53 protein-coding genes and 2 pseudogenes (2 of these 55 only partly in view) are annotated in these 55,585 nt (G+C 70.9%); 23 read left to right on the top strand and 32 right to left on the bottom strand.

Annotated elements, in window-relative coordinates:
- The 10 genes in view from ACFPQ9_RS40965 to ACFPQ9_RS40920 are tightly spaced (at most 50 nt apart) and all read right to left on the bottom strand, a layout consistent with a single transcriptional unit that may run on beyond the window.
- Positions 1–179, bottom strand: the 5' portion of a protein-coding gene (locus ACFPQ9_RS40965) for a recombinase-like helix-turn-helix domain-containing protein (RefSeq protein WP_380864744.1). Its footprint begins 43 nt before the window's first position; the window shows 179 of its 222 coding nt (coding positions 1–179); it begins with the start codon at positions 177–179; its stop codon lies beyond the left edge, outside the window.
- 17 nt (positions 180–196) lie between these two features.
- Positions 197–1,141, bottom strand: coding sequence for a PDR/VanB family oxidoreductase (locus ACFPQ9_RS40960; protein ID WP_380864742.1), 945 nt, complete (start codon positions 1,139–1,141; stop codon positions 197–199).
- 13 nt (positions 1,142–1,154) lie between these two features.
- On the bottom strand, positions 1,155–2,780 hold the full coding sequence (locus ACFPQ9_RS40955) for a thiamine pyrophosphate-binding protein (protein WP_380864741.1): 1,626 nt from the start codon (positions 2,778–2,780) through the stop codon (positions 1,155–1,157).
- An 11-nt stretch (positions 2,781–2,791) separates the two neighbouring features.
- Positions 2,792–3,583 carry an SDR family oxidoreductase gene (locus tag ACFPQ9_RS40950; RefSeq protein ID WP_380864739.1) on the bottom strand — a complete coding sequence of 264 codons (792 nt, stop codon included), beginning with the start codon at positions 3,581–3,583 and terminating at the stop codon, positions 2,792–2,794.
- A 50-nt stretch (positions 3,584–3,633) separates the two neighbouring features.
- Positions 3,634–4,368 (bottom strand): SDR family oxidoreductase, encoded by a 735-nt coding sequence (locus tag ACFPQ9_RS40945; protein WP_380864738.1) that lies wholly within the window; start codon positions 4,366–4,368, stop codon positions 3,634–3,636.
- Positions 4,361–4,882 (bottom strand): cupin domain-containing protein, encoded by a 522-nt coding sequence (locus ACFPQ9_RS40940; RefSeq protein WP_380864737.1) that lies wholly within the window; start codon positions 4,880–4,882, stop codon positions 4,361–4,363. The genes ACFPQ9_RS40945 and ACFPQ9_RS40940 overlap by 8 nt, the downstream gene beginning before the upstream one ends.
- A 15-nt stretch (positions 4,883–4,897) precedes the next feature.
- A complete protein-coding gene (locus ACFPQ9_RS40935; RefSeq protein ID WP_380864735.1) occupies positions 4,898–5,686 on the bottom strand; it encodes an alpha/beta fold hydrolase in 789 nt (262 codons plus the stop codon).
- Entirely contained in the window at positions 5,683–6,486 is an 804-nt protein-coding gene (locus tag ACFPQ9_RS40930; RefSeq protein ID WP_380864733.1) for an aspartate dehydrogenase domain-containing protein, read from the bottom strand. Before ACFPQ9_RS40930 ends, ACFPQ9_RS40935 begins: the two co-directional genes overlap by 4 nt.
- Positions 6,483–7,430 carry a VOC family protein gene (locus ACFPQ9_RS40925; protein ID WP_380864732.1) on the bottom strand — a complete coding sequence of 316 codons (948 nt, stop codon included), beginning with the start codon at positions 7,428–7,430 and terminating at the stop codon, positions 6,483–6,485. Before ACFPQ9_RS40925 ends, ACFPQ9_RS40930 begins: the two co-directional genes overlap by 4 nt.
- Positions 7,431–7,452: 22 nt before the next feature.
- Positions 7,453–8,940, bottom strand: coding sequence for an aldehyde dehydrogenase family protein (locus ACFPQ9_RS40920; RefSeq protein ID WP_380864730.1), 1,488 nt, complete (start codon positions 8,938–8,940; stop codon positions 7,453–7,455).
- A 300-nt stretch (positions 8,941–9,240) separates the two neighbouring features.
- Between ACFPQ9_RS40920 and ACFPQ9_RS40915 the strand changes: the two genes are divergently transcribed.
- The 3 genes from ACFPQ9_RS40915 (at position 9,241) to ACFPQ9_RS40905 (ending at position 13,405) form a co-directional block, all read left to right on the top strand.
- Positions 9,241–10,644 (top strand): MFS transporter, encoded by a 1,404-nt coding sequence (locus tag ACFPQ9_RS40915; protein WP_380864729.1) that lies wholly within the window; start codon positions 9,241–9,243, stop codon positions 10,642–10,644.
- A gap of 147 nt (positions 10,645–10,791) precedes the next feature.
- A complete protein-coding gene (locus ACFPQ9_RS40910; protein ID WP_380864727.1) occupies positions 10,792–11,481 on the top strand; it encodes a class I SAM-dependent DNA methyltransferase in 690 nt (229 codons plus the stop codon).
- A gap of 55 nt (positions 11,482–11,536) precedes the next feature.
- The gene (locus ACFPQ9_RS40905) at positions 11,537–13,405 is read left to right on the top strand and encodes an ATP-binding SpoIIE family protein phosphatase (protein ID WP_380864725.1); all 1,869 of its coding nucleotides are present in this window, start codon (positions 11,537–11,539) and stop codon (positions 13,403–13,405) included.
- A gap of 12 nt (positions 13,406–13,417) precedes the next feature.
- On the opposite strand, the gene ACFPQ9_RS40900 is transcribed toward ACFPQ9_RS40905, so the two are convergent.
- Entirely contained in the window at positions 13,418–15,100 is a 1,683-nt protein-coding gene (locus tag ACFPQ9_RS40900; protein WP_380864723.1) for a tetratricopeptide repeat protein, read from the bottom strand.
- 345 nt (positions 15,101–15,445) lie between these two features.
- Between ACFPQ9_RS40900 and ACFPQ9_RS40895 the strand changes: the two genes are divergently transcribed.
- From ACFPQ9_RS40895 to tgmB, 10 genes are all read left to right on the top strand, one after another.
- Positions 15,446–17,971, top strand: coding sequence for a SpoIIE family protein phosphatase (locus tag ACFPQ9_RS40895; RefSeq protein WP_380864722.1), 2,526 nt, complete (start codon positions 15,446–15,448; stop codon positions 17,969–17,971).
- A 279-nt stretch (positions 17,972–18,250) separates the two neighbouring features.
- Positions 18,251–20,947 (top strand): SpoIIE family protein phosphatase, encoded by a 2,697-nt coding sequence (locus tag ACFPQ9_RS40890; protein WP_380864720.1) that lies wholly within the window; start codon positions 18,251–18,253, stop codon positions 20,945–20,947.
- A gap of 181 nt (positions 20,948–21,128) precedes the next feature.
- The gene (locus tag ACFPQ9_RS40885; RefSeq protein ID WP_380864718.1) at positions 21,129–21,947 is read left to right on the top strand and encodes a chitosanase; all 819 of its coding nucleotides are present in this window, start codon (positions 21,129–21,131) and stop codon (positions 21,945–21,947) included.
- A gap of 172 nt (positions 21,948–22,119) precedes the next feature.
- Positions 22,120–23,484, top strand: a complete 1,365-nt coding sequence (locus ACFPQ9_RS40880) for an FAD-dependent oxidoreductase (RefSeq protein ID WP_380864717.1) — start codon at positions 22,120–22,122, stop codon at positions 23,482–23,484.
- 101 nt (positions 23,485–23,585) lie between these two features.
- Entirely contained in the window at positions 23,586–24,551 is a 966-nt protein-coding gene (locus ACFPQ9_RS40875) for a DUF1152 domain-containing protein (RefSeq protein WP_380864716.1), read from the top strand.
- Between the two features lie 102 nt (positions 24,552–24,653).
- The gene (locus ACFPQ9_RS40870; protein ID WP_380864714.1) at positions 24,654–25,148 is read left to right on the top strand and encodes a lamin tail domain-containing protein; all 495 of its coding nucleotides are present in this window, start codon (positions 24,654–24,656) and stop codon (positions 25,146–25,148) included.
- A gap of 219 nt (positions 25,149–25,367) precedes the next feature.
- A complete protein-coding gene (locus ACFPQ9_RS40865) occupies positions 25,368–26,489 on the top strand; it encodes a hypothetical protein (protein ID WP_380864712.1) in 1,122 nt (373 codons plus the stop codon).
- Positions 26,490–26,722: 233 nt separating this feature from the next.
- The gene (locus ACFPQ9_RS40860) at positions 26,723–27,019 is read left to right on the top strand and encodes a DUF1232 domain-containing protein (protein WP_380864711.1); all 297 of its coding nucleotides are present in this window, start codon (positions 26,723–26,725) and stop codon (positions 27,017–27,019) included.
- Positions 27,020–27,136: 117 nt separating this feature from the next.
- Complete coding sequence (gene tgmA, locus ACFPQ9_RS40855) at positions 27,137–27,328, top strand: putative ATP-grasp-modified RiPP (RefSeq protein ID WP_380864709.1); 192 nt, start codon at positions 27,137–27,139, stop codon at positions 27,326–27,328.
- A gap of 16 nt (positions 27,329–27,344) precedes the next feature.
- Positions 27,345–28,319, top strand: a complete 975-nt coding sequence (gene tgmB / locus ACFPQ9_RS40850) for an ATP-grasp ribosomal peptide maturase (RefSeq protein WP_380864708.1) — start codon at positions 27,345–27,347, stop codon at positions 28,317–28,319.
- 6 nt (positions 28,320–28,325) lie between these two features.
- Here tgmB and ACFPQ9_RS40845 read toward each other — a convergent pair whose 3' ends face one another.
- Positions 28,326–28,541 carry a hypothetical protein gene (locus tag ACFPQ9_RS40845; RefSeq protein WP_380864706.1) on the bottom strand — a complete coding sequence of 72 codons (216 nt, stop codon included), beginning with the start codon at positions 28,539–28,541 and terminating at the stop codon, positions 28,326–28,328.
- Between the two features lie 169 nt (positions 28,542–28,710).
- Positions 28,711–29,172 (bottom strand): DUF2269 family protein, encoded by a 462-nt coding sequence (locus tag ACFPQ9_RS40840; protein ID WP_380864704.1) that lies wholly within the window; start codon positions 29,170–29,172, stop codon positions 28,711–28,713.
- Between the two features lie 217 nt (positions 29,173–29,389).
- On the opposite strand from ACFPQ9_RS40840, the gene ACFPQ9_RS40835 reads away from it, so the two are divergent.
- Both ACFPQ9_RS40835 and ACFPQ9_RS40830 read left to right on the top strand, forming a co-directional pair.
- The gene (locus ACFPQ9_RS40835; RefSeq protein ID WP_380864702.1) at positions 29,390–30,397 is read left to right on the top strand and encodes a GlxA family transcriptional regulator; all 1,008 of its coding nucleotides are present in this window, start codon (positions 29,390–29,392) and stop codon (positions 30,395–30,397) included.
- Between the two features lie 73 nt (positions 30,398–30,470).
- A complete protein-coding gene (locus ACFPQ9_RS40830; RefSeq protein WP_380864701.1) occupies positions 30,471–30,821 on the top strand; it encodes a hypothetical protein in 351 nt (116 codons plus the stop codon).
- A 93-nt stretch (positions 30,822–30,914) separates the two neighbouring features.
- Here ACFPQ9_RS40830 and ACFPQ9_RS40825 read toward each other — a convergent pair whose 3' ends face one another.
- The 5 genes and pseudogenes from ACFPQ9_RS40825 to ACFPQ9_RS40805 all read right to left on the bottom strand — a co-directional run bounded on the left by ACFPQ9_RS40825 (position 30,915) and on the right by ACFPQ9_RS40805 (position 34,498).
- Positions 30,915–31,109 carry a hypothetical protein gene (locus tag ACFPQ9_RS40825; protein WP_380864700.1) on the bottom strand — a complete coding sequence of 65 codons (195 nt, stop codon included), beginning with the start codon at positions 31,107–31,109 and terminating at the stop codon, positions 30,915–30,917.
- Between the two features lie 68 nt (positions 31,110–31,177).
- Positions 31,178–31,936, bottom strand: coding sequence for an AMP-binding enzyme (locus tag ACFPQ9_RS40820; RefSeq protein ID WP_380864698.1), 759 nt, complete (start codon positions 31,934–31,936; stop codon positions 31,178–31,180).
- 115 nt (positions 31,937–32,051) lie between these two features.
- Positions 32,052–32,309: pseudogene (locus ACFPQ9_RS40815) on the bottom strand (AMP-binding protein); the annotation flags it as partial.
- A 102-nt stretch (positions 32,310–32,411) separates the two neighbouring features.
- A complete protein-coding gene (locus ACFPQ9_RS40810) occupies positions 32,412–33,374 on the bottom strand; it encodes a fumarylacetoacetate hydrolase family protein (protein WP_380864696.1) in 963 nt (320 codons plus the stop codon).
- Positions 33,371–34,498, bottom strand: coding sequence for a VOC family protein (locus tag ACFPQ9_RS40805; protein ID WP_380864695.1), 1,128 nt, complete (start codon positions 34,496–34,498; stop codon positions 33,371–33,373). The genes ACFPQ9_RS40810 and ACFPQ9_RS40805 overlap by 4 nt, the downstream gene beginning before the upstream one ends.
- A 100-nt stretch (positions 34,499–34,598) precedes the next feature.
- On the opposite strand from ACFPQ9_RS40805, the gene ACFPQ9_RS40800 reads away from it, so the two are divergent.
- Positions 34,599–35,285 (top strand): TetR/AcrR family transcriptional regulator, encoded by a 687-nt coding sequence (locus ACFPQ9_RS40800; protein WP_380864693.1) that lies wholly within the window; start codon positions 34,599–34,601, stop codon positions 35,283–35,285.
- 156 nt (positions 35,286–35,441) lie between these two features.
- Positions 35,442–36,080: a TetR/AcrR family transcriptional regulator gene (locus ACFPQ9_RS40795; RefSeq protein ID WP_380864691.1), complete on the top strand. Its 639-nt coding sequence runs from the start codon at positions 35,442–35,444 to the stop codon at positions 36,078–36,080.
- A gap of 3 nt (positions 36,081–36,083) precedes the next feature.
- Here ACFPQ9_RS40795 and ACFPQ9_RS40790 read toward each other — a convergent pair whose 3' ends face one another.
- From ACFPQ9_RS40790 to ACFPQ9_RS40770, 5 genes and pseudogenes are all read right to left on the bottom strand, one after another.
- Complete coding sequence (locus tag ACFPQ9_RS40790; RefSeq protein WP_380864690.1) at positions 36,084–36,932, bottom strand: SDR family oxidoreductase; 849 nt, start codon at positions 36,930–36,932, stop codon at positions 36,084–36,086.
- A gap of 25 nt (positions 36,933–36,957) precedes the next feature.
- Positions 36,958–37,779, bottom strand: coding sequence for a transferase (locus tag ACFPQ9_RS40785; protein ID WP_380864688.1), 822 nt, complete (start codon positions 37,777–37,779; stop codon positions 36,958–36,960).
- Positions 37,776–39,041, bottom strand: coding sequence for a glycosyltransferase family 4 protein (locus ACFPQ9_RS40780; protein ID WP_380864686.1), 1,266 nt, complete (start codon positions 39,039–39,041; stop codon positions 37,776–37,778). The genes ACFPQ9_RS40785 and ACFPQ9_RS40780 overlap by 4 nt, the downstream gene beginning before the upstream one ends.
- 105 nt (positions 39,042–39,146) lie before the next feature.
- A pseudogene (locus ACFPQ9_RS40775) lies at positions 39,147–39,280 on the bottom strand (ABC transporter ATP-binding protein); the annotation flags it as partial.
- Positions 39,281–39,287: 7 nt separating this feature from the next.
- On the bottom strand, positions 39,288–40,145 hold the full coding sequence (locus tag ACFPQ9_RS40770) for an aldo/keto reductase (protein WP_380864684.1): 858 nt from the start codon (positions 40,143–40,145) through the stop codon (positions 39,288–39,290).
- Between the two features lie 252 nt (positions 40,146–40,397).
- On the opposite strand from ACFPQ9_RS40770, the gene ACFPQ9_RS40765 reads away from it, so the two are divergent.
- On the top strand, positions 40,398–41,282 hold the full coding sequence (locus ACFPQ9_RS40765) for a Gfo/Idh/MocA family protein (RefSeq protein WP_380864683.1): 885 nt from the start codon (positions 40,398–40,400) through the stop codon (positions 41,280–41,282).
- 6 nt (positions 41,283–41,288) lie between these two features.
- Here ACFPQ9_RS40765 and ACFPQ9_RS40760 read toward each other — a convergent pair whose 3' ends face one another.
- The gene (locus tag ACFPQ9_RS40760) at positions 41,289–42,050 is read right to left on the bottom strand and encodes an SDR family NAD(P)-dependent oxidoreductase (protein WP_380864681.1); all 762 of its coding nucleotides are present in this window, start codon (positions 42,048–42,050) and stop codon (positions 41,289–41,291) included.
- A gap of 146 nt (positions 42,051–42,196) precedes the next feature.
- Between ACFPQ9_RS40760 and ACFPQ9_RS40755 the strand changes: the two genes are divergently transcribed.
- Complete coding sequence (locus ACFPQ9_RS40755; protein WP_380864680.1) at positions 42,197–43,123, top strand: AraC family transcriptional regulator; 927 nt, start codon at positions 42,197–42,199, stop codon at positions 43,121–43,123.
- 12 nt (positions 43,124–43,135) lie between these two features.
- Here ACFPQ9_RS40755 and ACFPQ9_RS40750 read toward each other — a convergent pair whose 3' ends face one another.
- The 7 genes from ACFPQ9_RS40750 to ACFPQ9_RS40720 all read right to left on the bottom strand — a co-directional run bounded on the left by ACFPQ9_RS40750 (position 43,136) and on the right by ACFPQ9_RS40720 (position 49,376).
- Positions 43,136–43,462, bottom strand: a complete 327-nt coding sequence (locus ACFPQ9_RS40750; protein ID WP_380864986.1) for a hypothetical protein — start codon at positions 43,460–43,462, stop codon at positions 43,136–43,138.
- Between the two features lie 153 nt (positions 43,463–43,615).
- Positions 43,616–44,251, bottom strand: a complete 636-nt coding sequence (locus ACFPQ9_RS40745) for a hypothetical protein (protein ID WP_380864679.1) — start codon at positions 44,249–44,251, stop codon at positions 43,616–43,618.
- A gap of 85 nt (positions 44,252–44,336) precedes the next feature.
- Complete coding sequence (locus ACFPQ9_RS40740) at positions 44,337–45,209, bottom strand: IS5 family transposase (protein ID WP_380864677.1); 873 nt, start codon at positions 45,207–45,209, stop codon at positions 44,337–44,339.
- Positions 45,210–45,250: 41 nt separating this feature from the next.
- Positions 45,251–45,427, bottom strand: coding sequence for a hypothetical protein (locus tag ACFPQ9_RS40735; protein WP_380864676.1), 177 nt, complete (start codon positions 45,425–45,427; stop codon positions 45,251–45,253).
- Positions 45,428–45,664: 237 nt separating this feature from the next.
- The gene (locus tag ACFPQ9_RS40730; RefSeq protein ID WP_380864674.1) at positions 45,665–46,597 is read right to left on the bottom strand and encodes a DUF6192 family protein; all 933 of its coding nucleotides are present in this window, start codon (positions 46,595–46,597) and stop codon (positions 45,665–45,667) included.
- 684 nt (positions 46,598–47,281) lie between these two features.
- Positions 47,282–47,776, bottom strand: coding sequence for a hypothetical protein (locus ACFPQ9_RS40725; protein WP_380864673.1), 495 nt, complete (start codon positions 47,774–47,776; stop codon positions 47,282–47,284).
- Positions 47,777–48,479: 703 nt separating this feature from the next.
- Positions 48,480–49,376 (bottom strand): GNAT family N-acetyltransferase, encoded by an 897-nt coding sequence (locus ACFPQ9_RS40720; RefSeq protein WP_380864671.1) that lies wholly within the window; start codon positions 49,374–49,376, stop codon positions 48,480–48,482.
- Positions 49,377–49,882: 506 nt separating this feature from the next.
- Here ACFPQ9_RS40720 and ACFPQ9_RS40715 point away from each other — a divergent pair.
- A complete protein-coding gene (locus tag ACFPQ9_RS40715) occupies positions 49,883–51,088 on the top strand; it encodes a beta-1,3-glucanase family protein (protein ID WP_380864670.1) in 1,206 nt (401 codons plus the stop codon).
- 127 nt (positions 51,089–51,215) lie between these two features.
- Positions 51,216–51,422 (top strand): hypothetical protein, encoded by a 207-nt coding sequence (locus tag ACFPQ9_RS40710; RefSeq protein ID WP_030949045.1) that lies wholly within the window; start codon positions 51,216–51,218, stop codon positions 51,420–51,422.
- A gap of 67 nt (positions 51,423–51,489) precedes the next feature.
- On the opposite strand, the gene ACFPQ9_RS40705 is transcribed toward ACFPQ9_RS40710, so the two are convergent.
- Positions 51,490–52,629, bottom strand: a complete 1,140-nt coding sequence (locus tag ACFPQ9_RS40705) for a sulfite oxidase (protein WP_380864668.1) — start codon at positions 52,627–52,629, stop codon at positions 51,490–51,492.
- Between the two features lie 221 nt (positions 52,630–52,850).
- Between ACFPQ9_RS40705 and sthA the strand changes: the two genes are divergently transcribed.
- Positions 52,851–54,254: a Si-specific NAD(P)(+) transhydrogenase gene (gene sthA / locus ACFPQ9_RS40700; RefSeq protein WP_380864666.1), complete on the top strand. Its 1,404-nt coding sequence runs from the start codon at positions 52,851–52,853 to the stop codon at positions 54,252–54,254.
- A 300-nt stretch (positions 54,255–54,554) separates the two neighbouring features.
- Positions 54,555–55,585, top strand: partial view of an APC family permease gene (locus ACFPQ9_RS40695; RefSeq protein WP_380864664.1) — the 5' portion only. 442 nt of this gene lie beyond the right edge of the window; only the first 1,031 of its 1,473 coding nucleotides appear in the window; the start codon lies at positions 54,555–54,557; its stop codon lies off the right edge, out of view.

The following is a 55,585-nucleotide window of genomic DNA, read 5'->3' as shown; positions in this document are numbered from 1 at the left end:
GTCCAGGGCGCGCCGGACGGCGAGCGGACCTGGCGGGCGTTGAGCCCGGCGACGACGTCGGCGAGCTCGTGGCCGTCGTGGGTGAAGATCTCCTCCAGGGTGCGGGCGAGCTTCAGCTCGTAGGGGGTGGGCTCGTGGTCGCGGGTCTGGTGCGGGGCGAGATGGGGCCAGATGGTCATGGAGGTCTCCGTACGGTTCACAGGTCCAGGACGAGTCGGTCCGAGGCGCACCGGGAGACGCAGAGCATCATCGTCTCGCCGGAGGCGCGTTCGGCCTCGCTGAGCAGGAAGTCACGGTGGTCGGGGGTGCCGGCCAGCACACGGGTCTCGCAGGAGCCGCAGATGCCGTCCCGGCAGGAGGAGTCGACGGTCAGGCCCGCGTTCTCGGCGGCCGCCAGGACGGAGGTGCCCGCGTCGACGCTGAGCGTCACGCCGGACCTTCGGCACTCGACCTCGAAGGCGGTGTCGTCGCCGTCGCGTTCGACGACGGGCGCGGCGAACCGCTCGACCCTCAACTGCCCCGCCGGGCACGCCTCCTCGACTGCCTTGAGGAGGGGTTCCGGTCCGCAGCAGTAGACCAGCGCGTCGGCCGGCAGGTCCCGCAGGGCGGCGGCGAGGTCGGGGTGGCCGGCTTCGTCCTGCGGTACCAGGGTCACGTCGCCGGTGAGGGCGGACAGCTCGGTGCCGAAGGCCATCGAGGCCCGGGTCCGGCCGCCGTGGACGAGTCGGTACGGGATGCCGTCCGTCTCGGCCCGGCGGGCCATCGCGAGGATCGGGGTGATGCCGATGCCGCCCGCGAGGAAGACGTACGAGGCGGCGGGTTCCAGCGCGAAGTGGTTGCGCGGGCCGACGGCGCGGATGGTCTGGCCGGGGCGCAGCTTGGTGTGCACGTGGCGCGAACCGCCGCGCGAGGACGGCTCGTTGAGGATGCCCAGACGATAGATGGCCGGGTCGGCGGGGTCGCCGCACAGGCTGTACTGGCGGACGAACCCGCCCACGTGCAGATCGAGATGGGCGCCCGGGGTCCAGGCGGGCAGCGGCTTGCCGTCCGGGCGGGTCAGCTCGACGGAGAGGACGCCGTCCGCCTCCCAGGTCATCCGGCGGACGAGGAGGTCGAGTTCGTGCTCGTCGGCAGTGGTCATGACGGTGGCCTCCCTACGCGGTGGGGATCTTGACGGGCGGGGTGAACGGGCTCTTCATCGGGCCGAGCGCGGTGAGGTCGACCTCGACGAGGGTGGGGCCGTCGGAGGCGAGGGCCGCCGCCAGGACGGGGGCGGCCTCCTCGGGGGCGGCGATACGGGCGTACGGCAGGGCGCAGGCGGCGGCGAGCGGGCCGAAGTCGGGAGTGAACAGGTCGACACCGGAGCGGCGTTCGCCGTACTTGTCCTGCATGTTGCGCAGGACGCCGTAGCCGCCGTCGTTGAAGACGATCAGGGTGAGGCGGGGGCGTTCCTGGGCGACGGTGAGCAGTTCGCCGAAGTGCACGGCGAGGCCGCCGTCGCCGGCGATGACCACGGTCGGCTCGTCGGGGCGGGCCAGCGCGGCACCGATGCCCATGCCGAGGCCCTGGCCGATGCCGCCGCCGCGCGGGAAGACGTTGGCCCGCGGATCGTGGATCGGCAGGAGCCGGTTGCCCCAGGACGACGACGGGATGGTGACGTCACGGGCGACGACGGCACCGCGCGGCAGGGCCGCCGAGAGGGCGTCGCAGAGGGCGGCCTGGGGTCCGATGTCGTCGTGGAGGGTCGCCCGTACCTCGTCGCGTACGGCGGTGACACGGGCCGTCCAGTCGGCGTCGGCACGGGCGGCGGCCCCGGTCAGCGGGGGCAGGACGGTGGCGGCCTCGCCGTGCAGGGCGTGCCGGGCCGGGTAGACCCGGCCGAGCGCGGCGGCGTCCGCGTCGATCTGGATGTGGGCGTCGGGGAGCTTCAGGGTGTAGTCGGCGGTCTCGTTGGAGCGGAAGTGGGTGCCGATCGTGACGAGGACGTCGGCGTCGGCGAGCAGGGCGCGAACGGCGGGTGTGGTGGCGAAGTTGCCGATGACGAGGGGGTGGTCCTCGGGGACGGAGCCGCGCCCGGAGTTGGAGCCGATCAGTCCGGCGCCGGTCGCCTCCAGGAGCGCGGCGAGCTCCGGTCGGGCGTGGCAGGCTCCGCCGCCGGCCCAGATCAGGGGGCGGCGGGCACTGCCCAACAGCCGCTGTGCGGCGGCGAGTTCACCGGGGTCCGGGGTGGGCGCCAAAGCGTCCAGGCGGGTGTCGCCCGCGTCCTCCTGAGCCGCGTACTGGAGGTCGATGGGCCACTCGACGCTGCCGGGGCCGCCCGGCGTGGCGAGTGCCGCCGCGCTCGCCTCGCGCAGGACCCGTCCGGCGTCGCGGGCGGAGGTGACGGTGGCGGCGTGCGCCGACACCGCGCTGAGCATGCCGAGTTGGTCCTTGGTCTCGTGGATGAAGCCGCGCCCGCTGCCCAGGTACTCCGATTCGACCTGGCCGGTGACGTGCAGGACGGCGGTCCCTGCGGACAGGGCCTCGATGAGCGATCCGGCCGCGTTGCCCGCGCCGGTGCCGGTGGAGGTGAGGGCGCAGCCGATCGAGCCACGGGCTCGGCCGTAGCCGTCGGCCGCGTTGACGGCGGTGGCCTCGTGCCGGACGGGGACGAAGCGCAGGTGGCGGTCGACGGCCTCCACCAGGGGCAGGTTGTGCACGGACACGATGCCGAACACGGTGTCGATGCCGAGGGATTTCAGATGGGCTACGAGGAGCTCGCCCCCGTTGTCGTACTGCATGGGCAGACTCCTCAGAGGATGCCGCGGCCGGCTCCGCCGCAGACGTCGATGCTGGTTCCGGTGATGTACGAGGCGCGCGGCGAGAGCAGCGCGACGATCGCGTAGGCGACTTCCTCCGCGCGTCCCAGTCGCCCGAGTGCGATGCCACGGTCGGCGGCCAGCTCGGCCTGCCACTCCTCGTAGGTCAGTCCGCTGTCCGCGGTGGCGTGGCGGCGGGTCCACTGGCCGGTGTCGACGAGGCCCAGGCACACGGAGTTGACGCGGATGCCCTCGGGGGCGAGTTCGGTGGCGAGGGACTTGGAGAGGTTGAGGGTGCCGGCGCGGGCGGCGCTGGTGGTGATGAGGCGGGTCTCGGGCTGCTTGGCGAGGACGGCGTTGACGTTGACGACGGCGGCTGCGTCCGAGACGCGCAGGTGCGATCGGGCCGCGGACAGCGGGTTGAGGACGCCGGCGAACTTCAGCTCCAGTTCGTCGCGCCAGTCCTCGGCGCTGGTCTCGTCGAGGCGTTTCATCCGGGACTGGCCCGCGTTGTTGACCAGACCGTCGAGCCGGCCGCCGAAGTGCTCGGCGGCCTCGTCGGTGAAGCGCCGTACGGCATCCGTGTCGCGGACGTCGCACGTCCCCGTGAACAGCCGGTCGGGTGCGGCGCCGAGGCGGGCGGCGGCCTTGGCGAGGCGTTCCGGGTCGCGGCCGCAGGTGGCGACGCGGGCGCCTTCGTCGAGCAGGGCGCGGACCGTGGCCAGGCCGACGCCCGAGCTGCCGCCGGTGACCAGGACGGTGCGGCCGGCAAGGCCGAGATCCATGACGTACTCCTTGCAGATGGGCGGTTCGGATGGAGCGGTGCGGGTGGGGTTCAGTGCATGGTGAAGCCGCCGTTGACGGCGATCACTTGGCCGGTGAGATAGCGGGACTCCGCGCCGAGCAGGAAGGAGACGAGGCCGGTGAGGTCCTCGGGCTGCTGCGGCCGGGAGATGGCGCGGCGGTCGGCGTAGAGGGCGTGTCGCTCGGGCGGGACGCTCTCGGTGGCCTCGACCTCGGTGAGTCCTGGGGCGAGGGCGTTGACGGTGATGCCCCGCTCCCCCAGTTCGCGGGCCATGGCCCGGGTCAGGGCGATGACCGCGCCCTTGGAGGCGATGTAGTGGGCGAGGCGCGGCGAGCCGTAAAGGGCCGCGTCCGAGGCGATGTTGACGATCCGTCCGGGGCCGGTCATCAGCGGGAGCAGATGCTTCGCGACGAGCCAGGGGCCGCGTGCGTTGACCGCCATGAGCCGGTCCCAGGTCTCGACGTCGATGTCCTGGAACTCCTTGCCGCCCACGCCGTTGGCGAGCGCCGCGTTGTTGACCAGGCCGTAGACGGGGCCGGTCGCGGCGAGCCGGTCGGCGAGCGCGGCGACCGAGGCCGGGTCGGCGACGTCGAGCGGGACGAACTCGGCCGTGCCGCCGTCCTGTCGGATCCGGTCGGCGGTGCGCTCGCCCCATTCCGGGTCGAGCTCGGCGACCACGACCCGGTATCCGTCGGCCGCCGCCCGGCGGGCCATGGCCTCCCCCAGGCCACGGCCCGCCCCGGTCACCACGACCCACTCAGTCACGGGTGACGCCGTACAGCGGCGAGTACTCGGGGTAGGTCGGCACCTGCGGCTTCCGCGTGCCGATGATCACGCAGAACAGCGCGTCGGTGTCGCCCTCGTTCTTCAGGGAGCGGGTGACGCCGGCCGGGACCACGATCATGTCGCGGTAGCCGAGGGTGCGGTACTCGACCTCGTCGGGGCCGCGGTGGATGCCGACGCGGACCTGGCCCTCCAGGACGAAGAAGGCCTCCTCGACGTCGTGGTGCGTGTGGGCGGGGCCCTCGGCGCCGGGCGGCAGCAGCATGTTGGAGAAGGTGAAGCCGCCGGAGGGCAGGATCCTGTTGTCGTTCTCGTGGTTGCCGGTGGCGCCGGAGCCGACGTAGCGGATCTGTGCGCGCTTGAACTGCGGGCCGGCCTTCTCCTGGAAGGACAGGGTGCCCCAGTCGGGGTCGCGGGTGTCCTTGGTGGCGATGAGGGAGTCGGTGTACTGGGCGAGGTCGCCGTCGTTGTCGTACTCGGTGGTGGTCAGCGGCATGGGGTTCGGGCCCTTCTAGCGGTGGGTGACGATGTGCAGATGGGAGGCGAGCCAGGCGTTGACGTGCTCGGGCTGCTCCTGGTTGGCCAGGTGACCGGCCTCCTTGACGATCACGTACGCGGTCCGGTGCAGACCGCCGGCCAGGACCTGTGAGGCGTCGGGGCCGGTGATCCGGTCCTGGTCGCCGCACAGGACGAGGGTGGGCGCGGTGACTTGCTGCAGTTCGCCGCGCAGATCGGTGGCCGCCATGGCCTCGGCGGCGTGGCCGTATCCGGGCAGACGGACGGCGGCGGCCATGGTGGCGGTGACGCGTGCGACCAGGTCGGCGGGTGCGCCGTCGGACAGCAGGCGGGGGCCGCGGGCGGCGGCGAAGGCTTCCGGGCCCAGCCGGGCGAGTTCTCGGGCGCGGGCACGCATCGCGGTTGCCTTGTCCGGGTCGGTGCCGGAGCCGGGCGTCGAGGAGACGATCATCAGCGACTCGACCAGGCCGGGGTGGCGGGTGGCCAGCCGCAGCGCGATGACACCGCCCCAGGAGACGCCGAGGACATGGGTGTCACCGCCACGGGCGCGGATCACGTCCGCCGCCAGGTCGGCGTAGTCGTCCATCGTCAACGGGCCGGTGGGGTCGGCCGACTTGGCGTATCCGGGCGCATCCCAGGCAAGCATGCGGTACGACCCGGCGAGCGCCGCGAACTGCGGTGCGAAGGCCGCGGAGGACGAGCCGATGCCGTGCAGGCACAGGACGAGCGGGCCGTCGACGCCGGCCTCCTCCACGTACAGTCCCGCCGGATCGTAGGCCGTCACAGGATCTGTCCCGTCCGGCCGGCGAGGGCGGCCAGCGAGCGCAGCACCGCGTACGGGACGACCTGGCTGGTCGCCGGGTTGGCGGTGTCGGGCAGGTGCCGGACCTCGAAGCGGTAGCTGCCGTGCGCGCCGCTCGCCTCGACCACGTGGGAGGTGTGCCGGGCTGCGGGGTCGGCGACGACGCTGACCCGTACCGCGTCGGAGTCGCCGACGGCGAGCGCCACGGACGCGGCGACGTTGGTGGACTTCGGGAACTTCACGGGGACGTCCCGCGCGGTGCCGGCCATCACCTCGACCGGCGCGGTGGCCGACCGCATCCGGCCGAGCAACTCCTCGTCCATCCAGGGCTGTTCGAGGGTGGACGGCAGTTTGGTGGTGGTCAGGCGCACGTCGTCCAGCGGGCCCATCGCGCGTACGGCCTGGAGGAGGTCGAGTCCGCCTACCGCGCCGCCGGTGAAGTACACCCGGCCGGGGCCGGTATCCAGGAGTTCCTTCGCGAGGGTCTCGTCCGTGAGCGCGCCGGTGGAGGCGACGAGCAGGTCCGTGCCGTGGGCGAGGATCGTCGTACCCCACTCGCGTACGACGCCTTGTCCTGCGGCCTCGACGATCAGGTCGCAGGATTCCAGGGCCTGTTCGAGGGTGCGCTGCGGGGCCGGGACCGAGTCGCCGAGCGGCCGGTTGTCGACCACGCAGACCAGTTCGGCGCCGGGTATCTCACCCGCGGCGAGCGCGCCGCCGACGACGCGGCCGATGGCGCCCCAGCCGATGAGTCCGACGCGGCGGGGTGTGGTGCTGCTCATGCGGGGACTCCTTCGGCGGCTTCGACGTCGACGGGCGGGACGACGGGGCTGCCGTCGGGCGTGCCCGCCATGTGGGCGCGGATGTGTATCGAGGGCGGGCCCGCGGTGCCCCAGACGTCGGAGAGTTCGGGGGTGCGGCGCCACACCTTGCAGATCCAGGCGTCCTCGACGACCTGGGCGACCTCGGAGGTGTACTCGCAGACGAGGCCGGTGGGGTCGGTGAAGTAGGAGAAGGTGTTGTTGCCAGGCCCGTGTCGGCCTGGGCCCCACTCGGGGGTGACGCCGTGGTGACGGAGCCGGCCGAGGCCGCGCATGAAGTGGTCGACGGAGGTCATCTCGTAGGCCACGTGGTTGAGCGACACCCAGGGCGCCTGGTTGAAGGCGATGCAGTGGTGGTCGGCGTTGCAGCGCAGGAACGCCATCTGGTGCTCGGACCAGTCCGAGACGCGCATGCCGAGGACGTCCCGGTAGAAGGCGACCGAGGCGTCGATGTCGGGGGTGTTGAGGACGGCGTGGGTGACGCCGACCGGCACGGCGGCGTCACGTCCGCGGGCGGTGACGGCCCAGGTGTCGGCGGAGAGTTCGATCAGCCGTCCGTCGAGGTCGTGGAAGCGCAGGCCGTAGCCGCCGCCCACCTGGTCGAGCGGGCCGGGTCCGGTGACGGGCGTGATACCGCGGGCCTGGAGCCGTCGTGCGGCCTCGTCGATCTCGGCGGGCGTGGCCACGGCGAAGGCGAGGCGGCCCAGACCGATGCGGTCGGCGCGGGTGAGCTGGAGGGCGTGGTGTTCCTCGCCGGTGCCGCGCAGCCAGCTGGTGCCGGGCGCGGCCTCGACGACCTCCAGTCCCCAGACCTCCTCGTAGAAGTCGGTGGACTGGGTGAACTCGGGGGTGAGCAGCTCGACGGAGCGCAGGGCGCGCAGCCGGGCTATCGGGGGGTGGTTCATGGTGGGGTCTCCCGGTTGCGGGTCAGCCGGCCCAGGGCAGGGGCGTGGCGTCGGTGCCCCAGTACAGGGACTTCTGCCGCTGGTAGGAGCGGATGAGGTCGCGGCCCTTCTCGGTGCCGAGGCCGCTGTCCTTCATCGCGCCGAAGGGGGTGGAGATGGAGAACTGCTTGTAGGTGTTGATCCAGACGGTTCCGGCGTCGATGCGCCGGGCGAGCCGCCAGGCGGCGTGTGCGTCGCGGGTCCAGATGCCGCAGGCGAGTCCGTAGACGCTGTCGTTGGCCTGCCGGACCAGGTCGTCCTCGTCGTCGTAGGGCAGTGCGACCAGGACCGGGCCGAAGATCTCCTCCTGGCAGGTGCGCGCCGAGTTCGGCAGGCCGTCGATGACGGTCGGGAGGTAGTAGGCCCCGGCGGCGTGCCGCTCGCCGTCCGGGATCGTGCCGCCGCACAGGACGCGGCCGCCCTCGGAGCGGGCGAGGTCCACGTACGCGGCGACGGCGTCGCGGTGCCGGTGGTGGACGAGCGGGGCGACCTGGGTGTCCGGGTCGGTCCCGGGCCCGACGCGCAGCTTGCGCACGCGCTCGACGAGCTCGCCGACGAAGGAGTCGTACAGCGTCCGGTGCACGAAGAGCCGGGAGCCGGCGATGCAGGACTGACCGCTGGAGGAGAAGACCCCGAACATCACGCCCGCGAGGGCCTGCTCGACGTCGGCGTCCTCGCGGACGATCGTCGGCGACTTGCCGCCGAGCTCCAGGGAGGCCGGGACGAGCTTGTCGGCGGCGGTGCGGGCGATGGCGCGGCCGGTGGTGGTGCCGCCGGTGAAGCCGATGCGCCGGACGAGGGGGTGGGTGACGATCGCGTCCCCGACGACGCGTCCCTTGCCGGGGAGTACGGACAGCAGCGCGGTCGGCAGGTCCTCCTCGCTCAGCACCTGGTGGACCAGGCGTCCGAAGGCGAGGGAGACGAGCGGGGTCCACTCGGCGGGCTTGAGCAGGACCGCGTTGCCGCCCGCGAGGGCCGGGGCGACCTTCTGGGCGTCCGAGGCGATCGGTGAGTTCCACGGGTTGATCGCGCCGACCACGCCGATCGGCTCGTGCACGCTCATCGTGACGTAGGGCCCCCGCGACGGGGTGATCGAGTCCTCGGCGGTCTCCAGTGCCGCCGCCGTGTAGCGGAAGGTGCCGGCGGCGCTGAAGGCGAGGGCGCGGGTCTCGGTGAGGGTCTTGCCGGTGTCGGCGGTCTGAAGGGCAGACAACTCGGCGGAGTGCTCCTCGATCAGGTCGCCGATCCTGTGCAGGACGCGGGCGCGCCGGTGCGGGAGCAGGTCCCGCCAGGCAGGAGTGGCCACGGCCTCGGCGGCGGCGCGGGCCGCTTCGTCGACGTCGGCGGGCGAGGCGGCGTGGACGGTGGTGATCGGGCGGCCGTCGGCCGGGTCCACGGTCACGATCGGCGTTCCCGTGCCGCGCCTGAAGCACCCCCCGATGAGGATCTCGTCGACCGGTGTGCGCGACATGACTGGACCTCCGTTGGGCATGTATCGAAGTGCTGAACATCTAAGGGCTTAACTATTTTGGCCGCAAGGGGACCCGTCAAAGTTTTTTCATCGACGTGGGGATGAACCCTTGACGACCCACTTCACAGACGGGATAAAACTTGAGCGCTGAGAGATTTAGCGCTTAGCCAGCTGGCCTCGTCCCCACCTCTGCTGCCGACCCGGTGCGCGGCTGTCGCCGCCGCCGGGGCCGGCCCGAACCCACCCGTGCGTATCCTGTGCCTTTCACAGCACCGGTGCGCGGGTCCGGAGGACCCCTCCATGACGACCGACACTCCCCATGCCACCGCGGGCCGCCCCGCGGACACGGCGGCACTCGTGGCCGCCATCGGCGCCCGCTTCGAACGCCTGCCCCTGTGCCGCTGGCACGTCACCGTCCGGCTCATCATCGGCGCGGTGACCTTCTTCGAGGCCTTCGACCAGTTGCTCATCGCCTACGCGCTGCCCGAACTGCGCGCCGAGTGGCACCTGACCACCGGACAGACCACCTCCCTGATCACGGTCGGGTCCGTGGGCATGCTGGTCGGCGCGCTGCTGTCGGGCCGCCTCGCCGACCGGATCGGCCGGGTCAAGGTGATCGCGGCATGCATCGCACTGTCGGGCGTGTGCAGCCTGCTGCTGACGCTGTGCGCCTCGCCGGGGCCCTTCATGGGGCTCCGCTTCGTGCAGGGTCTCGCCATCGGCGGCGAGGTGCCGGTCGCGGCCACCTTCATCGCCGAGATCACCCGCGCCCACAAACGGGGCCGGTTCGTCCTGCTGTACGAGCTGGTCTTCCCCGCCGGTCTGACCGCGTGCGCGGTGCTCGCCTGGTGGCTGATGCCGCTGCTCGGCTGGCGCTGGATGTTCGGCCTCGCCGCGATCCCCGGACTGCTGTGCGTGCTGGTCGTGCGCTGTGTGCCCGAGTCGCCGCGCTGGCTCGCCGACCACGGCCGGCACGAGGAGGCGCTCGCGACGATGGCCTCGATCGAGGCGAAGGTGGAGAAGGTGACGGGCGAGCCGCTGCCGCAGCCGGCGCCCGCGACACCCGTCGTACGCGATTCCCACGCCAGGAGCGGTCTGCGCGAGCTCCTCACCGGCCGCTACCGCAAGCGCACCCTGGTCGTCTGCGCCCTGTGGTTCTGCGGTTACTTCGTCAACTACGGCATCTCGTCCTGGCTGCCCACCATCTACGGCTCCCGCTTCCACCTGGACCTGTCCGACGCCCTGCTGTACTCGACGGTGACGTCCTGCGCGGGCTTCCTCGGCTGTCTCGCCGTCGCCCTGACCGTCGACCGGGTCGGACGGCGTCACACCGTCACGTGGTGTCTGGGCGGTGCGGCACTGTGCCTGCTGCTCCTCGGCCTCTTCGCCGGCGGCTCGGCGAGCAGCGTGCTGATCTGGACATCCCTGTCGGCGGTGTTCTTCTTCGGCGCCAACATCTGCCTGTACCTGTACACGCCCGAGCTGTTCCCGACCCGGATGCGCGCCCTCGGCACGAGCCTGGGCGGCGCGGTCAACCGGCTCGGCGTGATCCTCGGCCCGATCGTCGTCGGCGCTGTGTACGCGGGCGGCGCGCTCGGCACCGTCTTCGTGACGCTCGCCGTCGTCGCCCTCGTCGGGTCGCTCACCGCCGGCGTGGCCGCGGAGGAGACCAGCGGCCGGCAGCTGGAGGACGTGGCGCCGTAGGCGACGGCTCGCACGCCGGGATCCAAGGGATCCCGGCGCGTGAGCACTCCGCACAAAGTCGGGCATCATTGGTGACATCGGGATGAACAACTTCAGGTCTCTATGAAGTCTGGGAAATCGACCGCACCGCCTCCGAGGTGAATCCTTGTGAGCAACCCTGCCGACGAGCTCGACTACGCGGCCCTGCGGCTCGACCGCACAGGTCAGGCCGAGGCCTTCGACGCGATCGGCGACCGCTACGACGAGGCCTTCCCGCACAAGGAGGGCCAGATCGCGGCCGTCGACTGGCTCATGGAATCCCTGCGGACCGGATGCCGGGTCCTGGACCTGGGCTGCGGCACCGGGCTCCCGACCGCGCGCCAGCTGGCTCTGGCGGGATTCGACGTCGTCGGTGTGGACCTGTCGGAGCGCATGGTCGAGCTGGCCGGCAGCCATGTGCCCGGCGGGGTGTTCCATCGGGCGGACATCGCGGATCTGCGGCCCGGCGGCCCCCTGGACCTGGGCCGCTTCCACGCTGTGACCGCCTTCTTCTCCCTGCTCATGCTGCCGCGCGGCGAGATACCGCTCGCGCTGCGGAGCATCCACCACCTGCTCGTTCCTGGGGGCCTGTTCGCGCTGTCGATGGTGGAGGCCGACGTGGACGACTTCACGATCCCCTTCATCGGACACAGCATCCGCGTCTCCGGCTATCTGCGGGACGAACTGCGCGAGGTCGTCGAGACGGCGGGCTTCGAGATCGCCGGGGAGTCCTCGTACACCTACGCGCCGGCGGCCGCCGACATCCAGCCCGAGGTGCAGATCTTCCTGCGCTGCGCACGGCGGCCCGACGACCTCTGAATCCGCTCGCTCCCGGGCGGGCCGCACAGCCGGAAGGGCAGACACAAGGACGGGCATGGCGAAGCAGCTCGGAGGTGGTGACGGCATCCGGGAGCAGACACCCGGCATGCGGGGACGTGCCGCGCCCGCACACCGGCCGCAGCGCCCCGATCCGTCACCCCGTTCCGCGAAGACTCCTCCCCCGGCCCCGCCCGGCGACGGACCGGACCTCGCCGAGCCGCTCACCGACCGGCTGCGCTACCTCGACGCCGCGACCCGCCGGATCGCCCGCGGTATGAACCTCGACGAGACCCTGTGGGAACTGTGCCGGGCGGCCGTTCCGGCCTTCGCCGACCGGGTGTTCATCCACCTCTACGCCCCGCTGCCGGTCGGCGAGGAGACCGCCGCCGAGCCCGGCGTCCTGCGCCTGCACTGCACGGACCGCTCCGAACGCCGGGACCCCGACGCTCCGGCCGCCGAGCCGCCCCCGACCGACCCGCACGACCTCCCGGCCACGGAGTCCGTGCGCCCGGTTCCCGGAAGCCCGCTCGCCGGACTGCTCAGGGACGGACGGCCGGTCCTGGGCGACACTCCGGGCGTCGCCTCCGCGGCCGCCGAACTGCTGGGCACGGCGGACACGTCCCCGGCGCCCTCTCCCGGGCAACGCCTGATCCTCGCCCCGCTGCACGGCCGCACCCACGCCCTGGGCAGCGTCCTGCTCACCCGCGAACCCGACCGGGAGAACTTCATCGCCGACGATCTGCTCGTCGCCTCCCAGCTCGCCACGCACACCGCGCTCGGCCTGGAGAAGGCGATGCTGTACGAGCGTGAGGCCGCCGTCGCGAACACCCTGCAACGCACGATGCTCCCGCCGTCCCTGCCGGAGCCGCCCGGCGTCCGGCTTGCCAGCCGCTATCTGCCGTCCTCGCGCACGGCTCAGGTCGGCGGCGACTGGTACGACGCGATCCCGCTGCCGGGCAACCGTGTCGCCCTGGTCATCGGCGATGTCATGGGCCACTCCATGACCTCGGCCGCGATCATGGGCCAGCTGCGCACCAGCGTGCAGACCCTGGCCGGTCTCGACCTGCCCCCGGACGAGGTGCTGCACCACCTCGACGACCAGGCGGGCCGGCTGGGCAGCGAGCACACGGCGACCTGCCTGTACGCCCTCTACGACCCCGTGCTGCAGCGGCTGCTGGTGTCCAACGCCGGCCATCTGCCGCCGGTGCTGCTGCGTCCGGACGGCGGGGTCGAGGTCCTCGACGCCCCGCCCGGAGCGCCGATCGGCGTCGGCAGCGGCGGCTTCGTCTCCGTCGAGACACACGCGCCGGCCGGGGCGACGCTGCTGCTGTACACCGACGGCCTGGTCGAGTCCCGTGACTCGGACGTCGTGACCGGGGTGGAGCAGCTGTGCGACCGGCTGCGCACGGCGGCCGCCCGCGGGTCCGCTCCCCTGTCACTGGAGACGCTGTGCGACGAGGCCCTCGGCACGCTGGGATCGAGGGAGCGCGACGACGACATCGCGCTGCTGGCCGCCCGGTTCGAGGGCATCCTGCCGGAGACCGTCGCCTATTGGTACATGGCGCCTCGCCCGCAGACCGCCGGTCAGGCCCGTCGGCTGACCCGCCGTACGCTCGCCGAATGGGGTCTCGACTCCCTGGTGGAGACCACCGAGCTGCTGGTCGGCGAGGTGGTGGCGAACGCGGTGCGGTTCGCCACCCGGCCGATCACCCTGCGGCTGCTCCACACGGACGTGCTGCGCTGCGAGGTGGGCGACGACTCCACGGTGGTGCCGAGGATGCGGCACGCCCGGCTGAGCGACGAGGGCGGCCGGGGGCTGTTCCTGGTCGACCAGCTGGCTCAGCGCTGGGGCGCGACGAGGGTGAGCACGGGCAAGGTGGTCTGGTTCGAACAGCCCCTGCCCGGCACACGCGGGATGCGCTGACCCGGCGCGCTGTCACTCCGCGCAGCAGCCGTCCTCCGCGGCCCCTCGGGCGGTCGTGTCCAGTCGGCAGAAGCAGGACGCCTCGATGGGGACGTCCGCCATCGCGGTGGCGAGACGCAGCTGCTGCGCCAGCATCTGTGCCTCCCCGGTCCGGCCCAGACGCATCAGGCACTCGTGCAGGCCGTGCAGGGACCAGACGTTGCCGGGGTGCTGGAGGGGGCGCGGAAGGGTGCCGTCCAGACCGAGGTCGGCACGGTAGACGGCCTCGGCCTCCTCGACGCGTCCCTGTTCGAGCAGGAGGGCGCCGTAGGCGTGCCGGGTGGGCTGCATCCAGCCCCAGGGTTCGTCGTAGGGAAGGTTGTCGTCCAGGTCGATGGAGCGTTCCAGCGCGGCGAATGCGGCGTCGTGGTGGCCCTTGCGGTACTCCAGCTCGCCGTCGAGCATCGCCGAGGCGATGGCGAGGATGTCGGCGCAGGTGTTGTTGAACAGCATGCGGGTCTCGGGGACCCGGGCGACCGCCGCCCGGAAGAGCTCGCGTTCCGCCTCCGCCTCCGGGACGCGGTGGGTGGCGGAGAGGGCGACGCCGCGGGCGTAGTGCAGCATCGCGGTCGTCGTGCAGTACAGCTCCGGGTCGGCGGGCAGCGGCAGCGCCAGGATGTCGGTCCAGCGGCCGAAGCGGATCAGCACATGGACGCGCATGGCGAGGAAGCCCTCCAGCCAGTCGGCCATGGGCGGGCTCGGCACCCGCAGCAGGTCCTCGGGGATGGACGCCTCCAGCTGTGCGGCGGCCTCCAGGGCGACCTCGGACTGACCGAGGAACATCGCGCCGTAGATCTTGAAGTGATAGTTGTGCGAGCGGTACAGGGTGTAGAAGTTCATCGCCCCGGCGCGGGCGTGGTACTTCTCGTCGGCCCTGATGGCGGCGGTGTTGTCGGAGACCACCCGGCGGTAGTCGCCGCACAGCACCTCCAGGTGCGAGGGCATGTGGTTGAGGTGCCCGGCGTCGGGCACCAGTCCGCGCAGCCGGTCGGCGACGGTCAGGGCCGCCTCCGGGGTCGGGGACATCTCCATGAGGTGGACGTACATGTGGACCACCCCCGGGTGGTCGCGCCCGGCGGCGGTGGCGAGGGCGCGGTCGAGCACCGCCTTGGCCTCCCGGGTGCGGGCTCCCGCGGCCGGTTCCCCGGTCCTCAGATCCCACAGCTGCCACGGCGTGAGGTTCATCAGGGCGTCGGCGTACAGAGTGGCGATGTCGAGGTCGTCGGGCGCGAGCTCGTAGACCGTGCGCATGCTGTCGGCGTAGGGGGCGTTCCAGATCGAGCAGTCCTCCACCGCCTTGGCCTGCGGGTAGCGGGCGCGCAGCGCGGCGATCAGGGCCCGCTCGACGGGCGTGGCGTTCGCCGCCTTCTCGTGGGCCAGCTCCACGGCGGCGTGGGTGCGGTCGACGGTGCGCGAGAGGTCCTGGTCGTCGAAGAACTCCCAGGGTTTGTTGTAGTTCGGCCCCAGCGCGTAGGCGATGCCCCAGTGCGCCATGGCGCAGTCGGGGTCGGCCGCGGTGGCTGCCTCGAAGCAGGCGACGGCCTCCTCGTGATGGAAGGCGTACGTCCAGACCAGCCCACGGTTGAACCAGAGCTGGGCCCGGTCGGAGGACGTGGTGACGGAGCGGGTGTGCGTGCCGAGGTCGTAGTACTCCATGGGTCTGCTCTCCTGCCTGTACCGAGCCCGCCGAGCCCGTTCCCGAGTCTTCCGGACAGCCTCGGGCCTCGCACGGACAACGGGTCGGTCCGTCGCACGGTTTCGGCTCCGTTCCCCGCTCCGGGAAACGCCGTTGGCCGAAAGTCCTCGCTCATCCGATCGCCGGTCCAGGGGCTGGTCCGAGGCCGGCTCCCGGCCCGTGGGCTCCGGGTTCCGCCGTGCTGCGGCCTCGCCCGGCCCGGTGGTCGAGTGCGACGGATTCTGCCGCCCAGGTGCGAGCGGGGGGCGTCGTGGCGCATTCTTGCTGTGTCGCGCGCGTGACGGCGTACGGACGAGGTAGGGCCGATGACTGGGAGCGCCGAGGGCGCAGAGCGGACGCCCGGCGGGCTTGCGGCGCTGCTGATCGATGCCTCGGCGGAGGCGATCAGCGCGGCCGGCGGGCACGCGGGAGGGGTCTACCTGCGCTCGGGCACGCCCGGACTGCTCCGGCTGGCGGTGCTGGAGGGGCTGCCGGGGCCGCTGTTCCGGCCGTGGTGGCGGTTGCATGTGGACCGGCCGTTCCCCGTCGCGGACGCCTACCGGCTGGGCGTCGACGTGGTGCTGCCGAACGCGACGGAGACGATGCGCCGCTATCCCCAGTTCGCCGCCGGTCTGCCGTTCCAGTTCGGCTCGCTGTACGTCCCCGTCACCGGCGGATCATCGGTCTTCGGCGTCCTCACGGTGCTGCGGCCCTCGGCGGGCGACGCCACGGAGCTGCTGCCCGTGCGCGAGCGCATGTCCCAGCTCGCGAAGGAGCTGGGGTCGGCGCTGCGGACCCTGGAGGACGGGGACGCCGACGCGGTGAACTGGGACGGGGGGCCGCTGTGCGTCAGGCCTCCGGCCAGGCGTCGTCCCTCGGGCTATCTTGGCCGGTTCGCCTGGGATCCGGAGACGAACGTCGTGACCGCGGAGGAGCGGCTGAACGTCGTCCTCGGCGCCGCTCCCGGGGAGGCGCACGCCACCGTGGAGGAGTTCGCGGAGGCCGTCGCCCCGGGCGACACGGACCGGATCCTGGCCGCGCTGCGGGAGGCGGCGGGCGGCCGGCCACCGGCCCTGCCGCTGTACGTGCGCGCGGCCAACGACGCGCTGCGGCTGGTCGAGGTCTGGGGGCCGTACGAGGACGCCGCACCCTTCGCGCCGTCGCCCGTACGCGGTGTCGTCCTGGACCCGGGGGCGAGCGCGGTGGCGGACGTGGCGGCCGATCAGCTGCCGGACGGAGTGTTCTGCCTGGACCGGCTGGGCTCGGTCGTCTACGCCAATCCGCACGCGGCGAAGCTGCTGCGCCGGCCGCGCGGCGAACTGCTGGGCCGGACCCTGTGGGAGAGCGTGCCGTGGCTGAACCAGCCCGCCGTCGAGGACCATCTGCGGGTCGCTCTGCTGTCTCCGGATCCGGTGCACTTCCACGTCCGCAGACCGCCCGACCCCGAGCGGGAGACCGCCGCCCGCACCTTCAGCGAGGAACTGCTCGCGCTGTCGGTGTACCCCGGCCCGGACCTGCTGACCTGCACGATCCGCCCGGGGCACGGCGGGACGGACACTCCCTCCGACCTCCTGGACGCGCACGGCGCCCAGGAGCCCGCCGGGGCGTCCTCGCTCGCTCCCCTGTACCGCCCGATCGTCCTCGCCATCGCACTGACGGAGGCCGTCACGCCCCGGCAGGTGTCCGCCGTGGTGATGCGGGAGCTGCTGCCCGCGTTCGGCGGCCGTCGGCTCGCCATCTATCTGCTCCAGGAGCGGCATCTGTACCTGGCCTGGGAGACGGGCTTCCCCAAGGGGTTCCTCGCCCCGTTCGACGGTGTGGGGCTCGACGAGGGGCTGCCGGGTGTCGAGACGCTGACGACCGGGCGCCCGCTGTTCTTCGACTCGATGCAGCAGCTCTCCGACGCCTACCCGGGCATCGCGCTGGACGCGACGGAGGGCGCCCGCGCCTTTCTGCCGCTGATCGCCTCCGGCCGCCCCGTCGGCTCCTGCATCCTCGGCTTCGACCGGCCGCGCAGCTTCAGCAGCGAGGAGCGTGCGGTGCTCACGGCCATGGCCGGGCTGATCGCACACGCCCTGGAGAAGGCGCAGCGCTACGAGAGCGAGGCCGCGCTGGCCCGCGGGCTCCAGCAGGCACTGCTGCCGCGGCGGCTGTCGGAGCACCCGCTGCTGGAGACCGCCGGACGCTATCTGCCGGGTACGCAGGGCATGGAGGTGGGCGGCGACTGGTACGACGTCGTACCCGCCGGGGACGCGTTGGCGCTGGTCATCGGCGATGTGCAGGGGCACGGCGTACAGGCGGCGGCCACCATGGGCCAGCTGCGCAGCGCCGTGCGCGCCTTCGCCCTCGGCGACCGGCCGCCCGACGAGGTCATGAGCGGCACCAACCACCTGCTCATCGACCTCGACGCCGGTCTGTTCGCGAGCTGCTGCTACATCCGCCTCGACCCGGCGACCGGTGTCGCGCAGGCCGCCGTCGCCGGGCACCCGCGCCCGCTGCTGCGCCGCCCCGACGGCCGTACCCATCTCGTGGACCTGCCGGGCGGGGTCGTGCTCGGCGTCGACCCGCAGGCCACGTACCCGGTCGCCGAGCTGCGGATGGAGCCCGGTGCCGTGCTGGCGCTGTACACGGACGGGCTGGTAGAGCGGCCCGGTGTCGACATCGACGACGGCATCAGCGCGCTGCGGGTCGCGCTGGCCAGGGCCGGCGGCCCCGGTGCCCGCCCGGGAGGGCGCTCACTGGCGAGTCTGGCCGACCGGCTCACCGCCACGGCCCGGCACATGACGGACCGCCCCGACGACATCGCGCTGCTGCTCGCCACCCGGCGCGCCACACCGCTGCGCCGGAAGTGAGGCACGAGCTTCCGGATCCCGGTGCCGGCGGCGTCGTATCTGCTGTGCCGGGGGCGGGAGTTGCCCGGTTTCGGTGGATGACTGCGGTGATCGTCGGGTGGGAGAGCAAACAGCCACCGTCACGGTCCGTGACGTGTCTCGCCTCTGGGGGCGCGGCAGTGTAGACATGGGCACATGGTCCGACTATCGGGTCGATCCGGGGCCCGGTCGGCGCGTCGTCCCAGCGGTCCGCGCACCTGGCGTGCGCCGGACCGCGGCACAGTGGTGCCCGAACGGGGAATGCCGTTCGATCCCGGCGCCCAGGGGCCGCGCAAGGGGCGGCTCGGCCGGCTGCGGTCCGCCGTCGGCGGGCGCAGCGTCGCCGGGCAGGTGTTCCTGCTCCAGGTCGTGATCGTGCTGCTGCTGGTCGTCGCCGCGGTCGTGGCCCTGGTGCTCCAGGTGCGGTACGACAGCACGCAGGAGGCCCGCAACCGCTCCGTCGCGGTGGCCGAGGCGTTCGCGAACGCGCCGGGCACCCGGGAGGCGCTGAACAGCCCCGATCCCACGGCCGTGCTCCAGCCGAAGGCCGAGGCGGCGCGCGAAGCCACCGGGGTGGACTTCATCGTCGTCATGAACACCGACGGCATCCGCTACACGCACCCCAAGCCCGACCGGATCGGCAAGCACTTCGTCGGGAACCTGGAGCCCGCGCTCGAGGGCAAGGTGGTGACCGAGCAGATCACGGGCACCATCGGGCCTCTCGTGCAGGCCGTGGTCCCGATCAAGGATCCGGACGGGAAGGTCGTCGGCCTGGTGTCGGCGGGGATCACGACGGACACCGTGGGCGGCACGGCGGACCGGCAGCTGCCGCTCGTCCTGACCGCCGCCGCGGCCGCGCTCGCCCTGTCCACGGCCGGCACGGCCCTGGTCAGCCGACGGCTGCTGCGGCAGACGCACGGTCTCGGGCCCGACGAGATGACCCGGATGTACGAGCACCACGACGCCGTTCTGCACGCCGTGCGCGAGGGCGTGATCATCGTCGGCGACGAGGGCCGGCTGCTCCTCGCCAACGACGAGGCGCACCGGCTGCTCGACCTGCCCGAGGACGCCGAGGGCCGCAAGGTGCTCAACCTCGGCCTCGCCCCCGACACGGCCGAGCTGCTGGACTCCGGCCGGATGGCCACGGACGAGGTGCACCTGGTCAAGGACCGGCTCCTCGCGGTCAACCAGCGCCCCACCCACCTCAGGGGCCGCCCCTCCGGCAGCGTCGCCACACTGCGTGACTCGACGGAGCTGCGCGCCCTGTCCGGCCGCGCCGAGGAGGCCCGTGAGCGGCTGAACATGCTGTACGACGCCGGAGTGGGCATCGGCACCAGCCTGGACGTCACCCGGACCGCCGAGGAACTTGCGGAGCTGGCGGTGCCCAGGTTCGCGGACTTCGTCACCGTCGACCTGTTCGACGCCGTGCTGGGCGGCGGGCAGCCGGAGGCGGTGACCCGGCTGCGGCGCACGGCGTCCAGCGGGATACGCAAGGACGCGCCGCTGTACCCGGTGGGCGAGCAGATCCGGTTCGTCGACTCCTCGCCGCAGGCCCGGGCCCTCAGGGGCGGGCAGGCCGTCATCGAGCCGCGCCTTGAGCAGGCGCCGGGCTGGCGTGCCCAGGACCTGGAGCGCTCGGCGCAGGTGGTGGACTTCGGCATCCACTCGCTGATCGCGGTGCCGCTCAGGGCGGGATCGCTGCTGCTGGGCGTGGTGAGCTTCTGGCGGTCCCAGAAGGGCGAGCCGTTCGACACCGACGAGGTGGCGCTCGCCGAGGAGCTGGTCGCGCGGGCGGCGGTGTCCATCGACAACGCCCGCCGGTACACCCGCGAGCACAGCATGGCGGTCACGCTCCAGCGCAGCCTGCTGCCGCGCAGCCTGCCCGAGCAGAACGCCCTGGACATCGCCTACCGGTATCTGCCGGCGCAGGCGGGCGTGGGCGGCGACTGGTTCGACGTGCTGCCGCTGTCCGGTGCCCGGGTCGCGCTGGTCGTCGGAGACGTGGTCGGCCACGGGCTGCACGCGGCGGCCACCATGGGACGGCTGCGCACGGCCGTGCACAACTTCTCCGCCCTGGACCTGCCGCCCGACGAGCTCCTGTCACTGCTGGACGAGTTGGTCGCCCGGATCGACCAGGACGAGGCCCAGGAGGACGACACCGCCACGGTGACCGGCGCGACCTGTCTGTACGCGGTCTACGACCCGGTCTCCCAGCGGTGCACAATCGCGCGCGCCGGCCATCCGCCGCCGGCCCTGGTCCGGCCGGACGGGACCGTGGAGTTCCCGGACGTACCCGCCGGTCCCCCGCTGGGCCTGGGCGGGCTGCCGTTCGAGATGGCCGAGTTGGAGCTCGCGGAGGACAGCCGGCTCGTGTTGTACACGGACGGGCTGGTGGAGGACCGGGACCACGACATCGACGAGGGCCTGGAGCAGCTGCGCGCGGCGCTGACCGGGACCGGCCGTACGCCGGAGGAGACCTGCCAGGCCGTCCTGGAGGCCCGCCTCGCGGGCCGCCAGAGCGACGACATCGCGCTGATCGTGGCGCGCACGCGGGCACTCGGGCCCGACCTGGTCGCCGAGTGGGACGTGCCGTCCGACCCGGCGGCCGTGGCCCAGGTCCGCTCCGCCGTGACGGAGACGCTGGAGCGCTGGGGCCTGGAGGAGCTGTCGTTCACAACGGAGCTGATGCTGAGCGAGCTGGTCACCAACGCCATCCGGTACGGCGGTGACCCGATCCGGGTGCGCATGCTGCGCGACCGGAGCCTGATCTGCGAGGTCTTCGACGCCAGCAGCACCTCGCCGCATCTGCGCTACGCCGCCATGACGGACGAGGGCGGGCGCGGCCTGTTCCTGGTCGCCCAGCTGGCCGAGCGCTGGGGCACGCGGTACCTGCCCGGCGGCAAGGTGATCTGGGCGGAGCAGCCGCTGCCGCAGCCCGGGGCGCAGCTCCTTCCGTGACCGGCGGAGCAGCCGCTGCCGCAGCCCCTTCCGTGCCCGGCTGAGCCGCCGCGGCGGCTTGTAGATAGGTACGAACCTTCGACGCGACCGGTGCCCTGTGCGCACGACCTCTGATAGGAAACCTTCCTATCAGTATCGGGAACGGCCAACTCCCCACCCCCCACCTCTCATTGGAGCCGCCGTGAAGCACCCCACGCACACGTCGCGCCGCACGCTTCTCACCCTGATCGGCGCGTCACTGGCCTCGGCCCCACTCCTCACCTCCCCCCATGCCGCCGCGCACGGCGCCGCGGCGGGACTCGACGACCCGGCGAAGAAGGAGATCGCCATGAAGCTGGTGTCGAGCGCGGAAAACTCCTCACTCGACTGGAAGGCGCAGTACAAGTACATCGAGGACATCGGCGACGGTCGCGGCTACACCGCCGGCATCATCGGCTTCTGCTCCGGCACGGGCGACATGCTCGACCTCGTGGAGCTCTACTCCGACCGCCGCCCCGGCAACGTCCTCGCCCCGTATCTGCCGGCACTGCGCCGGGTCAACGGCACCGACTCGCACGACGGCCTCGACCCGGACTACCCCCGCGACTGGGGCCGGGCCGCACAGGACCAGGCGTTCAAGCAGTCACAGAACGACGAGCGCGACCGGGTGTACTTCAACCCGGCCGTGCGGCAGGGCAAGGCCGACGGACTGCGTGTGCTCGGCCAGTTCGCCTACTACGACGCCATCGTCATGCACGGCGACGGCACGGACCCGACCAGCTTCCGCAACATACGCGAGCGCGCCCTGAACCAGGCCAGGCCGCCGGCGCAGGGCGGTGACGAGGTCACGTACCTCGACGCCTTCCTGGACGCGCGGGTGTGGGCCATGAAGCAGGAGGAGGCCCACAGCGACACCAGCCGGGTCGACACGGCCCAGCGGGTGTTCCTGCGCGACGGCAACCTCGACCTCGACACACCGCTCGACTGGAAGGTGTACGGGGACAGCTTCCACATCGACTGACGGAAAGCCCTGGGTTGCCGCACCACAGGCCGGTGCGGCAACCGAGGACCCGCGGACATCCCATAGAATTGATTTATGAGCTCATAGGTCGGACCCGTGTACCGACTTAGGCTTGCCTTAGTTTAGGCTTCCCGTTCGAGTCGATCTATCGCCTCTCGAAGGGAACCTGATCATGCCCCGCCCCCTGCGGGTAGCCATCGTCGGAGCCGGCCCCGCCGGGATCTACGCCGCCGACGCGTTGCTCAAGTCCGAGGTGGCCGCCGAGCCCGGCGTTTCCATCGACCTGTTCGAGCGCATGCCCGCGCCGTTCGGACTGATCCGTTACGGCGTCGCCCCCGACCACCCCCGCATCAAGGGCATCATCACGGCCCTCCACCAGGTCCTCGACAAGCCGCAGATCCGGCTCTTCGGAAACGTCGACTACCCGGGCGACCTCAGCCTGGACGACCTGCGCGCGTTCTACGACGCCGTGATCTTCTCGACCGGCGCGACGGCCGACCGTGCGCTGCCGATCCCGGGCATCGACCTCGACGGCTCGTACGGCGCGGCGGACTTCGTCTCCTGGTACGACGGCCACCCGGACGTGCCGCGCACCTGGCCGCTGGAGGCGGAGAAGGTCGCCGTGCTCGGCGTCGGCAACGTCGCCCTGGACGTGGCCCGCATCCTGGCCAAGACGGCGGACGAGCTGCTGCCGACGGAGATCCCGCCGAACGTCTACGAGGGTCTGAAGGCCAACAAGGCCCTGGAGATCCACGTGTTCGGCCGCCGTGGCCCGGCGCAGGCGAAGTTCTCCCCGATGGAGCTGCGGGAGCTGGACCACTCCCCCAACATCGAGGTCATCGTCGACCCCGAGGACATCGACTACGACGCGGGCTCGATCGAGACGCGGCGCGGAAACAAGCAGGCCGACATGGTCGCCAAGACCCTGGAGAACTGGGCGATCCGCGACGTCGGCGACCGCCCGCACAAACTGTTCCTGCACTTCTTCGAGTCGCCCTCCGAGGTCCTCGGCGAGGACGGCAAGGTCGTCGGCCTGCGCACCGAGCGCACCGCCCTGGACGGCACCGGCAACGTCAAGGGCACCGGCGAGTTCAAGGACTGGGACGTCACCGCGATCTACCGCGCCGTCGGCTACCTCTCCGACAAGCTCCCCAAGCTGCCCTGGGACCTCGAGTCGGGCACGGTCCCGGACGAGGGCGGCCGGGTCATACAGGAGTCCGGCGAGCACCTTCAGTCGACATACGTCACCGGCTGGATCCGGCGCGGTCCGGTGGGTCTGATCGGCCACACCAAGGGCGACGCCAACGAGACGGTGGCGAACCTGCTGGACGACTTCACGAACGGCCGTCTCCAGACGCCGTCCGCGCCCGAGCCGGAGGCCGTGGACGCCTTCCTGGCCGAGCGGAACGTCCGGTTCACCACGTGGGAGGGCTGGTACAGGCTCGACGCCGCCGAGAAGGCGCTGGGCGAGCCGCAGGGCCGTGAGCGCGTGAAGCTCGTCGAGCGCGAGGACATGCTCCGCGAGAGCGGCGCGTAACCCGCCGGCGTGCACGCGGCGGGAGGGCCCGGGGGCACGCACCCCGGGCCCTCCCGGCTTTTTCGGTGCCCCCGAAGATCGTCGCCTGTTAGCGTCCCCCGGTGTTCTCACTTCTGGAGCCCCCTTTCCTGACCCGACTGCGTGACGCGCGGCGGGTGCTCGTCGCCGGCGCCGGCGGCGGTTTCGACGTGTACGCCGGGCTCCCTCTGGCCCTCGCCCTGCGCGCGGCCGGCAAGGAGGTCCACCTCGCCAACCTGTCCTTCGCGGACCTGTACGGGCTGGACCTCGACGTGTGGGTGGACCACGACGTCGCCGCGATACGCCCGGACACCGCCGCGCGCGGCGACTACTTCCCCGAGCGGACGCTGGCGCGCTGGCTCGCCGGGCAGGACCTGCCCGACACGGTGTACGCGTTCCCGCGCACGGGCGTGCGGCCCCTCAGGGACGCCTACCGCACGCTGCTGGCGCATCTGGGCGGCGTGGACGCCGTCGTACTGGTGGACGGCGGCACCGACATCCTCATGCGCGGCGACGAGAACGGGCTGGGCACACCGGAGGAGGACATGGCGAGCCTGGCCGCGGTGGCCGGGCTCGACGAGGTCGCCGTACGGCTGGTGGCGTGCCTCGGTTTCGGGGTGGACGCCTATCACGGGGTCAACCACTCGCTGGTGCTGGAGAATCTCGCCGCGCTGGACCGCGAAGGCGGCTACCTCGGCGCGTTCTCGCTGCCGCGCGACAGCGACGAGGGGCGCCTCTATCTCGACGCGGTGGCGCACGCCCAGCGGTGCACGCCGGAGCACCCGAGCATCGTCCAGGGATCCGTCGCCGCCGCGGTGCGCGGCGACTTCGGCGACGTCCGGTTCACCGAGCGGACCAAGGACGGCGAACTGTTCGTCAATCCGCTCATGGCCATGTACTTCTGCGTCGACGCGCCCGCCCTGGCCCGGCACAACCTGTATCTCGACCGGCTCGAGGACACGGCCCTCATGCGTCAGATCAGTTCGGTCATCTCGGACTTCCGTGATGAGCTCCCCCGTCAGCGGCCACCACGGGCTTACCCGCACTGACGTACCCGCGTCTCGCATTTCGGTGAAGTCGGCACCGCGCCCGTACTGCCCGGATACACTCCTGATCTTCACAGAAGCTCCACACAGGGGGGATGTTTCTCCATGCGCATACGCATGATCGCCACGACCGCGCTCGTGACCGGCACCCTCGCCGCGCTCGCCGCCGCACCCGCCCAGGCCACCGAGTACTCGTCCGCGCTGAAGATCCGGGGCATCCAGTACGACGCGCCCGGCCGTGACTCCAACAACTGCCGGACCGGCAACACCGACGACGAGTACCTGACGATCAAGAACTACTCGTCCGGTACGACGGTCAACCTCAAGGGCTACGTCGTGAAGGACAAGGCCGGCAACCGGTTCACCTTCACCGCCACCCACTACCTGCAGCCCGGTGACTATGTGAAGCTCCGGGGCGGCAACGGCACCGACTCCGACACGAAGAACGTCGTCTACCGCGACAACTGCAACTTCATGTGGAACAACGACAAGGACACGATCTACCTCTACAAGCCCTCGGGCGCCGGGGCGGACTCGCACGCCTACACCAAGACCCAGAACGACCGGGACGGCAACGGCTACATCACATACCACAACTGAGCGGACGTGGACGGATGAGCAGGACCCGCCCCAATGCGGATGGTGGGCGGGTCCTGCTCAACGAGTCATTGTGGTGACGGGACGCGGCGCGGGCCACGAGTGAGCGCCCCCCGACCGGTGCGGATCACACACACCCCGTGTGCGGACCCCGCTCAGTGGGCAGCCATCTGCGACGACGATACTTGTACGAGCACGTGCTCCCCGCCCATAGATGGACCCATGCCCAGCTCCTCCAGCACCCGCCCCTCGACTCCTCCCACCGTGTGGTCGGCCCGCGGCCACCACCCGGGTCCCGCGGCTCAGGACGCGGTCCGCACCGCCCTGCGGCAGCTCAAGGACAGCCGGACGATCGACGACTTCCTGGAAGTTCCCGAGGCCGAGGCCGCCCAGGACTGGATCTTCGAGGCCCGATGGCGGGTCGCCGGATCGGTGACCGTACGAGCCCGGCTGACCGTCCGGCGCGACTCCGGCAGCGGACAGGAGTGGGTGCTGGTCGCGGAGGCCGAGGCTCCCTGGGATCCCCGCTGGCCGTCGCCGGCCGCGATGTTCTGGCCGCAGGAACCGGACTCGCCGTGGGACCACGACACGGCCACGGGCCTGCGGCTGCGGGACATCAACCCCCTCCCCTCCGACGACAAGGCCGTACGGCGGATACTGCGGGACGCCGCGCGGGACGGCTGGAGCATCCATGTCGTCGTCCACGAGGCCATGACCACCGACCAACGCGGGCAGGTGCCGCTGGCCGGGATGGTGCCGCCGAGCCTGCGGCACCGGGTGGTGGAGCATCGCGCCGCGCCCAGCCAGCTGCGCGTCGTGAACTGGGCCCTGCGGGACCTCGATGTGCAGGTGCCGCGCGGTGGCGCCGTGGTGCTGCCCGGCGCCCCTGCCCCGGCCGACTACGACGCCGAGGGATTCGCCGTACGCAGCGTCTTCCTGGACGGCACTGAGCCGGCCGAGCTCATCCACGCCGTGACTCGCTTCGCCGCGCTCCGGCGACCGCTGCCGGAGGGCGGCGAGGACGCCCTCACCGCCCTCCGGGAGGACTGGAGGCTGCTGACCGTGGAGGAGGAGCTCACGCGCGAGCGCAAGCTCGTGGCGATGTACGCGGAGGCCCTGGAGGCGATGACGAAGTCCCGCGACCTGTACCGCGAGGCCGCCGAACAGGCGCACGCGGCGCTGGCCGCGTTCCGGGAGTCCGCGGACGCCGCGCCCGAGCGGCAGCCGCAGCCGACAGCCACCACGGGGCCGTCCCCCCTCCAGCAACTCACTCGCTCCTTCGAACGCCTCAAGAGCTCGACCCGGACCCGCGTCGAGGCTCGGCGGGAGCCGTCGGACCGGTAGCGGCGGCGTACTGCCGATGCGGTCGTTTCGTGGCTGCCCGCTACTGCGTCGGGCGGGTGGTATTCGGTGCGCGGCTGGTGCGCAGGAGGCAGGTGACCGCCCCGTTTGTGCGTCTTCCGTCCTGACGGGTGATGCGATGCGGCCAGGTGACCGTCGTCATGCAATGTGCGCGACCGGAGCGGGCATCCGAAGAGCAGTGCGTGTGACGCGCGGCACCGGCAGGAGGAGGGTCAGTGGAGTCGACCACCGCGGTGATCATCGCCGTCGTGACCCTCGCGGCCGTCGTGCTCGCCGTGGCCGTCGGGGTACTGGTACGCCTCGTGCGGACGCGGCGGCTGCTGCGCCGCTCCGGGCTGCCGACCGGGCCGCGATGGGTGTTCTGGGGTGCCGTCCTGTACTTCGTTCTGCCGGCCGATCTGGTGCCCGATCCGGTGTATCTGGACGACATCGGCGTGCTCTTGCTGGCACTGCGTACCCTGCGCCGCTCTCCCGAAGCGGGGCCGCCGGACGCCGTTGGTTACAGAAAGTAAGGAAACCAATCACCCGTTCGATTCGTTTAAGTAAGTGGAAACCAAAGGGCGTCGGCGACCGAGGGCCGCCGCCGGGTGGCCAGGCTCGATCGGAGCAGCACCTGTAAGGGAGAGACGATGCAACCGTTCGCGCTCAACTATGCACGGCCGGCAGCGGAGTTGGAGGTCACCACTCCGTACGTCTACGACTCCGGTATGCAGTTGAACGTGTTCCGTGACGGCCGCATAGCCGCCTGTGACCACGCCTTGATGCGGGAGTTGGGCACCACGACGTCCACGGCGGGCTCCAAGACTCACTTCGACGACTGAACACAGGCCGGCGACGATGACAGTCTTGATTCTGACGAACGAAGAAGATGTGACGGCGGACATGGTGGTGGTGCATCTGAACGCGTCCGGCGTTCCGGTGTTCCGGCTCGACCCCGCCGACCTGACCGGCGGGGTGTCCCTGTCGGGCGAGTTCGTGCACGGCAGGTTCCGCGGCCATCTGTCGGCCGCGGGACGTCTGGTGAGCATCGCCGGGTTGCGCTCGGTCTGGTTGCGCAGGCCGGGAGCGGCGGCGCAGCGCGCGGCCAGCCCGTCGACCTGGTTGACGGAGGAGGCCGGGCAGGCGCTGTACGGCATGCTGCGCGGCAGCGAGGCCCGCTGGATGAACCATCCCGACGCGGCCCGCCGGGCCCGTCACAAGCCCTGGCAGCTGCGCCTGGCCCAGCAGTGCGGACTGCCCGTCCCGGCGACTTTGATCACGACGTTCCCGCAGGCCGCCCGTGAGTTCGCCGAGCGCTACCCGGATCTGGTGGTGAAGCCGGTGTCGGGCGCGCATCCCCAGGATCCGCCGCGTGCGGTGCCGACCAGCAGAGTCGCCCCGGACACGGACTTCTCCGCCGTCGCCTTCGGACCGACCCTGCTGCAACGGCGCGTCGCCAAGCGGGCCGACATCCGGCTCACCGTGGTCGGCGACCGGTTGCTGGCCGCCCGCAAGGCGACCGGTACGGAGGCCGAGGTGGACGTCCGCTTCGCGACGTCGGACGCGCCGTGGGAGGCCGTCGAGGTCGCGCCGCGCGTCGCCGAGACGGTTCTCGCCTATATGCGGGGCGCCGAACTGTCCTACGGCGCCTTCGACTTCGTCGAGGACGCCGACGGCGTGTGGTGGTTCCTGGAGTGCAACCAGTCGGGCCAGTTCGGTTTCGTCGAGGTGGACACCGGCCAGCCGATCTCGCGCACCATCGCCGAGTGGCTCGCCCGGCCCGTCGCCGGACCGGAGCCGCACGTCAACGGCGCGAGGGCGAAGGTTGTCTGACCGGGCTCAGCCGGCGTGCGGACCGGGCGGCAGGGCGCTGCGCTGCCAGGCCGGGGCGGGGGATGCCGGACGTGCCGGAGCCGGCGCGTGGCCGAGGGGCGGCCCCGGCTGCATCACGAACTCCAGGTCCCGGCTGACGCGTTCGGCCTCCCTGCGCACCTGGGTGGGGATGTCGCCGCGTTCCGCGATCAGCCGGTCGTAAATGGGGGAATCCTGAAACACCCGTCAACGCGCCTTTCATGTCGTGGCCCTTGTGTGCATATGGGCACGGCTGTCGAGTCTAGGCGCCGACGCACACTGAAGTGCGAATTCTGCCAGAGCGCTTCACGGGCGACGAACGGGTGCTATGGCGGCCCTCGACGCACGGTCGCGGGCCGCCGACCTGCCCGGTTCAGGCGCCGGTCGTCGAACCGGGCCTGACGATCATCAGGATGGTGACGGTCGCCCACAGGAGGTTGAAGACACCGGTGACCATGGCCAGTTGCACGGTCGCGGAGCGCTCCACGGGCTTGTCCTCGCCGAGTTGCTCCAGGACTTCCTCCTGGCGGGGAAGGACGAACGCGATCAGCAGGCCGGCGGCCGCCGCAGTCAGGGCGATGGACGTGATGAGCCATCCGCTGCCCAGGACACCCATCGCCAGGGCGGTGGCCAGGCCGAGGACGGGGACCGACAGACCGATGGCCGCGTAGACCCGGCAGATGCGGTGCAGGAGGCGGACGGTGCCCACCGCCACGGCGCCGTCCGTCGCCGGGACGCGGCGTGCGGCCGGCGGGAACATGCTGGCCGCGACGGTGACGGGGCCGACGGCGACGATGGCGGCAAGGACGTGAAGGATGAGCAGGATCTTGGTCATCGGGCGGTGTCTCGGTCTCCGGGTCGGCGTGGCATCAGAGCCGCGCTCCCGGCGTGCGCGGGGCGGCGGCCCCGCCCACGTTAGAGATCGTCCACCCCGTCGCACAGGGGCTGAAACGACAGGAACCAACGGATTCCCGCCACCTCCCCAATCCGGCTCTGTGTCCGGGATAACCGCCCGGACCTGGGCTTCTGGTCGTGGCGGGAATCTGCCTAAGGTGGCGTTCATGCACACCGTGGCGATCCTGGTTCTCGACAACGTGGTGCCGTTCGACATGGCGACGCCGTTCCAGATGTTCAGCTGGACACGGCTGCCCGACGGCCGCCGCCCCTACCGGGTCCGGCTGTGCGCCGAGTCGCCCGAGGTGCGCACCGAGGGCTTCGCCCTGCGCATCGACCGAGGGCTGGACGGGCTGGCGGACGCGGACACGATCATCGTGCCGGGCTGCGACGAGACGGGGCCGCCCTCTCCCGCCGTGGCCGCGGCCCTGCGTGCGGCCGCCGAAGCCGGCACGCGCATCGCGTCCGTGTGCGTGGGCGCCTTCGTCCTGGCCGAGGCCGGACTGCTGGACGGGCTGCGCGCCACGACCCACTGGATGGCGACCGGCGAACTGGCCCGGCGCTTCCCGGCCGTCGAGGTCGAACCGGACGTGCTGTACGTCGACAACGGACAGGTCCTCACCTCCGCCGGGGCCGCCGCGGGACTGGACATGTGCCTGCACATGATCCGACGGGACCTCGGTTCGGCGGTGGCCGCGCACACCGCCCGCATGTCCGTCGTACCGCTCGAACGTGAGGGCGGGCAGGCGCAGTTCATCGTGCACGAGCACCCGCCCGTGCCGCGCGGCTCGGCACTCGAACCGCTCCTGGAGTGGATCGAGGACAATCTCGCCGGGGAGATCACCCTCGGGGCGATGGCCGAGCGCTCGGGCATGAGCGAGCGCACCTTCAGCCGCCGGTTCCGCGAGCAGACCGGCACCACTCCGCTGCAGTGGCTGCTGCGGGCGCGGGTGCGGCGGGCGCAGTATCTGCTGGAGAACAGCGACCATCCGGTCGAGCGGATCGCACGCCAGGCCGGGTTCGGTTCACCGACGGCGTTCCGTGAGCGCTTCCGCAAGGTGGTGGGCACGACGCCGCACTCCTACCGGTCCGCGTTCCAGGGGAGGACCGCGGTCGGCGCCCCGTCGAATCCGGCGGACCGCACCCGGTCAGTCACGGTGGGATAATTCACCCGAATCCACGAGGGCTGTGAGCAGTTGGACAGGGCGACTCGATCCGCCCCAAGGACGGTGTACGCCCATGAACTGCTCCAGCCGCCTGCTGTGTCTCCTCTACGTCGCCACGAGCGGGGGGCTCGCCTGGACCGCGATCCTCGAAGTGCGGTACGGCCCGATCTGGGCCGCCTGTCTGTTCGCGGCCGCCAGTCTCGTGCCGGTCATCGCCGTCGTACGGGAGACGGTGATCGGTGAACAGCGGCGGATTCTGCTCGATCTGATCGCGCGGGCCTCGCGCGGCGGCGGGGATGCCGCCGACGCGATCGTCCGCGCGGAACTCGACTCGGCCTGCTGCGAGCGCTGGTGGACCAGCCTCGGCACCGAGCACGAGATGACCTGCCGGCACTGGATGCCGCGCAGCAGCAGCGCGGCATGAGCGTCCGCGATGCCGTCCCGTACGGCGTGCCGTGCGGCGTGCCGTGCGGCGTGCCGGCATCGGCGCTCGACGGGACGACATCGCGGGCTTGGCTCAGCTCCGCAGCGCCCGGTCGACCTCCGCACGCAGCAGGTCGACGAAGCCGCGCAGTTCGTCCCCGGCCGGAACGAGCCCGAAGGTGAGGTCGGTCCGGGCCACGGCGGGCGCCAGATCCTCGATGGCCGTGGTCAGTCCGGGCAGTTCAAGGCTCCAGGTGGGCACAGATGACTTCCGGTCCGGTTCGGCCATATCGGCGCGCTCCTCGGCCCCGCGCCGACCGTCGCACCCGGCACTGCCTGTGGGGGCTACGTCACTCATCACCTCGGGTGCTGTCCGACGACACGGCACGTCACGGCGAAGGCGCCGACCCGGCGCTCCACTTCCGACGCGGTGCCGGCCGGTGCCGAGGCCCGCAGTGTGACGGTGACGGTCACCGGCCCGGAGTCGGCATCGGCGCTCACCTCCGCCACCTGCTCGATGTCGCCGAGGACTTCGCCGAGTACGCGGCGCGCGGCGTCGGCGCGCAGGGCGAGTTTGTGGGGCTTGCCGACCGCGGTGACGGGGAGGGCGCCGGGGACGCGGACGGCCTTGGGGGCGGCGGCCGGCTCAGGGACGTGCGCGGCGGCCCAGGCACGCAGTTCGTCCTCGCCGACCATGCCGTCGCGGAGCGTCACGTACGCGACCGGCGCCTCGCCCGCCCGTTCGTCCGGCTGCCCGACGGCCTGGGCGCCGCTGACCGCGGGGTGCGAGAGCAGGGCGTCCTCGATGCCGCGGGGGTCGATGTTGTGGCCGCCGCGGATGATGAGGTCCTTCGCCCGGCCGGTGAGGTGGAGGAAGCCGTCCGTGTCGAGGTAGCCGAGGTCACCGGTGTCGAGCCAGCCGTCGGTCACCTTGCCCTGAGCGCTGATCAGATGGCCGTCCACGGCACGGCCCAGGACGTAGCCGGGGAAGACCGTCGGGTCGCTGATGAGGATGGTGCCGACCTCGCCGGCCGGCCGCTCGGCACCGGTGTCCGGGTCGGCGATCCTGATGTGCTGGTACAGCAGCCGCCGGCCGACCGAGCCGGGCCGGCGCACGTCGAGGAAGCCGCGGACGCTGGCACAGGTCGCCTCGGTCAGGCCGTACCCCCTCCAGGAGCGGAATCCCGGTCGCCGACTCGAAGTTGATACGCACCCCGTCCGTCAGGGCGGAGGCGCCGACCATCGCGCACCGCATCGAGGCGATGTCCGTGCCGTCGACGGGGCACGTGGCCAGGACGGCGTACACCGTGGGCACGGCGCTCATGGTGGCGATCCGGTAGTGCTCGACGATGCGCCAGACCTCGGCGTACAGGGTGATGTCGCGGTAGCCCAACGGCCCCGCCCACACCACGCGTTGACCTCGGAACAGCGGTGCGAGCAGAGTGACGACGAGCGCGTGGACGTGGAACAGCGGCAGCGCGGCGAACACGACCGAGTCGTCGTCCAGTACGGAGGGCGAGCGGGGTGGCCTCGATGGCGGCCAGGTCGTCGGGGTGGTCGTAGCGCGGCCACGCCATGGGGGTCTCGGTGGTCACGCGTACCTCACCTTGTTCTGCTGGGTGCCCAGGTCGATGGCGCCGTCGGGGGTGCGGATGGACAGTTCCAGTACGTCGCCGTCATGGAGGTATTTCTCGTTCTTCGCCTGGGAGTTGAAGAACGCCTTCCACTTCATGGCGGGCGGCAGCAGAGCGCCGATGATCTCCACCGGCTTGGGCGGCGCCTTCAGGGCCGTGCCGCCGGGTGTGCCGGTGAGGATCAGGTCGCCCGGTGCGAGGGCCTGGAAGCGGGAGAGCTCCTGGAGGGCCTGGAGGGGGCTGTAGATCATGTCGGTGAGGTCGCTGTTCTGGCGTGTCTCGCCGTTGACCTTGAGGACGAGGGCGAGCTCGGAGAGGCGGTCCAGTTCCTCGGCGTCCAGCAGGACCAGTGCGGGCCCGACCGGGGTGAAGGTCGGATAGGACTTGGCCTCGTAGAACTGGGTCTTGGGCAGCTGTACGTCGCGTGCGGAGACGTCGTTGGTGACGACCAGGCCGGCGATGTGGTCCCTCCAGGTCGTGGCGGTCACCGTGGCGCCGACGTCGAGGGGGCGTCCGACGACCAGGCCGAGTTCGATCTCGTAGTCGAGGAAGCGGACATGCGTCGGCTTCACGATCTCGTCGAAGGGGCCGCACAGGGAGCCGGAGGTCTTGCGGAAGAACGTCAGCGGGACGGTCTCGGGGTTCATTCCCGAGTCACGCACATGGGAGACGTAGTTGGTCATCTGCGCGACCACCCGGCAGGGCGCGGTGACCGGGGAGACGAGCGGGAGTTCGGCGATGGGGCGGGACCGCGCCGTCGAGACTCCCGCGCGGGCCTCGGCGAGGGCCATGTGCACCGTGACGACGTCGTCGAGGAGTTCGGCGGTCGTCGTCGCGCGTGTCTCGACCGGCACGGCATGGGTCTCGTCGAGCGCGACCCACCACGCTCCCGCAGCGGTACGAAGGACGGAGATGGTCATGAGGATGCCACTTTCAACAGGCCGCGCAGGCGGTCCAGGTCGAACTCGTTGTCGTCGGATCTCAGGGCTGTGATGATCGAGCGCAGCTCGGCCAGCGACTCGCGTCCGGGGGCGACGCCCAGGAAGTCCTTGGTGGCCGGCGGACCCCACTGCGCCAGGCCGGAGGCGGTCATCGGCGTCCAGCCGGGCTCCAGCGTGGCGTCGAACATGTCGCCGTCGGTGAAGTGCTCGACCAGGAAGCCGTCGGGGTCGCGCCAGTAGTCGAAGATCTGGCTGCCCTGGATGTGCCGCCCGATCCCCCAGGACCGCCGGTAGCCCTCGCTCAGCAGGTGCTGACCGCCTGCGGCCAGCGAGTCGAGGTCGGTGACCTCGTACGCGGAGTGCACATACCGGTTGGAGGGGCCGAGGGTCAGGGCCAGTGTGTGGTGGTCGGCCGGGGTCCGGCCGCGGTCGCAGCGGATGAAGCTCATGGTGGGGCCCCGCCCACGCTGACCCTCGTAGTAGAGGAAGTCGCTGACGATCAGGCCGAGGTGCTCCAGGTACCAGTCCAGCGTGCGCGCGTAGGTGGTCGTCTGGAGGACGACATGACCGAGGCGCCGCACGCCCGCGGGTTCCCGCGGGGGCCGCTGGGTGGCGTTGACCCGGTCGAGTCCACCGCCGAAGTTGAACGTCTGCGTGCCCTGCGTGGCCCGCGCGGGCAGTTCGGCGGTGCCGGCGACGACGCGGACCGGCAGCCCGCTCGGGTCGACCAGCTCCACGGCCGAGCCGCCGAGCTGCTCCGGCAGCGACCGCACCCGGGTGCCGGTGGCCTCGGCCAGCCGCACCAGGTCCCGGGCGTCCGCGGCGCGGAAGGCGAGGCCGCGGAACTGCGACTTCCGCCCCTTCGTGATGATCACGCACGGAGCCCCGGCCTGTGTTCCCCGCAGGTGCAACGCGCGGCCGTCCTTGTACGACGTGACGAAGCCGAACGCGCGGGCGAAGACCTCGGCCCGGTCCAGGTCGGGCTTGCGGAACTCCAGCCACGCGATGTCGTGGACCTTGATCACCGGGTTCGTCGCCCGGCCTGGATGCTCCCCGGGGAGTGCACCCTGCTCGGAATGCAGGTCGTTGTGCGTGCCACCCACGGTCACCACCTCCTGAAGAAATATTCACTTCCGAATCCGACGTCAGTCAAGAGAACTGAAGAAATCTTCAGGAAAGGAGAGAGTGCAGCTAGAGTGCGGGGTGGAACGCAGTTCGGGCGGGATGATGGGTGGTGTGATGGCCGAGCGGACCGCACCCGGGCGAGTCGACCGGCGAAGGGCGCGCACACGCACGGCGCTGGTGGAGGCGGCCCAGCGCCTGCTGGCCGAAGGCCGGACCGACGTCCCCATCCTGGAGATCACCGAGCTGGCCGACATCGGGGTCGGCTCGTTCTACAACCACTTCGACAGCAAGGAAGAGCTCTTCCGTGTCGCGGTGGCGGAGGCGCTGGAGTGGTGGGGTGCGCTGATGGACCGCCTCACCGCGGACATCGACGACCCGGCGGTCGGGTTCACGCAGAGCTTCCGCATGACCGGCCGGCTGCACCGCCGCCACCCGGAGCTGAGCCGCATCCTGCTGAACCAGGGGCTCGAACTGGCGCGGTCCGAGCGGGGCCTGGCGCCCCGCGCCTTCCATGACATCCACGCCGCGGTCGACGCGGGACGCTTCGAGGTGGAGGACCTGGACCTCGCCCTGGCCATGACGGCCGCCGCCGCGCTGGCGCTGGGCTCACTGCTGCACGCCCAGCCCGACCGGGACGACGCGCAGTCCACGGACCTGCTCACCCGCAGCCTGCTGCGGCAGTTCGGCCTCCCGGCCGACGAGGCCACCCGGATCTGCTCGCTCGACCTGCCGGACCTCGACGTGGTCGACACCCTCGTCGGCTGAGCGAGGGAAGGACAGCACTCCTGCTGTACCGGGCCGCACTCTGTTGTAGGGGCCGCTCCAATTAGAGTGGACACTTCAGCATGCGTTCACCAGAGATCGTCGACCGCGGGCGGTCGACGGCCCTGTACGACCGGGTACGACCGGGGAGGCACCCCAATGACCAGTGCGCCGACGACGCGCAAGAAGCGCGCCAACGGGGTGGAGTCACGCCAGCGCATCCTCGACGCCACCGTGGAGATCGCCGGCGAGCGCGGCTACGACGGCACCTCGATCGCGGCCGTCAGCGCCAAGTGCGGGCTGCCCGCCAGCTCCATCTACTGGCATTTCAAGGACAAGGACGACCTGATCGCCGCGGTCATCGAGCGCAGCTTCGAAGCCTGGCTCTCGGCCGTCGAGCTGCCGGACGAGGAGTCGGGTACGCCTCTGGAGCGGGTCACCGCCATGGCGGGGAACGTGGCGAAGTCGCTCGTCGAAGCCCCCGACTTCCTGCGCCTCGGCCTGATGCTCGCCCTGGAACGCCGGCCCACCGAACCCCGGGGCCGCACGGTGTTCCTCCAGGTTCGCGACATCACCCACCGGAAGATCGCCGAGGTCGCCGCCACCCTGTTCCCGGACCTGGACCGGGCCGCCGTGGACACCCTCACCACCTACGCCATCGCCGGCGCGGACGGCCTGTTCGTGCACCGCGAGGTCAAGGGCGACGCCGTGGACCTCGTGTCGTTGTTCGAGTTGCACGCACAGGTCGTCCACGACGCGGCGGCGCGGTTGGCGGGGCGGCAGGGCGCGGGGCGGTGAGGGCTAGCCCGCCCTGAACGTGTCCGCGTGTTCCGTCGCCCACTGGCCGAAGGTACGGGCCGGCCGCCCGGTGACCTTCTCGACCGTGTCGACGACCGTACGGCCGACCTCCGGTGTGTTGCCGTACGCCTCCAGCAGGAAGCCGATCACTTCCTGCGAGTGACCCGCCTCCCGCCACTGCGCGACGGCCTGCTCCTCGGTGAGCTCCACCAGCGCGATCTCCCGGCCGCGCGCGGCGGCGAGGGTCGCCACCTTGTCGCCGACGGTCAGGACTTCGGGCCCGGTGATCACATACTCCTGGCCGCCGTGCCCCTCCTCGGTGAGGGCGACCGCGGCCACGGCGCCGATGTCGGCCTCGTGGACCATGGCGCTCAGCCGGGAGACGAACGGCTCGCGCACCTCACCGGCGGCCACGATGCCGTCCGCCCACTCCAGGGCATTGCCCATGAACTCGACCGGCATGAGCACCGTCCAGTCCACACCGTCGTCCGCCCGCACCGCCTGCTCCAGCGGCGTCGCCTCACCGCCGTGCAGCACGGTGACCCGGCGTACGCCCGCCGCCCGGGCCAGCTCCAGGATCCGGGGGCCCGTCTCCAGCGGGGCGAAGTAGGCCCCGCCGAAGGTGATCAGGTGGACGCCGGTGACGCCCACCAGAGCCGGGACCAGGCTGTCGGGGTCGGTCAGGTCGCCCCGGACCACCTCGACGCCGGCCGGGAAGTCGGCCTTGGCCGGGTCCCGGGTGAGGGCGCGGACCGCGTGACCGCGGGTCAGCAGTTCGTTGACGACCTGACGGCCGACGGTTCCGGTTGCCCCGGTGACAAGGATCTTCTGGGCCTGCTGTGTCTGTGTCATGGAACGACCGTAGGAGGACTTGCGGTCAGGTTCTGTCCGCAAGTACGGAGAGGTCGTTGTCGACCGTGTAGTAGGGCCGCACGACCGCGCCGCCGATCACGGCCGCCGGGAGAACGAAGATCTCCTTGCGGTCCGCGACGTCGTCGAAGAGCCGGCCGATCCGCACGGAGGTCTCACCGTCGGCCCGGACGGACAGGTCCCAGACGCGGTTCCCGGCTTTGGCGTCCCCGACCAGTTCCCCGTAGTCCACGGTGAAGGTGAACCCCCGGCCGTCCTCCCCGGCCACCGGCACGACGGTCCGTTCGGTGCCGCCCCCGCCGCGCGGGCGCAGCCGTACGGTCGGTCCCGCGCCGAGGGTGGCGCCGTGCAGCCGTGCTCGGACGGTCATCGAGCGGTCCGTGACATCGACGCCCTCGACCTCCGCGTGGGCGGTGCGCAGCCAGGCCCGCACCGCGAGGTAGCCGTCCTTGGTGACGTACGGGACCCGTACGGCGACCGGCGACGGCCAGTCGCGCAGGTGGCCGTCGACGAGGGCCCTGAGGTCCCGCAGCCCGGGGCGCAGGCGCTGCCGTGGGGCTCCGGGTTCGGGGACCAGGTAGACGTCCCAGCGGCCCTCGGCGAGCGCGGGTTCCGGCATCTGGACGGCACGGCGGCGGCCGTCCCCCGCCGGTTCGAGGTCGAGGGTGTGGAGCACCTTCTCGGGCTGCCCCTTCTTCGGGCGGAGTCGCAGCAGCAGACGGGCCGCGGTCGACGGCGTCCGGAGCGCGAACGTGAGGCGGCCGTCGGCGTCGGCCGTGCAGTCGGCCCGGAGGTCGGCCACGCTCGACGTGGCGTGATCGGTGGTCATCGGTGTCCCCTCCGTACCGTGTGCAGTGCCCCTGCGGCCACGGCGTGTGCGGCGTCGCGTGCGGCGAAGCCCTGGCTGACCAGGGCGCGTTGTATTCGGCCGCGTTCCGTTGTGGGCGGTCGCCCGGCCCTGCGGGCGGCCATCGCCCCGTCGATCAGACGCTCGGCCTGCTCCACCACCGGGACCGGGGCGAACCGTCGCGCGTTCTCCAGGGCCCTGCGGCCCATACGCCGGCGCCGCTCGTCGTCGCGGACGAGTTCCAGCAGCGCGGCGCTCATCGCCTCGCGGTCGCCGACGGGGACGAGTCGGCCGTCGGTGCCGTCCTCGATGATCTCGCCGGGTCCGTACGGGCAGTCGGTGCTCACGACCGGCAGGCCGCACCGCATCGCCTCCACGATGGTCATGCCGAACGGTTCGAAGTTGGCCGCCGTCGCGCCGATCGAGCCCTTGACCCACTCCGCCTCCATGGGGGCCGCCGCTCCCATCAGGAAGGCGTGGTCGCTCAGGCCGAGCTCCTCGATGAGCTGCCGCAGCCGTGCCTGTTCCTCCCCCTTGCCGTAGATGCGCAGACGCCAGTCGGGGTGGGCGGCGGCGACCGGGGCGAAGGCCTCGATGAGGAGGTCGTAGCGCTTGACCGGCACCAGTCGGCCGGCCGCGACGATCACTTTCGCGGAGCCGTCCGCCGCGGGCAGCACCGGATCCGGGACGCTGTTCGGGAGCGCCTCCACCCGGACGCCGGGCAGGCGCATCTTGCGTAGGTAGGCGGCGGCGTCCGCCTCGGTGACCGTGGTCAGCACGTCGAGCCGGCGGTAGGCGCGGCGCAGCGCGGTACGCAGCCGGGGCGAGTGGTTGTCGAGGGTGAGGTGCTCCTGTCCGATGCGGACGACGTGCTCCGGCGCCTGGCGCGCGAGGTGCACATTGAGCCCGGGGCGGGTGCCGATGACGACGTCGGCGTCGGTCTGCGCCAGACATTCCCCGATCCGCTGGTCGGTCAGTTCGCTGTACTGCCGGTAGCGGTATTCGGCGGCGGGGAACACCCGCGCCGGTCTGAGGTGCAGGGGATGTTCCTTCTCGTGTCTCAGATCCACCAGTGGCCTTAACGCGACGCGCGGGTCCAGGGCGAAGTTCGGGCGTTCCCGGTGCCGCAGGGCGGAGACGATCTCCACGTCGTGCCGCTCGGCCAGTGCCTGGGCCAGGTTGAACGTGGTGGTGATCGTGCCTCCGATCCCGTAGGCGTTGTGGAGCAGGAAAGAGATCTTCATGGCGGACTAGACCGTGCCGAGTCCCTTTCAGTTGCCTGCTGTTACCGCTCCGTTGCCTTGCAGGTCATGTGCTGGACAGGAGAAGAAGCAGAACGACAAGGGGCGTCAGGCGACCTGACCGCTGTGCAGGGCCGCGTACGCCCCGCCCCGGCGCAGGAGTTCCGAGTGGGTGCCGATCTCCTGGATGCGGCTGTCGCCCAGGAGACCACGATCCGGTCCGCGCCCCGCACGGTGGACAGCGGTGTGTCAGACGGCGTCGAGTTCCGCGATCTCCTCGGCGGTGAGCGCGAGGTCGACCGCGCCGAGGGAGTCCAGGACGGTCTCCGGCCGGCTCGACCCGGGGATCGGGACGACGACCGGCGACTTGGCGAGCATCCAGGCCAGGCACACCCGCTGCGGGCTCACGCCGTGCGTGTCGGCGACGCGTGCGAACGGGGCGTAGGCGGAGCCCAGTTCACCGGCCCGGGCGATGCCGCCGAGCGGGCTCCAGGGCAGGAACGCGATGCCGAGTTCGTCGCACAGGCTCAGCTCCGGCTCGCTGGAGCGGAACGCCGGGGAGAACTGGTTCTGCACGGAGACCAGCCGGCCGCCGAGGATGTCGTTCGCCTGCCTGATGCGCTCGGGGCCGGCGTTGGAGATCCCGGCCATGCGGATCTTGCCCTCGTCGAGCAGGTCACGGATCGCGCCGACGGACTCGGCGTAGGGCACCCTCGGGTCGGGCCGGTGGAACTGGTAGAGCCCGATCGTCTCCACACCGAGCCGGCGCAGGGACGCCTCGCAGGCCTCCTTGATGTGGCGGGGGCTGCCGTCGAGCGTCCAACTGCCGTCGCCGGGGCGCAGATGGCCGCCCTTGGTGGCGACGAGGACGTCCTTGCCGAGGCCGTGGGAGGCGAGGGCCTTGGCGATGAGGGTCTCGTTGTGACCGACCTCGTGGACGTCGCGGTGGTAGGAGTCGGCGGTGTCGATCAGGGTCACGCCGGCGTCGAGCGCGGCGTGGATCGTGGCGAGGGAGCGCGCCTCGTCCGGGCGGCCCTCGATGGACATGGGCATCGCGCCCAGACCGATCGCGCTGACCTCGACATCCCCGATGCGGCGGGTGTGCATGGGCTCGTGACCTCTCTCGGCTGACGCGCGGAAGAACCGACACCAGCGTCGCCGCCCTGACGCGAGAGGTCCAATAGAAGAAAGTGAATGGATTCAGCGACGGTGCCGCTGAATCCGTTCAGTTCCGGGGTCATCCCGGCCGACCCCCTCCGGTATCCCCTTGCGCTCTCTCCAGGTCGATATGACACGCTCACCCTCGACCGACCGGACAGGTATCGGTCGTGGACGATCCGGCACGTGAGAGGCGGCGGCATGCGCATCGGACTGCTAGGCACCGGCCCTTGGGCGCAGCTGGCGCACGCTCCCGCCCTCAGCGGGCACGAGGAGCTGGACTTCGTCGGGGTGTGGGGGCGCCGCACCGCGCCCACGAAGGAACTGGCCGACAGCTTCGGCGTACGCGCCTACGACGACGTCGACGCGCTGCTCTCCGAAGTGGACGCGGTGGCCGTCGCCCTGCCGCCGGCGATCCAGGCGGACCTCGCGGTGCGGGCCGCGCGGGCGGGCTGCCATCTGCTGCTCGACAAGCCGCTCGCGCCGACGGTGGAGCAGGGACGGTCGGTCGTCGACGCCGTGGCGGCGGCCGGTGTGGCCTCCGTCGTCTTCTTCACCACCCGTTTCCAGCCGGAGACCGCGGCGTGGATCACCGAACAGGCCGGTGTGGACGGCTGGTTCACGGGACGGGCGCAGTGGCTCGGCGCGGTGTTCAGCGGTGCCGACAGCCCGTTCGCGGACTCCCCGTGGCGGCGCGAGAAGGGCGCGCTGTGGGACGTGGGCCCCCACGCGCTGTCGGTGCTGCTGCCGATCCTGGGTGACGCGCGGCGGGTGACGGCGGCCGCGCACGGGCCCGGCGACACCGTCCACCTCGTCCTCGACCACACCGGCGGCGCGTCCAGCACACTGGCGCTGAGCCTCACGGCCCCGCCCGCCGCCGCGGGGGCGACGGTGGAGCTGCGGGGCACGGCCGGGGTCACGCTGCTGCCGGAGAGCACCGAGACCGCGGTGTCCGCCCTGACCCGGTCCGCCGACGCCCTGCTGACCGCTGCTCGCACGGGGCAACCGCACCCGTGCGACGCGGCGTTCGGACTGCGGGTCACCGAAGTCCTGGCCGAGGCCGAGGCGCTGCTGAACGGCGGCTGACCGGCCCTAGAGGTTGTAGCCGCCGGACACCTCGATGTTCTGGGCGGTGACCCAGCGGCTCTCGTCGGAGACGAGCGTGGCGATCATCGCGCCGATGTCGTTGGGTTCGCCGACCCGGCCGAACGCGGTCTTCGCGGCGAGGCCCGGGATCACCTCCGGGAACCGGGTGAAGGCGTCGTCGGCGAGCCGCGTGCGGGTCGCCCCGGGCGAGACGGCGTTGACACGGATGCCTCGGCCGCTGAACTCCTTGGCCATGTACCGGGTCAGCACGTCGAGGCCGCCCTTCATGGTGGCGTACGCCGAGTAGCCGGGCTCCAGGCCCGTGGTGGTGCCCGCCGAGTTGCTGCTGGTGTTGACGACGGCGCCGCCGTCCGCCATCAGCGGCAGCAGCTTCTGCGTGAGGAAGTACGGCCCCTTGAGCAGGACCCGCGTCAGCCGGTCGAACATGTCCTCCGTCATGTCCTCGATCAGCGCGGTCTGCGCGATCCCCGCGTTGTTGACCAAGTAGTCGAACGTGTCGCGTCCCCACGTCTCCTTGAGCACGCCGGCCACCGTGTCGCGGAAGGCGTCGAACGTGTCGCTCGCACCGACGTCCAGCGGCAGCGCCACGGCCGTGCCGCCCGCCTCCTCGATGGCGGCGACCGTCTCCTGCCCGCCCCGCGCGTTCCTGCCGTAGGTCAGGACGACCCCGACCCCGCGCTTGGCGATCTCGACGGCGGCACTCTGCCCGATGCCGGAGCTGGCGCCGGTGACAATGGCGATCTTCATGGTCTCTCCCCTGAGTGAACGGAACCGGTGAACTGCTTCCATTCAACCCATCTGACCTGCGGAAACGTTAGAGCGATACTCGCTCGTCCTTGCACGATCCTCTCGCTTGCGGGAACTGCCGGGCACAACCGTGCTGCAATGGCCGTATGCCACTGGAAGAGCTCCGCGCGCTGCTGGTCCGGCACGCGCGTCCCGACTGGACCACCCCCATCGACGGTGTCCTGATCTCGAAGGTCGACCGGTCGGATCCGCCGGCGCCCTCGATGTCGGGCACGGTCCTCGCTGTCATCGCTCAGGGCGCCAAACGCCTGGCGCTGGGCGACCGCGTCTTCGAGTACGGCGCCGGGCAGTATCTGGTGGCGTCGGTCGATCTGCCGGTCACCGGCCAGTTCACCGGAGCCGATCCCGAGCACCCGGCGCTGGGTTTCGGACTCACGCTGGACCCGTCGGCCGTGGCCGAGCTGCTGCTTCAGGCCGGCCCCGGAAGCGCTCCCCGGGGCGGCGGAGACCCGCCGTCGGGAATCGCGGTGACCGACGCGCCGGCCGCGTTGCTCGACGCGGTGGTCCGGCTGCTGCGCCTGATCGACGAGCCCCGCGACCGGGCCGTCCTCGCGCCGCTGGTCAAGCGCGAGATCCTGTGGCGTGTGATCACCGGCGAGCAGGGCGCGACGGTACGGCAGCTGGGCCTGGCCGACAGCAGCCTCAGCCATGTCTCCCGGGCCGTGCGCTGGATCCGCGAGCACTACGCGGATCCCTTCCGGGTCGAGGACGTGGCGCGGATGTCCGGCATGAGCGTCTCCGCCTTCTACCGCAACTTCCAGGCGGTGACCGCGATGAGCCCGATCCAGTTCCAGAAGCAGATCCGGCTCCAGGAGGCCCGGCTGCTGCTCGCCACCCACCCGGGCGACGTCACCGGGGTCGGGCAGCGCGTGGGTTATGACAACCCGTCGCAGTTCAGCCGGGAGTACCGCCGTCAGTTCGGCGCGCCGCCCAGCAAGGACGCCGTACGCCTGCGTGACGCCGTACGCAGCCCTGCAGGTGTCCTGTCCAGAGTTGTGGGTGCCCTGTCCTGAGGGGGCGGCGAGTCACTCGTCGAACGGCTCCTCGCTCCACCGGAACCACGCTCTGTCCCCCTCGATGTGCAGCAGGAACTCGGCGACGGGGCCGTCCGGCGAGGACAGTGAGACGCGGCTGCGGATCTCGTCGTAGGCCGCCTCCCACGCCTCTCCCGCCTCGTCGAAGTCCTGCTCCAGCAGGGCGAGTTCACGTGCGAAAAGGTCGCGTACCTCCGCATAGCCCGGAGCGGGCGTGAAACGGCCCGCCAGCCAGGGGAAGTCGGCCTCGTCGATCAGGATCTCGCCCACCGGCTCGTCGCCACCTCGCAGGTGCCACACCTCTCCGTCGAAGCCCATGCCCGCCTCCGTCCCCCCGCTGTCGATCACGCCCTCGGCCAGCATGCCACCCGGCACTGAGGAGCTGTTGTGCTTCCCCTTGATCTGTGGCGCTGAGTGATGGGGCGTTCTTCCCGCTCACTCCGAGCAGGTGAAGGGTGTCGTCATGGACACTCAGCGTTTCGCGTTTTCCGTGGCGTACTCTTCCAGCCTTTCTGCGTAGGCCAGTTCCGAAGGTACGGTGATGACATCGTGGCTCTTCGTTCCCTCCCTTACGGTCGGTTCGCACGTCAACTTATCCGCGCCGTAAAGTCGGAATGTGTCGACCGGGCGACCGGTTCTCGCCTCGTATACGGTGATGTCCACCTTGCCCTGGTAATTAGCGATGGTGATGCTGCCGGTGAGGCTCTGGTCAGAGCCGGAAGAGTCGGGTTCGCCGCCGACGTATGTGCAGGACTCGATCACTCTGTCCGAGGCGCGGGTGGGACCCGAGGCGCACGCGACCAACTGCACGTCCTTCGGACTCGGTTCCGCGGTCTGGCCGTCAGTGGCGTGAGCGGGAAAGTCCGTGTCTCCGGTAAAGAGAACCAGCGGATGGGGTCCGCCCCCGCCGTAGGATGCCGTTTCACCGAATCCATCATGATTTTTACCGCAAAGGCGGTGTAAATCCGATAGCTCTTGCAGCCCCTCGTCGTCATCGAGGACCGACCACACCAGCATCCCCAAACCACCGAGCACGGCGACCGGTATGGCCAGTACCACGATCCAAACACCCAAGAGGACCAGCCAATCGACTACTGCTTTCCGCATGCCAAGGAGGGTAGTCGGCAGACACAGCCGGCCCTGGCCAAGTTCTTTCCCAAGACGGCCGTCGGCAAGTGCGTGGGCTGCCTGGTCACCGGGGTGCTGGGCCGAGGCGGACAGTCCAGGGATGCAGGCGGATCCGCAGGGGCAGGGCCGGTGGTGGTGGCGGGGGTTTGGGTTCGCGCCAATCGGCCACCGGTTTCGTCAGCCGACGTGTCATCAGAGCCATGGAGGTCCAGGCCAGATGGGCCTCGTGTTGGAGCAGCGCCTCGTAGTCGCGGCAGTTGCGGCGGGCCCTCATGAGCCACGAAATGCTCCGCTCTACCACCCAGCGCTTGGGCAGCAAGACGAAGCCTTTGGTTTTGGGCCGGTTGACGGTCTTGAGGGTGAGGCGGAGGCGGTCCTGGGCCCAGGTGACGAGTTCCCCGCCGTACGCGGAGTCGGCCCACACGAGGGTGACCTCGGGGTGAGCAAGACGGAGCCGGAAGAGGAAGTCACGCGCGGCGTGCGCGGCGTGGATGTTGGCGGGGGTAACCATCATCATCACCGGCAGGCCCCGTGTGTCCACGGCGAGGTGGCGCTTCCTCCCCGTCGCCTTCTTCCCTGCGTCACAGCCTGACGTCGTCTTCGGGACGGTGGCGTCGGCCTTGACGGTCTGGGAGTCGACCACCACGGTCACCGACCGTGGGTTCTTGCCCTCCCGCACGCGTACCTGCTCGTACAGTTCGGCACAGATCCGGGCGGTGACCCCGGCGCCGTGCCACTTGCGGAACCACCGATAGACCGTGCTCCACGGCGGGAAGTCGCAGGGGATCGCTCTCCATTGGCAGCCCGTGCGGTTGACGTACCGTACGGCGTCGACGACGTCGCGCCGGTCGTAGAACTCGGGGTGGCCGCCGGTCGGCAGGGTGGTGGCCGGCGGCGGCAGCAGCGGGCGGATCAGCTCCCACTCGGCATCGCTCATGTCGGATGGGTAGCGGTGTTTACGCACGTCAGGGGCCCGTTCTAGCGCTCCATGCGGGTGAGGACTTCGAGGGTGGCCTTGGCCCCGCCGAGCTGCTCCAGGACCAGGCGGACCCACTCGTCCGTCGGTTCGCGCTTGGCATGCGGGGCGATGATCCCGTGGATGACGTTCGTGATCCGGTGGAGCTCCGTGGTGAAGATCGCCCGCTCGTAGGCCACCCAGATCTCCGGGCCTCAGACGGTTGGACTCCTTCCAACCGCGAGTGCGTCACCGGCGGTAGCCCTTCCTTGGCGGCGATCTTGCGCAGGAATCTGATGCCAGCCCAGACCTGGGCGGGGGTGCGCTTGGCCGACCGGCACATCTGGGCCAGCCGGCCCCGGCCTGCCTCGCCTCGATGAGCGCCTTGCGTACCGCCTCGCCGTGGACGTGGGCGGGCGCTCCCCGCCCCGCCATCGCTACCGGCCCCGCAGCAGCTGGGCGAGGGCCTCGTCCAGGCCGGTCCGGCCGGTGGCCACCGCGGTCTCGATCCAGTCAGCGGTCGCCCTCAACTTCTCCAGCGTCGATCCGACCTGGGCGTGCTGCCGTTCGGAGAACTCGTGCCCGCGCGGCTTGGGCACCAGCCGTGCGGCCCCGGCAATGAACCCCTGGCAGATGGCCATCAGGTCCGCGAACTCCATCTGTTTGTGCCAGCCGCGCACGATGGCCGCAGGGTCGTCGAACCGCTCGCCGTCACCATCATCTTCGCGTTCGTGAGCCAGGACGTCGCGGAACTCCTCATCGAGGTCGTCGTCCTCGTCGGCCTGCTCGAACTGGATCTCGTTGACCATATAGCGGGCATCACCGCCCCGCATGGCCACGAGGGCCACTTCCCGGCGCTTGAGCAGGTCGACTACCACCCGGCAGGCCACCGCCTCGTCCCGCACCAGATCGGCGACGGCCTCCACCTTCTCGTCCACGGTGACCGGCACGGAGGTCTTCCAGCCCACCACCCGTTTCGCGGCGTCTCCGTCCCACGACCGGCAGCCGGTGCGCTCGTTCAGCGGCGGGTGCGCGATCACCTCGAACGGGTCCTCGGCCGACGCCAGGATCTTGTGGACCTCCCAGGACACCCCGGCCACCCGGCGCTCTGCCGGCCACTTCGCCGCCACCCACCGGTACGTCCGCACGGTCGAAACCGACAGGCCCACGTCCTCCGCGAAGAACCTCAGCGCCTCCTCCACGCTCTGCCCGTCCTCGGGAACCCGCAGGTGACCGCCCCACTCGCGCATCGGCTCGATCTCCAGCGCGGCATCACCGAGAGCCCACTGGGCTGCGCAGTGGACTTCGACCTGGCGGAGCGAGGAGGCCACCAGCTCGTGGTAGCGGCTCGCGGCGACATTCCCGATCACGGCCACAGCGGATCACCACCCACCGGCAGGACGAGGACGCGGCACTTCGCCGGCGACACGGGCGCCGTCCCGCCATTACCTGCACCGTCCGCGCCCACCGGCCCAGATCACCAGCAACGACCGGAGAACGCCGCACCGAACACATGATCTGCCCACCCGGCAACAGCCTCAGCTCGCACCCGTCTTCCCAACGACCGAAGCAGACCGATGCCCAACTTCCCCAATACACAGTGGGTTTAGGGGGCGGCAGCTTCTCACTCTTCGTCCCATCTGTTGTGCTCCCTTTCCAGGAATGGGCGTGAGGTCCAGTACGCGGACCGGCTCTCCGGCCCACCGGTGCGGGGGCAGTGGTCGCGATGATCGCACCGTCGGGACGGTACGCGCCTGGTACTCCAGTCTGGTTCTGCGATCTACCGTCGGGCCCGGCTGCGAACGGGTACGGCCACCGCATGATCATCGGAGGTTGCGCGAACTCCTGAAGATCATGCGGTGGCCGCAGGTCAATACACCTAGACCCTGCCCGCTGGCGGGCGCTGTTCGGCCAGGTCTCGCCCGGATCAGGGCAGTTTCGGTGAGTTGAGCCCCGGGGCCGCAGCCCGTGCTTACCTGCTCGGGCTGCTGTCGAGCACCGAACGGAAGACTGCCGACGAATCTCCGACTCAGGTCACCAGGTCGTACTTGAGGTCACGGCCGGTGGAGGACGATCGAGTTGATCGGGTCGAAATTGAGGCGAATACCCATGTAGGGCAGGATCTGCTTGGTGCAGTTCACCCCGTTGTACCCGGTGCATGTACTGACCCACGCATTGGATCCGCGGGGGACTTGATTGTTCACCAGCCAGTGCATCCCAACCTGGTTGCTCAGGTTGTGAGCTCCGTAGCTCCAGTAGATATTCGTAATCTTGTTGGGGTCGGGCTGAGCCCCTGGAGCGTCGTCCCGGGCATAGATACAGACTGCCCCGGACGGACACCCGAAGTAGACGTCCTCAGCTGCCTGGCTCCTGGCGGTAGCTACGTTCGCCGAATCGTTGGCGGGCGTCACCTTCGCGGCGGATGCAGGCGCGGCGGACATCATGGTAGCCAGAACGGCCCCCGCGCCCGCCACGGCGAGACCGCGCAGGGTCAGCCGACCCCTCTGGTTTCGCCGCGTCTTCCGATTCTCGTTCTTCTGCAAGGACATGCTGTGCCTCTCCTTCTCCCCGGACCTGTCGCGGGGTCACACAGGAGGCTCACAGCGGTCCATGACCGCTCCGCACGGCGAGTGTGACGGGATCATGACCGTTCCTCACCAGTCGCCGTCATATTGCTCCATAGCGGCTGACCTAGGTTTTCCGGCTTTACGGTCACGGTGTCGCCCACTCACCCACTCCGTTCCCGCCCTTCCCGGACGTCCAGTTGCCCCGCACACACGTGATGCCGCGCTGCCCCCGCCGACCGCCCATGACCGAGTCCGGGCCGCCGCCGTGGCCGCCCCTACCGGCGCCGCTCGCCCGCGTGCTCCGTCGGTTGGCCACCAAAGCTCTCGAAAGGGCCAACGCGCATGCCGAAACAGCTTCTCCACCAACCAGCACAGCGCGACGCCCCAGGCACCTGCGCGCAGGTCCGAACGCTGCGCGCCAGCCACTGCGCATGCTGGTCATCTGCCACGCCTTCACGCTACGCGCCCATGCCCGGGTCGTCAGCGCAGGTCACCAACCGGCCGAGGCCACACCAGAGCGCTGCGGACTGGCCGCCGTGCCCTGTCCCGCCCGTTGCCGGGCAGATGGCCCGGTCACAGAACGTCACAGAACAAGGAGAAGCACAACGGCTTCTGACAAACGGCCCGGACCTGCGATCGAGGTCCGGGCCGTCCGTCATTCAGCGGGCCCAGTCACTACTCCCGGCTACGCGGACGTCTTCGCCTGGAAGTTGATCCGCTCCTTGACCACCGGGAAGCCGGCCTTGGTGAAGTTCGCGGCCATCGGGAAGTTGCCCTGGTCCGTGGCGCCGGTGACGAACTCCGCGCCCTGCTCGACGAGGTAGCGGGTGCACTCCGCGAGGAGGTCGTAGGCGTAGCCGTGGCCCCGCTGTTCCGGTACGACCCCGATGAAGCCGATGGTCGGGCCGGAGGGGTTGTGGGCCGGGATGTGGATGCCGGCCAGGTCGCCCTCGGGCGTGTGCGCGACCTGCCACCACTCCCGTGGGGACGGGCACCAGTGGAAGAAGTCGAGTTCCTCCTGGGCGGCCTTGTCGAGACCGCCCTCCTCGATGTCCCGAAGGGCGTGTGCGTCCAGGGTGACGGAGTGGATGCGCCGCAACGCGTCGAAGAAGACCGCGTCATCGGGCTCGGCGCTGAACTTCAGCCGTCCGGGCCGCTCGGGCAGGCCGAGATCCGGGGTCCAGCGGTACATGAAGCGCTCCACCAGGAGTTCGTATCCGGCGGCGCGCGCGGCGGCGAACCGGGCTTCGGCGGCGGCCTTCAGAGCGGGATCGTCCCGCCAGTCGCCGGGCAGGTTGATCTCGAGTTCGACCTGCCAGGGGGCGGAGCGCAGGAGTTCGGCTCCGGCCTCCTCCTCGCCCTCGGCCACGTCGAACCAGTTGATGTTGAGGGGCGCCGAGTCGTCGGGGCCGGCCCACCAGGCGCCGCGGGCGACGACCCTGCCGTCGCGCAGGGCCACGCGCTTCCACTCGGGGCGGAACCGGGTGCGCAGATGCCCCTCACCGGCACCGAGGGGGTCGGGGTGAGCGTCGAAGAGATGAGCGTCGTTCGTCGAAAGCGTACGGATGACCAGATCGGTCACGGATTCCTCCGGGATACAGGCTGCTTGGAGCGCTCCCGGTCAGATCGCGATGTGCACGCCGGGGCAACGGAAGAGGGAGCGCGGGAAAGTTGAGAACTGCACGGCACTCGCCTCCTTCCGTCCGTCTCAGGGCGTGAAGCCACACAGTACGTGATCTTCGAATGTCCGTCCACGGGTTTTCCGTGGTGGCTGCAGGTCGTCGTGAGAGCGTCGCGAGAGCGCTCTCAGCACGCCCCTGGCGCACCCGTCGGGCTTAAGTGAGCCTTAGACAAGGCTTAAGCGGATGTGGTCATTCCGTGACCATCCAAGTTCCTGCAGCTCAGGCGCTTTTGGACTTGATGCAGACCCATTGGCCCACACACGAGTCGTGCGTAGCATCGGGGCTCATCGGTAGCGGTCGCGGTCGTCGGGCCCGTGTTTCGAGAGCGCTCTCAATCGGTCCGTCCGTCCGGTCGGCTCGCTGCCGCGGCTCCTGTACCCCACAAGCACTCCGGGAGATCCCCCACATGACTTCCCGTCATCAGCGCCCCCTCGGTCGTCGCAGGCTTCTCTTCGCCCTCGGCGGCGCGGCGGTGGCCGTCCCCGTCGCCGCCACCGTGGCCCCGTACGCACTCGCGGGTACACCCGCGGGCGTCGACGCGCCGGCCGCCGCGGGCCCGTTGCCGTTGACGATCGTCAACGGCAGCGGTTCCTTCGACAACGCGAACGTCCACCTGTACATAGTGGGCAACCAGGACGGCAAGCAGGTCCGCCTCACGCCCGACGGCAACCTGGCGCCGATCGCGCTCTCGGACAACGGGTCCGACGGCTTCACGGACTACGCCATCTCCCTCTCCGGCGGCGAGACCCGGCTCTCCCTCCCCTACATGTCCGGCCGTATCTATGTGGCGCTGGGCGAGAAGCTCAAGTTCAAGGCGGTCGCGGACGGGAACGGCAACGCCGCGCTCCAGTACCCGGCCGGCTGGGTCGCCTCGGACCCCAACTACCCGGTGCTGCACGACTGTGCCGAGTTCACGTACAACGCGTCGGGGATGTTCTGCAACACCACCATGGTCGACATGTTCAGCGTGCCGATGAGCATCCGGCTGACCGGTGCGAAGGACCAGACCACGGGCAAGCTGCGGTCCGGTGGGCGGGCGGCCGCGTTCGCCGCGGTGCGCGAGGCCGAGGCGTTCGCGAAGCTGGTCGTGGACGACACCCGCGTCATCGCCCCGGGGCACGGTCTGGACGCCGGCCTGTTCGCCAAGGACTACTTCGCCCCGTACATCGACGAGGTGTGGAGCACGTACACCGGGCGGGATATGACCGTGACCACCAACGCGGGGAAGTTCACCGGGCGGGTGCGCGGTGACCGGTTCACGTTCGACGGGCCCGCCCAGGTGTCCTTCGCCAAACCGTCGACCCGGGACGTGCTGTTCTGCGACGGCAATCTCGCCGCCCCCAACGACGGTACGACCGGTCCCGTCGCCGCCGTCCTCGGTGCCGGCTTCAACCGCTCGACCCTGCTCAGCCATCCCGCGCAGCCGACGACCGACCCGGCCACCTTCTACGGGACCGACCTGACCAACCACTACGCCGGCGCGATGCACGCCGCCACCGAGGACGGCAAGGCGTACGGCTTCGCCTTCGACGACGTGGCCGATTTCGCCTCGTACATCCAGGACACGGCGCCGACGGGGATCACGCTGACGCTCACGCCTTTCGAGGCCTGAGCCGACCCGGTGCGGGGCGGGGTCCCGGTGCCCTCCGGATGCAGGGTCCGCTCAGGCGTTGAATGGTGATAGCAGACCCGATGACCGCACCGGGCCCGAAGTCACCCGGATCCGAGGAGCAGAGATGATGCCGACGTCCCAGCCCGAAGCGTCCGGGCCGTCCGAGGACCGCACCACCCCGGACGACCTGCTCCACGCCCGCACCGGCACCGAGGTGTCCCCCGAGGACATCGTGCTTGCCTCAGGCAAGGACCTCACCCCACGCAACCTGGAATGGGCCAAGCGCAAGCTGGCGGCCGAGGGACCGACCGCCCTCGACAAGCTGCTGCCCTAGGGCCTGTCCACCCCGATCCGCAGGGGTCGCCCTGGGGTGCGGGTCGGCACCCGGGGCGGCCTCGGTCTCACCGCGCCGGGGGCCCGCCCTCCTCGTCCAGACACAGCACGGGCACGCGCTGTACGAGGTTGTTGGCGAAGCCCCCGCGGTTCCAGGGCTGCTCCAGCGGCTGGCTGTGGCCCTCGCCGTCGGTGGCCCGTGCGCTGAGCACATGCTCACCCGGGGTCGCCGTCCAGTCGTACCGCCAGCGGCGCCAGGCCCAGCGCCGCCCGTCGTCCGGGGCCTGCTCGGCGTCCCGCCAGGTGTGTCCCGCGTCCGTGCTGACCTCGACGCGCGTCACCGGCGCACGCCCTGACCAGGCACGCCCCTCCAGTGCCACCGTCCCGGGCCGGATCACGCGGGTCCGGGACATGAAGTCCGGGAATCCGGGTGGCACGAGCAGGGCGCGCGGGGCGATCCGGGTCACCGGTTCGCCCACGTCCTCGGGGTCCCGGCGCAGCCGGTACGCCACGGCCTGCTGGAATCCCGTGAACGGTTCGTCGACGACCGTGATCGAGCGCAGCCACTTCACCTGGGCCATGCCGTACCAGCCGGGCACGATCAGCCGGAGCGGGCGGCCGTGCTGCGGGGGCAGCGGTGCGCCGTTCATCGCGTACGCGACCAGCACCTCGGGATCGTCGCCCGTGGCCGACTCGACGGGCAGGGCGCGCCGGTAGTCCTGCTCGACACCGCGTTCCACCCCGTGGTCGGCGCCGGTGAAGACCACGTCGACCGCGTCGGGGCCGACCTTGGCCTCGGCGAGCAGCAGGCGCAGCGGTACGCCCGTCCAGTCGGCCGTGCCGACGGCCTCCACGAGCCAGGGCTGGCTCACCGGCCGGGGGGTCAGCAGGGCCCGGCCGTTCCCCGCGCACTCCAGCGTGACGCGGGTGGTGACCTGCGGGAACCTGCGCAGGTCGGGGAGGTCCAGGCGCAGGGGGCGGCGGACGCGGCCGTCCACGGTCAGGGACCACGGGCTGCCGTCGGGGACGTACGGGATGTCGTAGTGGGTCAGGACGTAGTGCAGGCCCGGCGGGGTGATGTCGTGGCGCAGGGCTTCGAGGGGCAGACCGTGGTTGCGGGTCGCGAGCGCCAGTTCGTCCCGGCCGATGCCCTCGTCCGGGGCGGCCAGCCGGGCCGGCGTGCTCGCGTCGGCGAGTCGGTGACCCATACCGCAATTATCGACCCGCGAGCGCGACATCGCGCCGGTGGAGCGGGACGTTCCGGGCATGAAACGGAACAGACCGGGCGTGGGTCGAGCTCGGGTCGGGCAGGAGTCGAGCGCGAGTCGGGCGGAAGTACAACCTCCGTTGCGCTCCATGCACTTCGGCCGGGCGATGGTTCACGGCTCACCCTTTCGAAAGGGGTCGCGCGGCTGACAGACTCCGGAGGGTGCCCGACTTCGACATGCTCGTCATCGGATCCGGCCCCGGTGGCCAGAAGGCCGCCATAGCCGCGGCCAAGCTGGGCCGCCGCGTCGCCGTGGTCGACCGTCCCGACATGGTCGGCGGTGTCTCCATCCACACCGGGACCATCCCCTCCAAGACCCTGCGCGAGGCGGTGCTGTACCTGACCGGTCTCACCCAGCGCGATCTGTACGGCCAGAGCTACCGGCTCAAGGACGACATCACCGTCGCCGACCTCACCGCGCGCACCCAGCACGTGGTCGGCCGTGAGGTGGACGTCATCCGCAGCCAGCTCTCCCGCAACCACGTCTCCCTCTACGCCGGGACCGGCCGCTTCGTCGACCCGCACACCATCGCCCTGCGGGAGGTCACCGGCCACGAGCGGCTGCTGACCGCCGAGCACATCGTGATCGCCACCGGTACCAGGCCCGCGCGGCCGGACAGCGTCGAGTTCGACGGCCGCACGATCATGGACTCGGACAACGTTCTCGCGCTGGAGCGGGTGCCGCGCTCCATGGTGATCGTGGGCGCCGGCGTGATCGGCATGGAGTACGCCTCGATGTTCGCCGCGCTCGGCAGCAAGATCACGGTGGTGGAGAAGCGCGCCGGGATGCTCGACATGTGCGACGTCGAGGTGATCGAGTCGCTCAAGTACCACTTGCGGGACCTCGCCGTGACGTTCCGCTTCGGGGAGACGGTCGCCGCGGTCGAGCGGCATGCCCGCGGGACGCTGACCATCCTGGAGAGCGGCAAGAAGATCCCCGCCGACGCCGTGATGTACTCGGCGGGCCGCCAGGGCCTGACCGACGAGCTGGACCTGGACAAGGCCGGACTGACCGCGGACCCGCGCGGCCGGATCACCGTCGACGAGCACTACCGCACCGAGGTGCCGCACATCTACGCCGTCGGCGACGTCATCGGCTTCCCGGCGCTGGCCGCGACGTCCATGGAGCAGGGGCGCTCGGCGGCCTACCACGCCTGCGGGGAACCCGTGGGCCGGATGCACAACCTCCAGCCGATCGGGATCTACACCATCCCGGAGATCAGCTTCGTGGGGCGGACCGAGGACCAGCTCACCGAGGACCGGGTGCCGTTCGAGGTCGGCATCTCCCGCTACCGCGAACTGGCCCGCGGACAGATCATCGGTGACTCGCACGGCATGCTGAAGCTGCTGGTGTCCCCGGAGGACCGCACGCTGCTCGGCGTGCACTGCTTCGGTACGGGGGCGACGGAACTCATCCACATCGGGCAGTCGGTGATGGGCTGCGGCGGCACGGTCGACTATCTCGTCGACGCTGTGTTCAACTACCCGACGCTCGCCGAGTCCTACAAGGTCGCGGCCCTGGACGCGACGAACCGGCTCCGCCAGATCGACCGCATCGGGGACTGACGCCCCGACTTTGGCAGTCCTTCAACAAACCTTTCATCGTCGTGCTGTTCGGCGGCAACAGCCCCGGACAGCACGGCGTTCCGCTGTTCCCGAGGCCTCCAAGAGTGTGGCTATCATCACTCGCACACACGGCGTGACGACACAGCGACGCAACGGCGTACAGTGTCCGCCACCCGTTGTCAGCCGCCCCCTGCCCCGAGGCCATCCCTCTCCGGTTCGTGGCGTCGTTCCACCCCCCACCCCCTTTACGGCGCAGGGGCCGTCGCCCTCGCGTCGTGCACGACGGAAAGCAGCGCACCCATGAGCTACAACAGGGGCAGAGGGCTACAGGCCAATGTCCTCGGCACGTTCGACACGGTGGTGATGGCGGTCGCGGGCAGCGCCCCGGCGTACTCGATCGCCGCGACCACGGCGGTCCTCGTCGGCGCGGTGGGCCTGGCCAGCCCGGCGGCGCTGCTGTACTGCGCGATACCGATGCTGGGCATCGCGCTGGCGTTCAGCCGGCTCGGCCGTATCGACGTGAACGCGGGCGCCAGCTACTCCTGGGTCGGGCGGACGCTGCATCCCTTTCTCGGCTTCATCAGCGGCTGGGCGCTGGTGATCTCGACGACCATCTTCATGGTGGCGGGTTCGCTGCCCGCCGGTTCGATGACGCTGGCCCTGTTCGACGAGGAACTCGCGGAGAGCACCGCGCTGTCGACGCTGGTCGGCGCCTGCTGGTTCCTGATCATGCTGGGCGTGGTGCTGGGCGGGGCGCGGCTCACCGTCCGGGCGCAGATCGTGATGTCGGGCGTCGAGCTGGTCATACTCGCGCTGTTCGCCGTGCTCGCCGTCTTCCATTCGGGAAGCGCCCGCGCCTTCGACTGGTCGTGGCTCGGCTTCGGGCAGTTCGACGGGGTGGCGGGATTCGCGTCGGGGGCGCTGATCGCCGCGTTCTACTACTGGGGCTGGGACGTGACCAGCAACCTCAGTGAGGAGACCCGCAACAGCCGCCGTACGACGGGCCTCGCGGGACTCATCGGGGTAGGCATCGTGTTCCTGCTGTTCGAGGTGTTCACGATCGCGGTGAACGTCATCCTGTCCTCGCAGCAGATCCAGGACAACGACGCCAACGTGCTGGCGGTGCTCGGCGAGGAGGTGTGGCCGGGCTGGGGCGGCAAGTTGCTGATCGTGGCCGTGATGCTGTCCACGATCGCCACGCTGGAGACCACGCTGATCCAGGTGACGCGTTCGCTGTTCGCGATGGGCCGGGACCGCACGATGCCGTCCGCACTGGGCAAGGTGCACCAGCGTTGGAACACGCCGTGGGTGGCGGTCGCGGTGGTCGGCGT

The organism is Streptomyces coerulescens (assembly GCF_042657965.1).
Taxonomy (GTDB): Bacteria; Actinomycetota; Actinomycetes; order Streptomycetales; family Streptomycetaceae; genus Streptomyces; species Streptomyces coerulescens.
This window is presented reverse-complemented; position numbering and strand designations above follow the sequence as displayed.

Excerpts from the sequence above, each read along its gene's own strand:
- ACFPQ9_RS40840 (WP_380864704.1), bottom strand. The coding sequence starts at position 29,172 with ATGACCAAGATCCTGCTCATCCTTCACGTCCTTGCCGCCATCGTCGCC.
- ACFPQ9_RS40960 (WP_380864742.1), bottom strand. The coding sequence starts at position 1,141 with ATGACCACTGCCGACGAGCACGAACTCGACCTCCTCGTCCGCCGGATG.
- ACFPQ9_RS40750 (WP_380864986.1), bottom strand. The coding sequence starts at position 43,462 with ATGGGCTTCGACGGAGAGGTGTGGCACCTGCGAGGTGGCGACGAGCCG.
- ACFPQ9_RS40905 (WP_380864725.1), top strand. The coding sequence starts at position 11,537 with ATGGCGAAGCAGCTCGGAGGTGGTGACGGCATCCGGGAGCAGACACCC.
- ACFPQ9_RS40865 (WP_380864712.1), top strand. The coding sequence starts at position 25,368 with ATGCCCAGCTCCTCCAGCACCCGCCCCTCGACTCCTCCCACCGTGTGG.
- ACFPQ9_RS40745 (WP_380864679.1), bottom strand. The coding sequence starts at position 44,251 with ATGCGGAAAGCAGTAGTCGATTGGCTGGTCCTCTTGGGTGTTTGGATC.
- ACFPQ9_RS40895 (WP_380864722.1), top strand. The coding sequence starts at position 15,446 with ATGACTGGGAGCGCCGAGGGCGCAGAGCGGACGCCCGGCGGGCTTGCG.
- ACFPQ9_RS40790 (WP_380864690.1), bottom strand. The coding sequence starts at position 36,932 with ATGACACAGACACAGCAGGCCCAGAAGATCCTTGTCACCGGGGCAACC.
- tgmB (WP_380864708.1), top strand. The coding sequence starts at position 27,345 with ATGACAGTCTTGATTCTGACGAACGAAGAAGATGTGACGGCGGACATG.
- ACFPQ9_RS40740 (WP_380864677.1), bottom strand. The coding sequence starts at position 45,209 with ATGAGCGATGCCGAGTGGGAGCTGATCCGCCCGCTGCTGCCGCCGCCG.
- ACFPQ9_RS40920 (WP_380864730.1), bottom strand. The coding sequence starts at position 8,940 with ATGTCGCGCACACCGGTCGACGAGATCCTCATCGGGGGGTGCTTCAGG.
- ACFPQ9_RS40710 (WP_030949045.1), top strand. The coding sequence starts at position 51,216 with ATGCCGACGTCCCAGCCCGAAGCGTCCGGGCCGTCCGAGGACCGCACC.
- ACFPQ9_RS40755 (WP_380864680.1), top strand. The coding sequence starts at position 42,197 with ATGCCACTGGAAGAGCTCCGCGCGCTGCTGGTCCGGCACGCGCGTCCC.
- ACFPQ9_RS40810 (WP_380864696.1), bottom strand. The coding sequence starts at position 33,374 with ATGACCATCTCCGTCCTTCGTACCGCTGCGGGAGCGTGGTGGGTCGCG.
- ACFPQ9_RS40880 (WP_380864717.1), top strand. The coding sequence starts at position 22,120 with ATGCCCCGCCCCCTGCGGGTAGCCATCGTCGGAGCCGGCCCCGCCGGG.
- ACFPQ9_RS40765 (WP_380864683.1), top strand. The coding sequence starts at position 40,398 with ATGCGCATCGGACTGCTAGGCACCGGCCCTTGGGCGCAGCTGGCGCAC.
- ACFPQ9_RS40725 (WP_380864673.1), bottom strand. The coding sequence starts at position 47,776 with ATGTCCTTGCAGAAGAACGAGAATCGGAAGACGCGGCGAAACCAGAGG.
- ACFPQ9_RS40825 (WP_380864700.1), bottom strand. The coding sequence starts at position 31,109 with ATGGCCGAACCGGACCGGAAGTCATCTGTGCCCACCTGGAGCCTTGAA.
- ACFPQ9_RS40705 (WP_380864668.1), bottom strand. The coding sequence starts at position 52,629 with ATGGGTCACCGACTCGCCGACGCGAGCACGCCGGCCCGGCTGGCCGCC.
- ACFPQ9_RS40950 (WP_380864739.1), bottom strand. The coding sequence starts at position 3,583 with ATGGATCTCGGCCTTGCCGGCCGCACCGTCCTGGTCACCGGCGGCAGC.
- ACFPQ9_RS40760 (WP_380864681.1), bottom strand. The coding sequence starts at position 42,050 with ATGAAGATCGCCATTGTCACCGGCGCCAGCTCCGGCATCGGGCAGAGT.
- ACFPQ9_RS40915 (WP_380864729.1), top strand. The coding sequence starts at position 9,241 with ATGACGACCGACACTCCCCATGCCACCGCGGGCCGCCCCGCGGACACG.
- ACFPQ9_RS40925 (WP_380864732.1), bottom strand. The coding sequence starts at position 7,430 with ATGAACCACCCCCCGATAGCCCGGCTGCGCGCCCTGCGCTCCGTCGAG.
- ACFPQ9_RS40830 (WP_380864701.1), top strand. The coding sequence starts at position 30,471 with ATGAACTGCTCCAGCCGCCTGCTGTGTCTCCTCTACGTCGCCACGAGC.
- ACFPQ9_RS40795 (WP_380864691.1), top strand. The coding sequence starts at position 35,442 with ATGACCAGTGCGCCGACGACGCGCAAGAAGCGCGCCAACGGGGTGGAG.
- ACFPQ9_RS40715 (WP_380864670.1), top strand. The coding sequence starts at position 49,883 with ATGACTTCCCGTCATCAGCGCCCCCTCGGTCGTCGCAGGCTTCTCTTC.
- ACFPQ9_RS40870 (WP_380864714.1), top strand. The coding sequence starts at position 24,654 with ATGCGCATACGCATGATCGCCACGACCGCGCTCGTGACCGGCACCCTC.
- ACFPQ9_RS40890 (WP_380864720.1), top strand. The coding sequence starts at position 18,251 with ATGCCGTTCGATCCCGGCGCCCAGGGGCCGCGCAAGGGGCGGCTCGGC.
- ACFPQ9_RS40900 (WP_380864723.1), bottom strand. The coding sequence starts at position 15,100 with ATGGAGTACTACGACCTCGGCACGCACACCCGCTCCGTCACCACGTCC.
- ACFPQ9_RS40955 (WP_380864741.1), bottom strand. The coding sequence starts at position 2,780 with ATGCAGTACGACAACGGGGGCGAGCTCCTCGTAGCCCATCTGAAATCC.
- ACFPQ9_RS40780 (WP_380864686.1), bottom strand. The coding sequence starts at position 39,041 with ATGAAGATCTCTTTCCTGCTCCACAACGCCTACGGGATCGGAGGCACG.
- ACFPQ9_RS40770 (WP_380864684.1), bottom strand. The coding sequence starts at position 40,145 with ATGCACACCCGCCGCATCGGGGATGTCGAGGTCAGCGCGATCGGTCTG.
- tgmA (WP_380864709.1), top strand. The coding sequence starts at position 27,137 with ATGCAACCGTTCGCGCTCAACTATGCACGGCCGGCAGCGGAGTTGGAG.
- ACFPQ9_RS40930 (WP_380864733.1), bottom strand. The coding sequence starts at position 6,486 with ATGAGCAGCACCACACCCCGCCGCGTCGGACTCATCGGCTGGGGCGCC.
- ACFPQ9_RS40940 (WP_380864737.1), bottom strand. The coding sequence starts at position 4,882 with ATGCCGCTGACCACCACCGAGTACGACAACGACGGCGACCTCGCCCAG.
- ACFPQ9_RS40785 (WP_380864688.1), bottom strand. The coding sequence starts at position 37,779 with ATGACCACCGATCACGCCACGTCGAGCGTGGCCGACCTCCGGGCCGAC.